Origin of the sequence: Formosa sp. S-31 (assembly GCF_051172795.1) — a bacterium.
In the GTDB taxonomy this organism is placed as follows: Bacteria; Bacteroidota; Bacteroidia; order Flavobacteriales; family Flavobacteriaceae; genus Formosa.
Genome location: NZ_JAENDK010000002.1, coordinates 807,402 through 865,072, shown reverse-complemented (window position 1 = coordinate 865,072; position 57,671 = coordinate 807,402). Strand labels below are relative to the sequence as shown.

The 57,671-nt window shown below is 37.2% G+C and carries 51 protein-coding genes (2 of these 51 cut by a window edge); 23 read left to right on the top strand and 28 right to left on the bottom strand.

The features are described from left to right. From I3217_RS04085 to I3217_RS04070, 4 genes are all read left to right on the top strand, one after another. Nucleotides 1-1,298, top strand: the 3' portion of a protein-coding gene (locus I3217_RS04085) for a sugar-binding domain-containing protein (RefSeq protein WP_435048457.1). The gene continues 1,135 nt to the left of window position 1, outside the view; the window shows 1,298 of its 2,433 coding nt (coding positions 1,136-2,433); its start codon lies beyond the left edge, outside the window; its stop codon occupies nucleotides 1,296-1,298. A gap of 36 nt (nucleotides 1,299-1,334) precedes the next feature. Then, nucleotides 1,335-3,521: a family 43 glycosylhydrolase gene (locus tag I3217_RS04080; protein WP_435048456.1), complete on the top strand. Its 2,187-nt coding sequence runs from the start codon at nucleotides 1,335-1,337 to the stop codon at nucleotides 3,519-3,521. A gap of 112 nt (nucleotides 3,522-3,633) precedes the next feature. Beyond that, on the top strand, nucleotides 3,634-4,644 hold the full coding sequence (locus I3217_RS04075) for a glycoside hydrolase family 43 protein (RefSeq protein WP_435048455.1): 1,011 nt from the start codon (nucleotides 3,634-3,636) through the stop codon (nucleotides 4,642-4,644). 23 nt (nucleotides 4,645-4,667) lie between these two features. Beyond that, nucleotides 4,668-6,533 (top strand): NPCBM/NEW2 domain-containing protein, encoded by a 1,866-nt coding sequence (locus tag I3217_RS04070; protein ID WP_435048454.1) that lies wholly within the window; start codon nucleotides 4,668-4,670, stop codon nucleotides 6,531-6,533. 100 nt (nucleotides 6,534-6,633) lie between these two features. Here the strand turns inward: I3217_RS04070 and I3217_RS04065 are convergent, their stop codons facing one another. The 22 genes from I3217_RS04065 to I3217_RS03960 form a co-directional block, all read right to left on the bottom strand. Further along, on the bottom strand, nucleotides 6,634-7,080 hold the full coding sequence (locus I3217_RS04065; protein ID WP_435048453.1) for a hypothetical protein: 447 nt from the start codon (nucleotides 7,078-7,080) through the stop codon (nucleotides 6,634-6,636). A gap of 79 nt (nucleotides 7,081-7,159) precedes the next feature. Then, a complete protein-coding gene (locus I3217_RS04060; protein ID WP_435048452.1) occupies nucleotides 7,160-7,666 on the bottom strand; it encodes an Hsp20/alpha crystallin family protein in 507 nt (168 codons plus the stop codon). Nucleotides 7,667-7,827: 161 nt separating this feature from the next. Continuing rightward, nucleotides 7,828-9,201, bottom strand: a complete 1,374-nt coding sequence (locus I3217_RS04055) for an MBL fold metallo-hydrolase RNA specificity domain-containing protein (protein WP_435048451.1) — start codon at nucleotides 9,199-9,201, stop codon at nucleotides 7,828-7,830. Between the two features lie 3 nt (nucleotides 9,202-9,204). Next, entirely contained in the window at nucleotides 9,205-10,047 is an 843-nt protein-coding gene (locus I3217_RS04050) for an ATP cone domain-containing protein (protein WP_435048450.1), read from the bottom strand. Between the two features lie 73 nt (nucleotides 10,048-10,120). Then, entirely contained in the window at nucleotides 10,121-10,972 is an 852-nt protein-coding gene (locus tag I3217_RS04045) for a universal stress protein (protein WP_435048449.1), read from the bottom strand. Between the two features lie 70 nt (nucleotides 10,973-11,042). Further along, the gene (locus tag I3217_RS04040; protein WP_435048448.1) at nucleotides 11,043-11,873 is read right to left on the bottom strand and encodes a universal stress protein; all 831 of its coding nucleotides are present in this window, start codon (nucleotides 11,871-11,873) and stop codon (nucleotides 11,043-11,045) included. 5 nt (nucleotides 11,874-11,878) lie between these two features. Next, nucleotides 11,879-12,730: a universal stress protein gene (locus tag I3217_RS04035; RefSeq protein WP_435048447.1), complete on the bottom strand. Its 852-nt coding sequence runs from the start codon at nucleotides 12,728-12,730 to the stop codon at nucleotides 11,879-11,881. 26 nt (nucleotides 12,731-12,756) lie between these two features. Further along, the gene (locus tag I3217_RS04030) at nucleotides 12,757-13,599 is read right to left on the bottom strand and encodes a universal stress protein (protein WP_435048446.1); all 843 of its coding nucleotides are present in this window, start codon (nucleotides 13,597-13,599) and stop codon (nucleotides 12,757-12,759) included. Nucleotides 13,600-14,028: 429 nt separating this feature from the next. Next, nucleotides 14,029-14,895 carry a universal stress protein gene (locus tag I3217_RS04025; protein WP_435048445.1) on the bottom strand — a complete coding sequence of 289 codons (867 nt, stop codon included), beginning with the start codon at nucleotides 14,893-14,895 and terminating at the stop codon, nucleotides 14,029-14,031. 84 nt (nucleotides 14,896-14,979) lie between these two features. Further along, complete coding sequence (locus I3217_RS04020) at nucleotides 14,980-16,035, bottom strand: response regulator (RefSeq protein WP_435048444.1); 1,056 nt, start codon at nucleotides 16,033-16,035, stop codon at nucleotides 14,980-14,982. Further along, nucleotides 16,032-17,912, bottom strand: coding sequence for a PAS domain S-box protein (locus I3217_RS04015; protein WP_435048443.1), 1,881 nt, complete (start codon nucleotides 17,910-17,912; stop codon nucleotides 16,032-16,034). Before I3217_RS04015 ends, I3217_RS04020 begins: the two co-directional genes overlap by 4 nt. Nucleotides 17,913-18,021: 109 nt before the next feature. Beyond that, a complete protein-coding gene (locus I3217_RS04010; RefSeq protein ID WP_435048442.1) occupies nucleotides 18,022-18,609 on the bottom strand; it encodes a peptidylprolyl isomerase in 588 nt (195 codons plus the stop codon). Between the two features lie 194 nt (nucleotides 18,610-18,803). Then, complete coding sequence (locus I3217_RS04005) at nucleotides 18,804-18,989, bottom strand: YgaP family membrane protein (RefSeq protein WP_435048441.1); 186 nt, start codon at nucleotides 18,987-18,989, stop codon at nucleotides 18,804-18,806. An 18-nt stretch (nucleotides 18,990-19,007) separates the two neighbouring features. After that, on the bottom strand, nucleotides 19,008-19,313 hold the full coding sequence (locus tag I3217_RS04000) for a hypothetical protein (RefSeq protein ID WP_435048440.1): 306 nt from the start codon (nucleotides 19,311-19,313) through the stop codon (nucleotides 19,008-19,010). Between the two features lies 1 nt (nucleotide 19,314). After that, nucleotides 19,315-22,509 carry an efflux RND transporter permease subunit gene (locus I3217_RS03995; RefSeq protein ID WP_435048439.1) on the bottom strand — a complete coding sequence of 1,065 codons (3,195 nt, stop codon included), beginning with the start codon at nucleotides 22,507-22,509 and terminating at the stop codon, nucleotides 19,315-19,317. 18 nt (nucleotides 22,510-22,527) lie between these two features. Further along, nucleotides 22,528-23,610 (bottom strand): efflux RND transporter periplasmic adaptor subunit, encoded by a 1,083-nt coding sequence (locus I3217_RS03990; RefSeq protein ID WP_435048438.1) that lies wholly within the window; start codon nucleotides 23,608-23,610, stop codon nucleotides 22,528-22,530. A gap of 10 nt (nucleotides 23,611-23,620) precedes the next feature. Continuing rightward, nucleotides 23,621-24,928: a TolC family protein gene (locus I3217_RS03985; RefSeq protein WP_435048437.1), complete on the bottom strand. Its 1,308-nt coding sequence runs from the start codon at nucleotides 24,926-24,928 to the stop codon at nucleotides 23,621-23,623. Nucleotides 24,929-25,224: 296 nt separating this feature from the next. Further along, nucleotides 25,225-25,812 carry a methyltransferase domain-containing protein gene (locus I3217_RS03980; RefSeq protein ID WP_435048436.1) on the bottom strand — a complete coding sequence of 196 codons (588 nt, stop codon included), beginning with the start codon at nucleotides 25,810-25,812 and terminating at the stop codon, nucleotides 25,225-25,227. Nucleotides 25,813-25,830: 18 nt separating this feature from the next. Further along, a complete protein-coding gene (locus tag I3217_RS03975; protein WP_435048435.1) occupies nucleotides 25,831-26,100 on the bottom strand; it encodes a heavy-metal-associated domain-containing protein in 270 nt (89 codons plus the stop codon). Between the two features lie 4 nt (nucleotides 26,101-26,104). Then, nucleotides 26,105-26,446: a rhodanese-like domain-containing protein gene (locus I3217_RS03970; RefSeq protein WP_435048434.1), complete on the bottom strand. Its 342-nt coding sequence runs from the start codon at nucleotides 26,444-26,446 to the stop codon at nucleotides 26,105-26,107. A 20-nt stretch (nucleotides 26,447-26,466) separates the two neighbouring features. Next, entirely contained in the window at nucleotides 26,467-27,099 is a 633-nt protein-coding gene (locus tag I3217_RS03965) for a Crp/Fnr family transcriptional regulator (protein ID WP_435048433.1), read from the bottom strand. A 184-nt stretch (nucleotides 27,100-27,283) separates the two neighbouring features. Further along, nucleotides 27,284-27,988: an SIMPL domain-containing protein gene (locus I3217_RS03960; protein ID WP_435048432.1), complete on the bottom strand. Its 705-nt coding sequence runs from the start codon at nucleotides 27,986-27,988 to the stop codon at nucleotides 27,284-27,286. A 201-nt stretch (nucleotides 27,989-28,189) separates the two neighbouring features. Between I3217_RS03960 and I3217_RS03955 the strand changes: the two genes are divergently transcribed. Beyond that, nucleotides 28,190-28,957 (top strand): FkbM family methyltransferase, encoded by a 768-nt coding sequence (locus I3217_RS03955; protein WP_435048431.1) that lies wholly within the window; start codon nucleotides 28,190-28,192, stop codon nucleotides 28,955-28,957. Between the two features lie 24 nt (nucleotides 28,958-28,981). Here I3217_RS03955 and I3217_RS03950 read toward each other — a convergent pair whose 3' ends face one another. Continuing rightward, on the bottom strand, nucleotides 28,982-32,326 hold the full coding sequence (locus I3217_RS03950) for a glycoside hydrolase family 2 TIM barrel-domain containing protein (protein ID WP_435048430.1): 3,345 nt from the start codon (nucleotides 32,324-32,326) through the stop codon (nucleotides 28,982-28,984). 437 nt (nucleotides 32,327-32,763) lie between these two features. Here I3217_RS03950 and I3217_RS03945 point away from each other — a divergent pair, with 437 nt between their 5' ends. Then, complete coding sequence (locus tag I3217_RS03945; RefSeq protein ID WP_435048429.1) at nucleotides 32,764-34,458, top strand: GMC oxidoreductase; 1,695 nt, start codon at nucleotides 32,764-32,766, stop codon at nucleotides 34,456-34,458. Further along, nucleotides 34,458-35,048 (top strand): gluconate 2-dehydrogenase subunit 3 family protein, encoded by a 591-nt coding sequence (locus I3217_RS03940; protein WP_435048428.1) that lies wholly within the window; start codon nucleotides 34,458-34,460, stop codon nucleotides 35,046-35,048. The genes I3217_RS03945 and I3217_RS03940 overlap by 1 nt, the downstream gene beginning before the upstream one ends. Before the next feature lie 11 nt (nucleotides 35,049-35,059). On the opposite strand, the gene I3217_RS03935 is transcribed toward I3217_RS03940, so the two are convergent. Further along, a complete protein-coding gene (locus I3217_RS03935; protein ID WP_435048427.1) occupies nucleotides 35,060-36,100 on the bottom strand; it encodes a LacI family DNA-binding transcriptional regulator in 1,041 nt (346 codons plus the stop codon). A 190-nt stretch (nucleotides 36,101-36,290) separates the two neighbouring features. Here I3217_RS03935 and I3217_RS03930 point away from each other — a divergent pair, with 190 nt between their 5' ends. The 6 genes from I3217_RS03930 (at nucleotide 36,291) to I3217_RS03905 (ending at nucleotide 45,919) form a co-directional block, all read left to right on the top strand. Continuing rightward, nucleotides 36,291-37,214, top strand: coding sequence for a nucleotidyltransferase family protein (locus I3217_RS03930; protein ID WP_435048426.1), 924 nt, complete (start codon nucleotides 36,291-36,293; stop codon nucleotides 37,212-37,214). Further along, nucleotides 37,201-38,268, top strand: a complete 1,068-nt coding sequence (locus I3217_RS03925) for a phosphotransferase enzyme family protein (protein WP_435048425.1) — start codon at nucleotides 37,201-37,203, stop codon at nucleotides 38,266-38,268. Before I3217_RS03930 ends, I3217_RS03925 begins: the two co-directional genes overlap by 14 nt. Nucleotides 38,269-38,307: 39 nt before the next feature. After that, nucleotides 38,308-39,645 (top strand): sugar MFS transporter, encoded by a 1,338-nt coding sequence (locus tag I3217_RS03920; protein WP_435048424.1) that lies wholly within the window; start codon nucleotides 38,308-38,310, stop codon nucleotides 39,643-39,645. A 32-nt stretch (nucleotides 39,646-39,677) separates the two neighbouring features. Further along, nucleotides 39,678-40,655, top strand: coding sequence for a Gfo/Idh/MocA family protein (locus I3217_RS03915; protein WP_435048423.1), 978 nt, complete (start codon nucleotides 39,678-39,680; stop codon nucleotides 40,653-40,655). Nucleotides 40,656-40,684: 29 nt separating this feature from the next. Then, nucleotides 40,685-42,613 (top strand): glucosamine-6-phosphate deaminase, encoded by a 1,929-nt coding sequence (gene nagB / locus I3217_RS03910; protein WP_435048422.1) that lies wholly within the window; start codon nucleotides 40,685-40,687, stop codon nucleotides 42,611-42,613. Nucleotides 42,614-42,802: 189 nt separating this feature from the next. Then, nucleotides 42,803-45,919 (top strand): glycoside hydrolase family 2 TIM barrel-domain containing protein, encoded by a 3,117-nt coding sequence (locus I3217_RS03905; RefSeq protein WP_435048421.1) that lies wholly within the window; start codon nucleotides 42,803-42,805, stop codon nucleotides 45,917-45,919. An 87-nt stretch (nucleotides 45,920-46,006) separates the two neighbouring features. On the opposite strand, the gene I3217_RS03900 is transcribed toward I3217_RS03905, so the two are convergent. From I3217_RS03900 to pepT, 3 genes are read right to left on the bottom strand one after another with little or no spacing between them, the layout of a single operon-like run. Continuing rightward, a complete protein-coding gene (locus I3217_RS03900; protein WP_435048420.1) occupies nucleotides 46,007-46,642 on the bottom strand; it encodes a hypothetical protein in 636 nt (211 codons plus the stop codon). 46 nt (nucleotides 46,643-46,688) lie between these two features. Next, complete coding sequence (locus tag I3217_RS03895) at nucleotides 46,689-47,282, bottom strand: YdeI/OmpD-associated family protein (protein ID WP_435048419.1); 594 nt, start codon at nucleotides 47,280-47,282, stop codon at nucleotides 46,689-46,691. Between the two features lie 58 nt (nucleotides 47,283-47,340). Next, nucleotides 47,341-48,576: a peptidase T gene (gene pepT, locus I3217_RS03890; protein ID WP_435048418.1), complete on the bottom strand. Its 1,236-nt coding sequence runs from the start codon at nucleotides 48,574-48,576 to the stop codon at nucleotides 47,341-47,343. A 102-nt stretch (nucleotides 48,577-48,678) separates the two neighbouring features. Between pepT and I3217_RS03885 the strand changes: the two genes are divergently transcribed. From I3217_RS03885 to I3217_RS03875, 3 genes are read left to right on the top strand one after another with little or no spacing between them, the layout of a single operon-like run. After that, on the top strand, nucleotides 48,679-49,713 hold the full coding sequence (locus tag I3217_RS03885) for a quinone-dependent dihydroorotate dehydrogenase (protein WP_435048417.1): 1,035 nt from the start codon (nucleotides 48,679-48,681) through the stop codon (nucleotides 49,711-49,713). Between the two features lie 4 nt (nucleotides 49,714-49,717). Then, the gene (locus I3217_RS03880) at nucleotides 49,718-50,344 is read left to right on the top strand and encodes a LysE family translocator (protein ID WP_435048416.1); all 627 of its coding nucleotides are present in this window, start codon (nucleotides 49,718-49,720) and stop codon (nucleotides 50,342-50,344) included. 32 nt (nucleotides 50,345-50,376) lie between these two features. Further along, nucleotides 50,377-51,240 (top strand): hydroxymethylglutaryl-CoA lyase, encoded by an 864-nt coding sequence (locus I3217_RS03875; RefSeq protein ID WP_435048415.1) that lies wholly within the window; start codon nucleotides 50,377-50,379, stop codon nucleotides 51,238-51,240. A gap of 18 nt (nucleotides 51,241-51,258) precedes the next feature. On the opposite strand, the gene I3217_RS03870 is transcribed toward I3217_RS03875, so the two are convergent. Continuing rightward, nucleotides 51,259-51,570: an EthD family reductase gene (locus tag I3217_RS03870; RefSeq protein ID WP_435048414.1), complete on the bottom strand. Its 312-nt coding sequence runs from the start codon at nucleotides 51,568-51,570 to the stop codon at nucleotides 51,259-51,261. 269 nt (nucleotides 51,571-51,839) lie between these two features. On the opposite strand from I3217_RS03870, the gene I3217_RS03865 reads away from it, so the two are divergent. The 7 genes from I3217_RS03865 to guaB all read left to right on the top strand — a co-directional run. Then, nucleotides 51,840-53,213, top strand: a complete 1,374-nt coding sequence (locus tag I3217_RS03865; protein WP_435048413.1) for an HTTM domain-containing protein — start codon at nucleotides 51,840-51,842, stop codon at nucleotides 53,211-53,213. A gap of 114 nt (nucleotides 53,214-53,327) precedes the next feature. Beyond that, a complete protein-coding gene (locus I3217_RS03860; protein WP_435048412.1) occupies nucleotides 53,328-53,765 on the top strand; it encodes a thioredoxin family protein in 438 nt (145 codons plus the stop codon). Further along, nucleotides 53,765-54,745: an FAD:protein FMN transferase gene (locus I3217_RS03855; RefSeq protein WP_435048411.1), complete on the top strand. Its 981-nt coding sequence runs from the start codon at nucleotides 53,765-53,767 to the stop codon at nucleotides 54,743-54,745. Before I3217_RS03860 ends, I3217_RS03855 begins: the two co-directional genes overlap by 1 nt. After that, entirely contained in the window at nucleotides 54,742-54,954 is a 213-nt protein-coding gene (locus I3217_RS03850) for a DUF4266 domain-containing protein (RefSeq protein WP_435048410.1), read from the top strand. Before I3217_RS03855 ends, I3217_RS03850 begins: the two co-directional genes overlap by 4 nt. A 2-nt stretch (nucleotides 54,955-54,956) precedes the next feature. After that, nucleotides 54,957-56,252 carry a DUF3570 domain-containing protein gene (locus tag I3217_RS03845; RefSeq protein ID WP_435048409.1) on the top strand — a complete coding sequence of 432 codons (1,296 nt, stop codon included), beginning with the start codon at nucleotides 54,957-54,959 and terminating at the stop codon, nucleotides 56,250-56,252. A gap of 25 nt (nucleotides 56,253-56,277) precedes the next feature. Next, entirely contained in the window at nucleotides 56,278-57,006 is a 729-nt protein-coding gene (locus I3217_RS03840) for an Insecticidal toxin complex protein (RefSeq protein ID WP_435048408.1), read from the top strand. A 68-nt stretch (nucleotides 57,007-57,074) separates the two neighbouring features. After that, nucleotides 57,075-57,671 carry the start of an IMP dehydrogenase gene (gene guaB, locus I3217_RS03835; protein ID WP_435048407.1) on the top strand. Its footprint extends 876 nt past the window's final position, so only the first 597 of its 1,473 coding nucleotides appear in the window; it begins with the start codon at nucleotides 57,075-57,077; the stop codon falls past the right edge of the window.

Sequence of the window (57,671 nt, the reverse complement as noted above, 5' to 3'; positions counted from 1 at the left end):
GGGAATTTCCAAAACGTAAATGGCTACAAGGCTGGAATGTAGGAACACCTGGCTACCAGGGAAGTTATGATATTTTTAAAACCTGGTCTGAACAGGATTTAGCAGATATGGTACGTCGCGATAGAAACCATTTATCTGTATTTGCCTGGAGTATCGGGAACGAAGTAGATTATCCTAACGATCCGTATTCGCATCCGGTTTTAGCTGGTGGCGGCGACACAGGATTTTCTCAGGCCGTATATGGCGGATACAAAAAAGATGCTCCTGATGCCATGCGCCTGGGAGCCATTGCAAAACGTCTGGTGGCTACGGTAAAACAATACGATACCACGCGACCTACGACTGCGGGACTGGCAGGAGTAGCTATGTCTAATTTTACGGAGTATCCTGGAGCGCTGGATATTACAGGTTATAATTATACAGAAAGCAAATATTTGTCCGACCATGAAAAATATCCAAATCGCGTGATTTACGGTAGTGAAACCCGTCACGATTACGATGCCTGGAAAGCTGTTGTAGATAATGACCATATTTTTGGTCAGTTTCTGTGGACCGGAATTGATTATTTAGGAGAGTCCAGAGAATGGCCGTCACGAGGGTTTTATTCCGGATTAGTGGATTTTATGGGGCGTATAAAACCTATGGGCTATTTCCGTCAGTCGCTTTGGTCAGATAAACCTATGATTTATATAGGGACACATCCTTCGACAGAGAAATCGGGTAACGAATATTACAGCGATTCCTGGTCAAACTGGAATTACAATGCAGGACAGGAGATACGAGTAGTTTGTTATACTAACGCAGCAAAAGCGCGTCTGGAGTTGAATGGAAAAGTGGTTGGAGAAACCTTGCCATATAATGAGAAGACAGGATTTATGTCCTGGGATATCCCATTTCAGTCCGGGATTTTAGTGGCTGTAGGACTTAATGCCGCTAATCAGGAAGTTAGTCGTTATACCATTAAAACAGCAGGTCAGCCAGAGGCACTTACAGCTAAAGTAAATACCAGTGCTTTAGATCAGAATCATGATGTGACTCAGATTATTTTGGGAGTAACTGATAAGGATCAGAATCTGGTTTTAGCTTCCGAAAACGAAGTGACTTGTGAGATTTCAGGACCAGGTGAACTTTTAGGCATGGAAGCCGGAAATAATAGTGACATGGGCGATTATACCGATAATAAACAAAAGGTGTATAAAGGCGAAATGTCAGTATATATTAAGACTACAGAAAAAGGAAAACCGGTAACTGTAAAATTTACCAGTCCGGGATTAAAGTCGGTAGAAATTACCTTATAGTTAAAATAAAATTTAAATATCTAAATACATTTTATCATGATATATAATATTAAAAGGATGTCGGAAAACTTCAAGATAGTAATGCTTGGTTTGCTGGTAACCTCAGTCGTGTCGTGTAATGATAAAAACCAGAAGGCTAACGATGCTGGGGCAGAGGAGCAATTTACAAGTTATCTGTTTACCTATTTTACAGGAAACAGTAAGGATGAGGAAGCCATAAGATATGCCTTAAGTAACGACGGTTTCAATTACTATGCCCTAAACGACAATAAACCTATAATTGATTCCAAAGACATCAGTTCTACAGGTGGTGTTCGCGATCCGCATATTCTAAGAGGCGCCGACGGAAAAACGTTTTATATGGTAGTTACCGATATGGTTTCCGCTAACGGGTGGAGCTCCAATCGCGCCATGGTTTTAATGAAATCGACCGATTTAATTCACTGGTCGTCTACCGTTGTAAATATTCCTGAAACCTATCCGGATGAGTTTAGCGATATAGTAAGAGTCTGGGCACCGCAAACCATATACGATGAGAAAACAGATCAGTACATGATTTACTGGTCGATGTTAGGATCACAGGGCCCGGATATTATCTATTATGCCTATGCCAATAAAGATTTTACAGGACTGACAACTACGCCAAAGCAATTGTTTTTTAGCCCGACAAACAGTGCCTGTATAGATGGTGATATTATCTATAAAGATGGAAAATACCATCTGTTTTTTAAAAATGAAAGTCAGGGTGGAGGTATTCGAAAAGCGGTATCTGATAAGTTAACAGAAGGCTATGTACAGCAGGACGGTTTTTACGATCAGACCGATGCCGCTGTAGAAGGTTCAGGTATTTTTAAATTAATCGATTCTGATGCCTACATCTTAATGTACGATATGTATACTTCGGGAACGTATCAGTTTACAAAATCAAATGATCTGGAACATTTTACAGTTGTAGATGATGCCATTTCTATGAATTTCCATCCGCGTCACGGTACGGTAATTCGCATCACCGAAAAGGAAAAACAAGCTTTGTTGAAGCAATGGGGTACGCTGGATAAAAGTGCGTTTCTAACAGTAGAAGGAGAAGGTGTTAAGCAAAATAATGTGGATATAAATGACCAGAATAATACCATGTATGTTCCAGTAGCTCCGGGTACAGATATTGCGAATCTGGATTTGAAACTAAAAACTACGCCCTGGGTAAGTATTGTAACAGAAGGACCACAGGATTTTACGAAAGGTGCTGTGGCTTACACGATTGAATCCGAGGGAAAACAACGAATCTATAAAGTTGCTGTGCATCAGGATAATAATCCGGTTTTAGCAGGGTATTACGCCGATCCGGAAATTATCTATTCGCATAAAACCAATAAGTATTATCTCTATCCTACCAGCGACGGATTTACAGGCTGGTCGGGAACTTATTTTAAAACGTTTTCTTCTCCAGACCTGATACACTGGACCGCTGAAGGTGTCATTTTAGATTTGAAAAAGGACGTGAGTTGGGCCGATCGCAATGCCTGGGCGCCTTGTGCCATTGAGAAAAAAGTAAATGGTGAATATAAGTACTTCTATTATTTTACCGCAGCACAAAAAATTGGTGTAGCCGTAGCCGATAATCCTGAGGGGCCTTTTGTCGATTCTGGTCAGCCTATTATTGGCGAAAAACCTGAAGGTATCAACAGAGGCCAGGAAATAGACCCCGATATTTTTACAGATCCGGTTTCAGGAAAAAGTTATTTGTACTGGGGTAACGGCTATATGGGCGTAGTTGAATTAAATGACGATATGATTTCTGTGAAACCCAATAGCTTTAAACGTTTAAATCCTGGAGGAACTTTTAGAGAGGGGACCGAAGTATTTTACAGAAAAGGAAAGTATTATTTCCTTTGGTCTGAAGACGATACACGCAGCCCGAATTACAGGGTGCGTTATGCCACTTCAAATTCTCCAACCGGTCCTTTGCATATTCCTGAAAACAACTTAATTTTAGAGAAAATTCCTGAAGCCGGTATTTATGGTACCGGTCACAACAGTGTCATCCAGAAACCGGATACAGATATCTGGTATATGGTATACCATCGTTTTAATCGCCCGAAAGGGATAACTATGGGAGATGCTGCTGGTTACAATCGCGAAGTGTGTATCGATAAAATGGAATTTAATGCAGATGGCAGTATTAAACCGGTGGTGCCAACTGTGGAAGGGTTGCAACCTCAATAGAGTTTCACTTTAATTTCAGGCATAGAAAGTAACCTTTATTCTTTGAAGTATTATCTGTTGTTCGTAAAAACTATAGATAATACTTCAAGTTATTTTGAAAAATGAACGACTAATGAATTTAAAACAACTAACATGTTTTGCTGGGGTAATCGCCTTAGGTATTCCTGCTTTCGGGCAGACTCAAAGTGCTAAGCAAGAAAATTTTAAAGAGAAAAATATAATACATACCTGGGAAGCTAAAGGCAATCCCATTGTAACACATAAATACACTGCCGATGCCGCTGCTTTAGTCCATAAGGATACCCTTTTTATTTATACCGGGGAAGATTTTAAAGGCGGACAAACCGGCTATAATATTTTAAACTGGTGTGTATTTGCAACTACAGATATGAAACATTTCTGGGAGTATAAAACCCCTTTAAAAGCATCAGATTTTAAATGGGGCGAGCAAAATGCAGCCTGGGCCAGTCAGGTGATAGAACGCAATGGTAAGTTTTACTGGTATACAAGTTCCCAGACTACAGGTATAGGAGTGGCGGTTTCCGATAGACCGGAAGGCCCTTTTAAAGATGCTCTAGGAAAACCTTTATTTACTAATAATGATAGTTTTGGAAAGACGCATAGCTGGCGTACTATAGACCCTTCGGTGTTTATAGATGACGATGGTCAGGCCTGGATTTACTGGGGTAATGGCGCCTGCTGGGTCGCCAAACTGAATGAGGATATGATTTCATACGATAAAGATTATGGTATTAAAATGGTCGATATTCAAGGCGATATGGCATTCCCGTTTACAGAAGCGCCTTGGATCCAGAAACGAAACGGTAAGTATCTATTGTCGTTTGCAGTTGGTTTTCCTGAACGTATAGCCTATGCTATTGGAGATAAGCCGGAAGGGCCATACCAGTATCAGGACATTATTAATGAAATTGCGGGAAACAGCAATACCAACCATCAGGCCATTATTGATTTTAAAGGTGAATCGTATTTTATTTATCACAACGGCGGTATTCAGACCGATGGTGGAAGTTTTAGTCGTTCTATTTGTATCGACAAACTGGAGTATAATAAAGACGGCACCATAAAACCTGTAATCATGACTACTAAAGGTGTAGGTAATTAATAGCTATAAATAAAACTTTGAAAATGAAAATTATTAACGCATTTAAGGTGTTTCTTGTGGTTACGCTTCTGGTAGCCTGTAAGGAAGAGAAAAAAAATGAAGTAACAGCAGAAGTTACTCCGCCCTTGGAAACTTTTAAAACCTGGGCTTTAACGCCGCCTATGGGCTGGAACAGCTGGGATTGTTTCGGGCCATCGGTAGTAGAAGATGAAGTGAAAGCCAATGCCGATTATATGGCAAAGCATCTAAAAAGTTCAGGATGGGAATATGTGGTAGTGGACATTCGCTGGTATGTCGATAATCAAACTACCGGACATTATAATGCTTATGGAGAATCTGATTTTATTTTAGATGAATACGGGCGTTATATGCCATCGCCGAAACGTTTTCCATCGGCAGCCAATGGTGCTGGTTTTAAACCACTAGCCGATTATATTCACAGTCTGGGACTAAAATTCGGTATCCATATTATGCGCGGGGTACCTAAAGAAGCCGTTTTTAACAAACTACCGATTAAGGGAACCGATATTACTGCCGATCAGATTTATTCTATCGAATACGAATGTACCTGGCTTCAGGATAATTATACTGTAGTAAAAGATAAGCCGGGAGCGCAGGAGTATTATAATTCCATGTTCGATATGTATGCTTCCTGGGGATTGGATTTTGTAAAAGTTGATGATTTATCTCGTCCGTATCATACCAATGAAATAGAAATGATCCGTAAGGCAATAGATCAGACCGGACGTCCTATTGTATTAAGTATGTCGCCTGGTGCTACGCCAATCGACCAGCACGAGCATGCTACAGCAAATGCCAATATGTGGCGAACTATTGATGATTTCTGGGATAACTGGGCACAGTTAAACTATTCCTTCGAAAAGTGTGCAGAATGGGCACCTTATATTTCTCCTGGAGCATGGCCGGATGCCGACATGTTGCCTTTAGGGAAATTTATTAGAGGAGAACGTGCAACCGACCGCTATACCAAGTTTACTAAAGACGAGCAATATACCTTAATGACACTTTGGACCATGTTTAAGTCGCCATTAATGTTTGGAGGAAATTTGCCTGATAATGATGATTTTACTAATGCATTAATAACTAACGAAGAAGTGTTGAAAGTACACAGCACGTCGGTAAATAATAAGCAGTGGTTTAAAGCTAATGATTTGATTGGCTGGACAGCCGACGATCCGGAGTCGGGGGATAAGTTTGTAGCTGTATTTAACAGTGCTGGCGATGGTTTTGTGTCGACAGATAATTTGTTATACCGCAGCGGAACCGTGTCGCATTTAACGGATGGTTTTGGAGAAGACATTTCTGTAACACTTCCCGAAGGCAGTAAAAATTTGTATTTAATAGTTAATGATGGCGGTGATGGATACGCCTGGGATCACGCTAACTGGATAAACCCTACGGTTTACAAAAAAAATGGAGATTCCATAAAACTTACCGAATTACCTTGGAAATCGGCTACAGCTGGCTGGGGTGTTGTTGGAGTTAACAAAAGTGTTTCCGGAGGGGAACTGAATGTAAAAGGAACCGTTTATAAAAATGGTATTGGGACACATTCACAATCTATAATTCATTTTGAATTACCGGAAGATTGTGTTCAGTTTAAAGCCTTTGGAGGCCTGGATAAAGTGGGGACCGACGTAAAAGAAGGCTCAACAGTAGAGTTTATGGTATCTACCGAAGATCCGACACCTAAAGATGAAAAACCTACTGCGATTCCAGTAAATCTGGAAGAACTTGGATTCTCAAGAGCTTGTAAAGTGCGCGATTTATGGTCTAAAACCGATTTAGGAACCTTCTCGGAATCTGAATTTTCGCCAACCATAAATTACCACGGCGCAGGTCTGTACCGTATTTCCGAAGTTAAATAATAAATATAGTCGTTTTATAATATAAATAAAGCACGCTTTAAAATTTAAGGCGTGCTTTATTCATTTTAATGGAAGTGGTTGTTAGTTATATTTAAAAAAATTAAGGCAATAAGCGTTTTTGTTTGCCTTCTTTTAAAATGTTTTTTATGATGTCGAATAATTGCGTCTTTAACGCTTTATAATGGTCCATAAATTCACTGACCTGAGAAATGAGTTTATAGTGTTCGTCTCGGTAAGCTTCTTCTTCCTGTTCGCTGTGTACGGCATCTACCATTATTTTTAGTCCTTTTTCATGGTTTTGAATCACGTCTAAAAGGGTGGCTGTTTCTTTTTGTGAGGTTCTTAATTGTTCTACTATTGATTTGCTTTCTTCGAGATGTTTAGAATCTATAAGTTGAAGGGTATAGGATTTAACCAAATCATCGAAAAACAACTGTTCTACCTTTACAAAATGCAATTCGGACAACCATTTTACAGAGCCTTTATGCATAGTGTCTGCATTTAACCAGGGTTCTGAAGTTTTGTTTTTTATGTCTTGCGTTTTCATCTTGATTATGTTTTAAGTGAAAAAGCAGAAGGACACTATTCGGGGCAGCATACTGTGCTTCTGCTTTTTGTTGAAGCGCTTATTTCACTTCAATTTCTTTCTTAGGAATTTCAGGGGCTTCAGTGTCTTCTTTTTTCAATAAATTAATTTTTAAAACACCATTTTCGTAAACGGCATTTACATCTTGTTCTAAATCTACACTAGGAGGTAAAGCTATGGACTTGTTGAATGAGGTATAGCTAAATTCCTTATGAGAATAGTTGTCTTCTTTTTGTTCGTCTTTTACTTCTTTTTCGGCAAAGACATGAAGTACATCGTCTTCCAAGGTGACTTTAAAATCTGTTTTGTTGAAACTTGGTGCTGCAAATTCAATTTCAATATGGTCTTCTTCATCCTTTACATTCATAGCAGGCATAAGACTTTGGTCTTTGAAGAAGTCTTTATCGAAAAAATCATTTATTCTAGGAAAATTATTAAAAGAGCTATCAAATAATCGACTCTCCCAAGGACGTAACAGACTGTTGCTCCATGGTGTAAACAGGTCTTTCTCAAATTGAGACAACCCGTTTCTTTTTCTGCGTTTCATTAAAGTTGTCATGATATTAGGTATTAAGTTATAATTAATTTGATACTCTAATTTAGGGATAGAAACAGGGTTTTGCAATGATATATATCAGTGATTCAGGGTGTTTTGGTGGTTTTTAATGGCGGAATTACCATACGTTCTGCTTGTTAATTTTAGGGGACTTAAATCGGGATATGTTCTATGGCATTAAGTTTAGGTATTTTAACATTCCAGTGGAAGCTGTCTTTTAATTTTACTCTGAAGGCGTTTAAAGCTGTAGGTTCTCCATGGATGAGGTAAACACATTCCGGAATGTTTTTTAGTTTAGACATCCAGTCTAACAGGTCGTTCTGGTCGGCATGGGCCGATAAACTTTCAATACATTTAACAGTGGCTTTAACCGGATAGTATTTTCCGAAAAACCGAAGTTCATGTGCGCCTTCTTTCAGAAGTCGACCTCGTGTACCTTCCGCCTGATAGCCCACTAAAAGTACGGTAGTTTTAGAGTCGTCTACGAGTTGTTTTAAATAGGTTAATACGCGGCCACCGGTTACCATACCACTACCGGCAATAATAATTTTAGAACGTTTGTCGTCTATGGTTTCCCAGGTTTCCTTGTACGATTGTATAATGTTTACATGGTTGAGCATGGCACTGTATTCGGCATCCGATAGTTTATGCCATTTGGGAAAACGATGAAAAACCTCCAGTACATTGTTTCCCATAGGGCTGTCTATAAAAATGGGAATGTTTGGTATTTTGTTTTTTTTATACAGCTGCCAGAGCAAATACATGAGAGTTTGCAGGCGTTCCACAGCAAAGCTGGGGATAATTAAATTTCCGTTTTTATGTATGGTATCACTTATAATGTTACTTAAAATACGTTCTACATCTTCATCGGGATGTAATTTGTCTCCATACGTACTTTCAACAAACAGAAAATCGGCCCATTCGGGTTTTTTTGGAGCATCCAGTAAATAATCGTTTGTTCGGCCTATGTCTCCTGAAAATACAAAGCGTTTTCCGTTAATATCCAGTTCTATAAATGTGGCCCCGATGATGTGGCCGTTATACTGAAATCGATAAGATATCAGATTGGAGAAGCTAATCCATTGTCCCGGCATCTCCACCTGAAAATGTGTAATGGTTTTTTCGGCCTGTTGTCTGGTGTAAAAGGGTAGGGCGGGGTTATGCGACGAATAATTGTCTTTATTGGCCTGTTCTGCCTCTTCTTCATAAATCTTGGCACTGTCGTTTAGTATAATTTCTGCTATGGCCAGAGTAGGAGCTGTCCCGATTATTTTTCCTGAAAATCCGGCGTCGACCAGACGAGGTAAATAGCCCACATGATCTAGGTGGCCGTGAGTTAACAAAACTACATCTATTTCGGGTACTTGTATAGGTAAAGCTTGCCAGTTTAATTCCCGTAAATCTTTAAGCCCTTGAAACATGCCGCAATCAATTAAAATATTACCTTCGGAAGTTTCTACAAGAAATTTCGAACCGGTAACGGTACCCGCGGCGCCTAGAAAATGTACTTTAACAAAATTATCCATGACTTACGCATTACAGAGACTTTTAATCTCATTAAATATTTTTTCTTTTCGTATTTCTGAAATTCCTAAATGATCCAGATAAAAGTGGTCGTCAATCAAACTTTTGTACAGCACTACATTTCTGCTTAATAAAAACTGTTTTTCTCGTTTAGTGAGTAATGTAGATACGGTAACGGGGTAAAGTCCCAGTCGGTCTATGCGGTCTTTTAGAGCATCATCTTTAGGGAAATCCCAGCTTAATAAATATAATCCGACACACTTACTGTATTGCATTGCGTCCTGAGTAAATCGCGTATTTGTAACCACCCAGCCCTGAGTGAGTTGCGTCTTTTTCTTTTTGGTTTTCTCCCAGTGGGCTTTAACATCATTGTATCGGGAATGTATGTATAGCGGAATCTTAACATTACAGTTTAAGCCTTCCTCACTATGAAATTTACATTCTATAACCGTGGTTTCGTTATTTTTTTGAGCGATAACATCTATTTCGTGCGTGACACATTGTCCCTGCAGGATTTGATTGATTTCTGTTTGGTAGCCCGATTGTTTTAAAATGGCGGCTATAAAATGTTCGAATGGGAAGCCGGTAGGTCCTAATTCGTAAATGGCGCGTTTTAATTTATATTTGGAGGCCATACAGCCTTTTTTTCGTTTTAATAAGGCAAAGGCCCGATTGTAAATTTCTTTGGTACTAATGCCTTGATATAATTCGTCTCGCACCTTGTCGATAATCTGACTTATGGTTTTGGAGTCGGCTCCGGCTTTATGCAGGGAACGTTTTAGTTTTTCGATTGAAAAATTAACTCTTTCCCCCGAAGATTTGATGATTTTTATAGCCTCCGTTTCCATGCTGTGTTGCGTTTAGAGTTTTCCAGATCATAAGAATTAACCTGGTTAAATTCAGATGTTTCAGCAGACCTATTTAGTTTCTTAAATCATGTAACACAAAAAGTGGTACCTGAGAGTCGAAACTGATTTCTTTTACCAGCGGATGGGTTAAAAGACTTCCAAAAAATGCATGCTTTTTATTAATAAAAGCTACCATGTCGCTGTCCCGGCTTTCGACAAAACAGTTAATTGCTGTTGGAATATCCATTTTACTTAACATATGAAATGAATAGGGAATGCCTTCAAAATATTCTTCCAGAAGGGCTTTGTTTGCTAACTGAGCATCATTCAGTTCTTTTTCGGTTTTAATGTGTAAAATTCTAATAGCCGCCTGTGATTTTTTTGCGAGATCAATAACGTGTTTTAGTTCACGTTGTTTAAAATGGGTTTTAAAGCTGGTAGGAAATACAATTTCTTTAGGAAGGTTGTATCTGGCTTTTTTAGGCACAACAATTACCGGGCAGTTTCTTACTTTTTCCATAACTTCTACCGCTACACTACCGAATATTTTGGTAGCTGTGTCGTTTTCGCCACGGGTTCCCATAATGATCATTTCAATATCCTTGTCTTCAACGGTTTGTTTTATACCTTCCACAGGATTGTTAAATATGGAAATGGTTTCAAATTCGTGTAAGCCTTTTGGAGGTTTTAAGGCTATTTTATCTAATAGTTTTGCCAGTCCGTTTTCGGAATATAATCTGGCATTTTCGTACATTTCGCTACCGGGCTCCATATTTATCAAGGAGTCTATAATATTACTGGTTACCGAAAAAACGTGTAACAAGTAAAATGTACAAGGTTCGTCGTTGTAAATGTCTAATGCATAGTTTAGGGCCTGCCATGCATTGTCTGAGAAATCTGTAGGTATTAATATCTTGCGTTTCATTGTATTGCACTTTAAAGGGTTCTGTTAAATTTAGTTTAGAAGCGCTTGAAATGCAATGATATATATCAGCCTATTCGGGGATGACCAGCATGGGGATGGAAGGTTTTAACCCCAGATTTTCTATAATGTTTTCTTTTACCATTTTTTCCAGAAAACTATGTTTATAATGTACAAGCGCCAGTAAATTAATGCCAAAATCTTCTACGAAATTTATGATTTCAATACTTTTTTTAGTGCGTTTTGGCATGGAATGTACGGTATATTCATAGTTGTTTAAATCAGACTTCAACTTCATTAAATTGTATTTCTGCACTTCCGATAATTCTTTACTGTCGTTTATATGAACGATTTTTATTTTAGAAATAAAAACATCGGCCAGATGTTTTAAAGCCCTGATTTCTTTATTGGTATAAGTGCGACTGTAATCGGTAGGGAAGGCGATGTATTCGGGCTTTACAAATTCAAATTCGTCAGGAACAATAAGGATGGCACAGTATTTTAAATGTTTTAAAACCTGAATGGTATGGCTGCCTAAAACCAGTTCTTTAGCTCCGGTTGCCCCTTTGGTTCCCATAATTACTAGGTCGATATTCCAGTCGGTAATCGCTTTGGTTATTGCAGTATTTAAATCTTTGTCACTTAATAAAATCTGAAAATCATGGTTGTCATTGGCATCGGTAGTTTCTGCCAGATATTTCAAATTAATTAATTGCTTCATGGCTTCTTCCTCTTTTTTCCTTGAAGAAATACCGGGAAGTTTAGCCATACTGAGGTTGTCATGATGCGTGGAATTTAACAGGTAAAATGTACAGTATTCGTCTCTATAAAACTTTAGTGCATATACTATGGCATTCCACGCATTGTCTGAAAAATCGGTAGGTAATAAAATGTTGAGTTTCATAATCACTAGTTTTTAAGTTTGCTTTGTGGAAGTACTAAAAAGGGCGTAACTAAATGAAAACCAATCTGATTTATTCTGGATTTAAAGAATAAACTTTCAAAAAAAGTATGTTTATTCTTAATCATTACCAGCAGTTGTACCGGAGTTTCGGTCTGGAAATTATTAATGGCTTCCTGAACATTTTGACCACTAACACTGTGGAACTTATGTTTTAGATTGGCAAAATACGTTTTTAGTTTACTCTTGTTATTTCTTTGTTTTTCGGATAGGTCATACCCGAAAGAGGCATTCATAACATGTAGACTGGCTTCGTGTGAAGCTACAATATCTGTTATGGGTTGCATTTGGTCATCTTTATAATCAATTTCGTAATCAGTAGGGAACAGGATATGTTCCGGGGTCTCAAAATTATAGCCTTCTGGTACGGCTAATACGGGACATTTTATATTTTTAATAACATGTACTGTGTTTGAGCCGAATAAGACTTCGTTTACACCGCTGGCCCCTTTAGTGCCCATAACGACGTAATCGATACCTCGAAAATCTACGATATCACTAATTTCCGGGATTAGGGCGTTAAAGGACGAAATGATTTCAATAATGTGATTGGGGTTGTGATATTCGTCTTCAATTTTGCTTTTTGTTGCTTTTAAATCTTTCATTGCATTTTCCTTCACTACGTCTAAAAGTCCGAATTGATTAGATACTATAAACGAATAACCGGCATCGTAAACAATTGGAGTATAGGTGTGGAGTAAAAAGAAGGTGCAGATATCATTTTTGAATAATTGCATGGCATACGCGATAGCATTCCAGGCATTATCAGAAAAATCTGTTGGTAAGAGTATCCGTTTCATGATAATTAATTTAATAAATGTTATTGTTAACGATTTGTATTCTGCAATGCTAAAAATGGAATATCCAGGTTCAGACTTAGCGTATCTATCTTGGCTTTAAACAAAATATTCTCTAAAAAAGAATGTCTTGTTTTTACCATTACCAGCATGTTTATATTGTCGTTTTTTATTGTCTCTATTATGGTTGGTACCACATTTTTGGTATTGGAAATATGGAATGCGGTGTTTACTTTTAAAGTCTCCTCAATATCACGCAGGTTATTTTTTTGTCTGACAGACAGGTGATTCATAGTTGATATGTAAAGTAGGTTTATGTTGGCATGATTGGCCTTAGCTATATTTTTAACCAGTTTAAGCTCTCGCTGTTTATAAGGAATTAAAAAATCGGATGGGAAAAGGATTTTATTCACCGGCGTAAAAGTGTAACCACTTGGGATTGATAACACCGGACATTCTACATATTTAAGAACCTGAAGTGTATGGCTTCCAAATACAACCCTGTTATCGTTACTTTGGCCTTTGGTCCCCATAATAATAAGGTCTATGTCAAAATCGTTTACCACTTTATCAGCAGCTTCTACCAGCATATTGTTAATGGCCAGAGTGTAAAAGCTGTGTTTGTCGTTTTCAAAATTACGGTTTACAAAGTTTAAGATGTCCTCCAATTTTTCGCCTGAAGTTTTACAGATGCTTTCTGTGATTTCTGATAAGGTAGCTGTTTCTAATAAGTCCTGATCCTGATAAATTTCATCCTGGTAGGCGTGCAAAAAATAAAACGTAGTTTCCTTGTCCTTAAAGAGGTTTAAGGCGTACGCTATAGCATTCTTGGCGTTTTCTGAAAAATCGGTAGGAATTAATATATGTCGCATGACTTTAAGATTTATAACTAAAGTTAGTATAGCAAATTGTGATTTGAAATGATATATATCAGACTTTTAGGTCTGTAGCGTATAACAAGGAAAAGCAAATGGGAATTTACATCATAACAAAAGGGAATTATTAAATTAATAACTCCCTTTTAGTTACAGAAAACTCCATATGTAATTGATTAATAGCCTCATTTAAAGAAACAGAAAGCCGAAACCTTCTGTTTCCTGTTGGTTTAATTGTATTTTTCAAGGTAATCTAATTCTATTATGACGGGGTTTAAAAATGTAAACCCAAAGTGTATTGAATAATACAAGTAAACCTTTCGATACTCCCAATCTTTAAAAGATCGCTTTTATGTTCATCTAAGGTATAATTTATAAGAGGTTTAAACACTGATATTTATCAGTCTTATGTAGTTTGGAACAGTTCTAAATCGCCGTCTTAATAAAGGTGTTTTCGTGTAGTACCAGAAACGGAATTTTAGTGTGATAACTTACAGAAGTAATGGTTGACTGGAAGAGAAGTTGCTGAAAATAGTTCAGGTTTTTAGCAACCATACAAATTAAATCTACATTCCGACTTTCAGTAAAGCACTGTATGGCTTCCTCGGTATTCTTAGCGTTTAGATACTTAAATTCATGAGGGACAGCATTAAAATAATCGTCCAGTAGTGCTTTGTTTTTTTCCTGATCTTTATTGAGATGTACAGCAGATTTACTGATGTGTACAATACTGAGCAGTGCTTTGTCTTTCTTTAAAATGTCGTTTAAAGGATTTAAAAGATTTAAGTTGTAATGCAAAGTAAAGTCTGAAGGAAATGCTATAGTTTTGGGTTTGCTGAACCGGGCTTCCAGAGGAATGGCCAGTGTGGGGCATTTCACTTTTGTAAATACATCTCCGGTATGGCTGCCAATACGAATTCTATTATAATTGGTGGCACCTTTTGTTCCCATAACAATAAGGTCTATCTGGTGGTCTTGTACCGTTTTCCGAATAGCGTCGATAAAGAAATTATAATCGGTAAGGATATTAAATTTATGATTCTTGTTTTTAGGGAATTCCAGTACTATTTGTTTTAAAAGATGACGCAGTTTTTTACGTGAGGGCTTCAGAAAAATGTCCTCTATAAGGTCGTCGGTAGCGACATAGGCACTATCATCCATTAAAACCTTGTTGATAAGATTAATATGAAGGATATAAAAATTACAGGTTTCGTCTTCAAAGAAATTAATGGCATACTTTATGGCATTCCAGGAATTTTCCGAGAAGTCTGTGGGTAGCAATATATTTTTCATCTTTTAAAGCCTTTTATAACTTAAATTTAGGCCTAAGGATTGAGTGCAGAAATGATATAAATCAATTAGAGGAATTAAATGGAATTAATTAATGGCTTTTAGGCCTTCTAAATTCAGAACCTGAATATTACGGCCTTCTGCTTTTATCAGGCCTTGTTTTTTAAATTCCGTTAAGGCTCTTATAAAAGTTTCGGTGGCAATTCCAGCAACACTAGCCAGGTCGTTTCGGGAAATTTTGATGAGATCGTCTGGTTTTTTGTTAATTTTTTCGGCAAACTTCACTATGGTACTTGCCGTTTTCTTGTACACCGAGCCGTAAGCCATTTGCAGCAACTGGTCTTTTATAAGCGATAAATCGTCGGTGAGAAGTTCTATTAAATCCAGACTTAATTTGGGATTGTTATTTAAAAGGGTACCGAACTCCTGAATGGACACTGCAAGTATTTTAGTATACGAAATGGCCGTTGCAGTTTCCTTGTGTGGGATATTATGTGTAAAGGAAGTATACCCAAAGAGACTATTGGTTTTATAAACTCCTGTAATTAATTCTTTACCATGATTGTCTATTCTGAAGCATTTAACAGTACCTTCGGTAATAAGGTAAATGTAGTTGGAGTGGTCGCCTTCCCGATATATAATTTCATCTTCCTGATAAGAAAAGAGCTTTCCAGAGTCTTTAAAATAAGCTTTTAAATCGTCCATCGACTGTAATTTGGATTGACTTACAGCCAGCTGAGCATTGTACTGATTGTTTTGCAGGTCTTCTAAAATAGACATTTTGGCCAGCCGGCTTTCAATAGCGCTTATCAGTTCGTCTTCCGTAAAGGGTTTGGTAATATAATCATCGGCACCTAAATTCATGCCTTTTCTAATATCGCTATGTTCTGTTTTTGCAGATAAAAATATAAATGGGATGTGTCGGGTTGACGGGTCTTGAGACAGGATTTGTAAAGTTTCGTAGCCATCCATTTCGGGCATCATAATATCGCAGATTATAATATCCGGCAATTCTGTTCTGGCCAGTGGAACCCCTGTTTTACCATTAGCAGCTGTAATTACTTTATAATCTGATAGCTCCAGAAGTTCTGCAGTGTTTGCTCTAAGTACGGCATCGTCTTCTATAAGTAAAACTTCTTTCATGCTGTTGCGGTATTGGGAATGGTTATAATAAATGTTGTTCCTTTATGTTCTTCACTATTAAAAGTTATGTCACCACCAAGATTGGTTAAGTGGTTTTTTACAATATTTAAACCTATACCTGTACCCTGAGTGTTTATGGCGTTTTGGGCTCTAAAATACCGTTCAAAAATGTTACTTTGGTCTTTTTCTGGGATACCCATGCCATTATCTTTAATTTTTACTGTAGTATTGTGTTTGTCCTGTCGGATGCAGAGTTCAATTAAAGAGCCTTCAGGCGAATATTTCAAAGCATTATGTAGCAGATTAAATAAAATTAACTGAATGATTTTTTCATCCTGTACCAAAGAAATATCATCGATATCTTCCGGATATTTTATTTGTTGCCCTTCCTTTAGCAACATATTGGCATTATACACCACTTCGTTTACCACCTTACTTAGTTTAAATTCCTGAAAATGATAATGGACTTTTCCTGTTTCCAGTTTTTCAACAGAAAGAAAATCGTTAATCATATTATTTAAAAAATGCACCTTATCCATTATAATTTTAATATGTTTTGCTCGTTTGTCCTGTTGCTCAGTCAGCTGGTATTTATTTAAGAGCTGTCCCGAGGTTAAAATGGCGCTTAAAGGTGTTTTAAATTCATGTGAAACCAAGGAGAGGAAATTGGTTTTTAAGTTGTTGAGTTCTTTTTCTTTTTCCAGTGCAAGTTTTAATTGAGCGGTGCGTTCTTCAACTTTTTTTTCGAGTTTATTGGTGTAATCTTTTCGCTCGGTAATGTCTAGTGTTATGGCTACAAATACCTGCTTCTGATTTAAATGAGACAATTGTAAATGGGCTTCAATTGGATATTGCGAGCCATCTTTTCGTTGGTGTACACCTTCAAATTCTATCTTAGATGCTTTTCGTTTTAATAAGGTATTCAGGGTTTGTCTGTATTCGGTTTCATCTTCGTTAGGATGGATATCTAGCGGTGTCATGGTTTGAAGTTCTTCCAGACTGTATCCCAGATTTTTTTGAGCACCAAAATTGGCATTGATATACTTTAGAGTTTTGGTATCGAATACATAAATTTCGTTAAGCGATTCATCGAAAATAGTAGCCAGATGCTGGCGTTGTTCTTCGGCCTTTTTGCGTTGCGTAACGTCGTTAATAATACCAACAAAATTAGTAACAGTACCTTGATTGTTGGTAATTGGAAATATATAGAGATCGTTCCAGAATAGGGTGCCGTCTTTTTTGTAATTGCGCAAAGTCGCTTGGCATATTTCTCCTAGTTTTATTGCTGCACGAAGACGGTTTAGTGCTTTTTGATTGCGGTCTTTGCCCTGTAGAAAGCGACAGTTATGATTAAGAATTTCTTCGCTGGAGTAACCTGTTAATTCCTGAAAAGCCGAATTGCAGTAAATTATGGGATTGTCAGGTTTTAAAGCATCGGAGATGACAATGCCGTTTTTTGTGGACTCCAGGGCTTTGGAGCGGAGCATCATAATTTTTTCGAACTCTTTCTTTTCAGAAATGTCATTTACAATGGCCATAACAAAGTACTGATCGCCAACTGAAAACGGATTGAGTTCTACTTCAACAGGAAAGATGCTACCGTCTTTTCGCAAGGCAAAAATATCGGAAGCTTCTCCCATTTTTCTGCGCTTACCGCGGGCTATAAAGTGTTTAAAATAGGCTGTATGCTTTTCGTGGTAATTGGAGGGGATAAGATAGTTCAGGGGTTTTCCAATCAGTTCAGATTTTTTGTAACCAAAAATAAGCTCTAATGCCTGATTGACTTCAGCTATGTTTTGTTCAAAATCGACAATAATTATACCTTCCGAGACGGTTTCTAAAAGTATATTTAAGATGTCTTGATTTTGCAGGAACATTAGAGTTTATGACAGTGTATAATCTCTTAAATTTACAAAAAATTACATTTACTTTTTTCGCTTTTATCTAGCAGAGCAATTTACTGATTTGATGTTGGTCACTTCGGAATTATTGAATAATAGGACCATCGTAGCCCAGAGCGTCTAATTCCTTTTTTGTTAGCTTTAAATTGTGTACTTCCATATTTACACGTTGTAATGGCTGGTCTGTTTCATCTGTAGGCAGATTGGAAATGGTTTCTAATACATCGTAGCCTTTAAACAGTTGACCAAATATCATATAATCCCCGTCTAAACGATGTACGCCATCTTTGTTGTTAATAATGTAAATCTGGCAGCCGGCTGATTGTTTTTTAGCATTGTCATCGCGACCAAAACCTACAGCCCCGTAAGTATGCGTAATGTCCGGATGAAATTCAGGGTCTATTAAATACGGCGAATCACTAAAACCTTCCGGAGTATCGGGGCAACCGCCCTGAATTACAAAATCTTTTATTACCCGATTAAAATGCAGGGAGTCCCAATAGTGTGCTTCTGCAAGTTTTATGAAGTTTGCTTTGTGGTTGGCCGTTTTATCGTACATCCAGAACAGCATCTCGCCCTGAGGCGTTTTTATCTGCCCAATATCATACGTTTTTTTAGCCTTACAGGAAATTATAGATAGTGCTAACAGGAATACTAAAGTAAAAGCTCTCATATTGGATTGGGTAATTCGTTTAAAAGCTAATATAGTTATTAAATGAATAAGGGAAAGGTTTTGTTTAGAAATGAATTGAAAAGTATTTAGGCTTAATTATTTATTGAGCTAGGGGAGTTGAAACATTGAAAGCCCAACACTATCAGTTTGTGCCGGGCTTTGCTTTATTTAAAACTTATTTTCAGGGTTAAAATTTAATTTTTAACACCCAGTTTTTTTAAGATGGTTTCTAAAAGACACCATTTTGTAAAGGCGGATTGTATCATGTTTACGCCAATGAATACGGTAAACCACATCCAGTTGGGATGCACAAATACGGTAAGTACAACACTTAATAATATCATACTGCCTACTATCGTTCTAAAATAGGTATTTAACATTGTTATGGATTTTTAAGTTTATATAAATCGTTCTATAGGAACTACAATCGCTTTAATAGGATTATTGGTTTCCAGTTTGCTGTTAAAAGTTTCTATGGCCTCAAATAAAGCGTCTATTTTGTCTGATTCGGTGAACGAAAAAAACATAGTGGATTCCGTACTACCGGCCAGACTGGAAAACCAGTTTGTAGCCGATACATTAGACTGACCTTGTTTATACCCATCGATATCAGATTCGCTGAAATTTTCAATTTTAGCGGCCTTAAATAATTTCAAGATATCCTTATGAAATTCTTCTACTACGGTAACAATAACTAACTTCATTTTATTTATAGTTTTTTCGTTCAATTAAATAATATACTAGAGGTACTACTAATAGTGTAAGTACCGTAGAAACGATGGTTCCTCCCATTAATGAAATGGCGAGCCCCTGGAATATTGGGTCGAAAAGGATTACAAAAGCGCCTATTACTACTGTTCCCGCAGTTAACAGAATAGGTGTGGTACGTACTGCTCCGGCTTCTATGGCAGCCTGTTTTAAAGGAATGCCTTCTTCCAGTCTCAGGTTTATAAAATCGATTAATAACACTGAGTTTCGAACCATAATTCCGGCCAGGGCTATCATTCCAATAAAAGATGTTGCTGTAAAAAAGGCACCCATAATCCAGTGTCCCAGAACGATACCGATCAGCGATAACGGAATAGCAACCATCATAACGACCGGAGCTTTGAAGTTTTGAAACCAGCCTACAATTAACAGGTAAATAATGATAATTGCACCCAGGAAGGCTATTCCTAAATCACGGAATACTTCCAGTGTGATCTGCCATTCTCCGTCCCATTTTACAGTGTAATTGTCTTCGAAATCGGGTTGATTTAAGTACAGTTCATCTAAAGTGTAACCTTCAGGAAGATTAATGGTTTTTAATTTGTCTTCCATCCCTAAAATGGCATACACCGGACTTTCTAATTTACCAGCCATATCGGCCATAACATATACTACACGTTTTTGGTTTTTACGATAGATACTTTTTGCTTTAGTTGTAGGGTGAATGTCTACCAGATCTCCGATACTAATCATTTGTCCTTGCTGAGATTTAACCTGAAGCTGAGCAATATCGTTGATGGTAGATTTCTCTTTTTCATCTAAAGCCAGAATCACGCCAACCTGATTCGATGCGTTTTCATCGTACAGCATGGTAATCGCTCTGTTAGATAAAGCCATATTCATAGTATAGGCAATTTGTTGCGGAGCAACCCCGTAAAGCATGGCTTTTTCTTTATCTACAAGGAACTCATATTCTACCTGATCAGCTTCAACCATCCAGTCGGTATCCACAACATCTTCCGTATTATTAAGGATGTCCTGAACCTGATTAGCTACCTGCATTTGCGTATCATAATCCGGACCATATACTTCGGCAACAATAGTAGATAGCACTGGTGGCCCTGGCGGAACTTCTACGATTTTAACGTTGGCATTAAATTTAGTCGCAATCTTTTGAATATCCGGTCTTAATAACTTGGCGATATCGTGGCTCTGGTCGCTACGCTCTTCCTTGTCCAGTAAGTTTACCTGAATATCGGCCATATTGCTACCGCCTCTTAAATCGTAATGACGTACCAGCCCATTAAATGTAATAGGAGCAGAGGTGCCTACATAACTCTGGTAGTTTACCACTTCCGGTCTGGTTGATAAATACTGAGCAATCTCCTGAGTTACCACTGCGGTACGTTCCAGGGTCGTTCCTTCCGGCATATCGATAACTACCTGAAATTCATTTTTATTGTCAAAGGGTAACATTTTAACTGCTACCGATTTGGTAAAGAATAACATGACCGAAGCAATAAGCAGGAAGAAAGTAAGACCTAAAAACATCCAGCGTTTGCCTTTGTGTTCTAATAACGGACGTTCAAACTTATCGTACATTTTATAGATCAATGTACTTTCTATAGGTTTTTCTTCTTTTTCTACAGTTCCTTTTTTATCCTTTTCACGAAGGAAAATAAATCCTAAATACGGCGTAATGGTTAAGGCAACAAAAAGAGATAAAATCATAGCGATTGATGCTCCGATAGGCATCGGACTCATATAAGGGCCCATTAATCCGGAAACAAAAGCCATAGGTAAAACCGAAGCAATTACAGTAAATGTTGCAAGAATGGTTGGGTTTCCAACTTCGTTTATCGCATATAATGCAGCCTGTTTAAAAGGCAGGCGTTTCATTTTAAAATGCCTGTGCATGTTTTCTGCGATAATAATGGAGTCATCCACCACGATACCCGTTACAAAAACCAGAGCAAATAAAGTAATTCTGTTTAACGTGTAATCGAGCATATAATAGCTTAACAGCGTTAAGGCAAAAGTGATTGGTACCGATAAAAATACCACCAAACCACCACGCCAACCCATAGCAAGCATGACCACAAAAGTAACAGCAACTATTGAACCAATAAGGTGTAATAAGAGTTCGGATACCTTTTTAGATGCGGTTTCTCCGTAGTTTCTGGTAATTTCAATATGAACGTCATCCGGAATTAAATTGGTACGAAGGTGGTCTACCTTTTCAAGAATAACATCGGCAATTTTCATAGCGTCTGCCCCTTTGCGTTTGGCTACAGAAATAGTCACTGCAGGATATTCAGAAGGGTATTGGTTGCCCTTTTCACTGGCTTGCCCGAATCCTAAATTCACGTAGTTTACAGGAATTTCCGGTCCGTCTACAATTTGTGCTACCTGTTTTAAATAAATGGGTTTGTTTTGTTGTACACCCACGACCAGATTTTCTACATCTTCTACAGTTTCCAAAAACTTACCTGTATTAACAAGGAACTCGGTATCTGATTTATCAAAGCTTCCGGCACTTAACTGACTGTTGTTGGCCTTTATCATTTGAGATACACTTAAAAAATCCAATCCGCTGGCCGCTAGTTTATCCTTATCAAGGACTACGCGTAACTGACGATCCCGACCTCCGATTTTGTGCGTTACAGCAACATCATTTACTTTTTCAATCTCGTCGGTTAATTCCTGAGCCATCTGCTTCAGTTGAAAATCATCGTAATTTTCACTCCAAAGTGTTAGGCCCAACATAGGCACATCGTCTATGGCACGGGTTTTTACTAAAGGAAACGTAACGCCTTCCGGCATCTGATCCATATGTTTGTTAATCTCGTTGTAGAGTTTTACAAACGAACGTTCTATATCTTCGCCCACGTAAAACTGAACAATGACCATGCCTTGTTCTTTCATGGATGTTGAGTATACATACTCCACACCTTTAATATTTGAGATGAGTTTTTCCAGTGGTTTTATAACCCGAGATTCTACCTCGGTCGGGCTGGCGCCGGGATAACCTACAAAGATATCGGCCATAGGCACATCAATCTGAGGTTCTTCTTCCCGCGGAATTAAAAACGAACTATAAACTCCAATAACCATAAATACGATCATTAGAAGTACAGTAAGCTTAGAGCCTATAAAGACCTTCGCTATTTTTCCTGCTAATCCTTCTTTCATTGTTTTATTATTTTCTGATTATTGAATTGAGATTTTTGCACCATTGTACAATTTACCTTCAGCATCGGTGATATAGGTTTCGTCGGCAGATAATCCCGATAAAACTTCAACCGAATCGCCATAGGTTCTGCCTAAGCGCAACCAGCGTAAAACTGCTGTGTTGGTCTGGCTTGTCGTGTAAACACCAGTCAACTGTCCTCGGGTGATTAAAGCTTTAGATGGTATTAAAATAGCTGAAGCTGTTTGGTTTTGTTTTGCAACCGGAAATTGTACAGCAGTAAACATGCCCGATAAAATTGAAGCCTCGGTAGGTTCCAGTCCTATTTTTACCAGATACTGACCTCCGGTGTTTTTAGCAGAGGAGCTCACTTCTTTAACACGTCCCGGAATGGTTTTATTGATGGATTTCACTAAGACCTTAACATTTGTATCCGTTTTAATCTGAGAAATTTCATTTTCAGGAACCATGGCAATGACTTCAAAGTTACCTGGAGATTCTACAGAAATTAAAGGTACACCTGGATTGGCCATATCTCCGGTTTCCACACTTTTACTGGTAATAATACCGTTAAAAGGCGCTGTAATATTGGAATAGGCAAACTGTGCGTTAATTTCATTTTTCATTTGTTTCGCAGCCTCAAGACGGGCTTTTGCCATTTCAAAATTAGCAGTCATATCGTCCATTTCCTTTTGAGAGGCACTGTTTTCTGCAAACAGATTTTTAAATCGATTATAATCTTTTTCTGCAATGGTATAGGCTGCTGTGGCTTCTGTAATACTGGCGTTTACCTGAGCCTGCTTTGCTTGTAAATCGCTGTTGTTTATAGAAATTAATAACTGACCTTTACGAACTTTATCACCTACATTAACGTGTACGGCATTAACATAGCCCATAAGGCGGGTACTTAAATCGGCACTGTTTTCGGCCTGAATTTTTCCGCTTACCGTTAAAAACGGATTGTTGGCATCGGCCTGAACTGTTGCAACTTTTACGGGAATTGGTGCAATGTTAGATTCTACCGATGTTTTTGTGTCATTGCCACAGGCGGTTAAGAGCACCGTTGTTGCAATTAGAGTGAATATGTATGTAATGTTTTTCATGGTTTATAAATTATTCTTGAGTTAAAAAATGTAAATAGGCTTGTGCGTAATTGTGTTCGAATACAGTTTGATAATATTCAAGTTGTTTCTGGGCATATTGCGTTTCCGCTATAAGGACATCAGACGTTTTTTCCAAACCTTCTTCAAATCTGTTTGTTCTAATGCGTAAAGATTCTTCTGATTGCTCTAAAGCCAAAGCCGTTAATTTTAATCGGTTTTCTGTATCAATAAGCATACGGTTTGCTTTGTTTAATTCAAGCTGACTCTGGGAAACATATTGCTCGTATTCCAATTTCGATTTTTCAAACTCCGCTTTACTTTTCTGAGCTTTACCAAAGCGCTTAGATCCCTGAAAGACATCCCAGCTTAACTGAGCACCAAATAAATAGCCGTTACTATGTCCCTGAAAAATCTGATCGTCGTACATTTCATAACTTCCAAATGCATTTAAGCGCGGTAAAAACGCCATTTTATCTGCTTTGTGTGCACTTGCATAAGCATCGCTGGCCAGTTGCATGGCTTTTATATCGGCGCGGTTTTCCGAAACGGAATGACTCGCCGTTAAGGTTGTTGTAACTTCTAAAGCATCTGTCGGTTTATAAATAACTTCGGTAGTATCATTCATTAAAAAAGAAAGATAATTGGAGGCATTTTGTACATTGCTTTTTGCTGATTGTAACTGGTTCTGTACTTCGGTAACGCGAACTTCGAAAGCCAGTACATCGGCACGTTGCAGGTAGCCCTGATTGAAACTGTTAGTCGCCAGATTTTGGTTGGCCTCGGCAGCTTCCAAAGCTTTTTCAAGAACGTCAAGTGCTTTATAAGCCAGTTGTAACTGCATATAGGCTTTATCGACTTCGAAGTTTAAATAGTCCGAATTGCGCTCTGTTTTTAAGGCCATGGCATCCATTTTGGTTTTGGCTGCTTTGCGCATATAAATACCGTCTACATTTATAAGAGGCTGTTGAATTTCGAATTTAGTGGCATAATTTTCTACCTGAGACGGATTGTTTAATAAATCCGGATTGAAATCACTTTGTGTTAAAATCCCTTGATTGAGCTTGGATCCAAATGCCATTAAAGGGTTTGTTGTGGCAATTCCGGTATGAGAAGCTGTAATATTAGGTAAAAATACCGCATTGGTTTGTTTAAAATCTGCCTTTGCCGCCTGGAATTCCTGTTCGGAAATTTTTAGCGATTGGTTGTTTTCAGTAACCTTAGATAATACTTCTGTACGACTTATAGGCACAAATTGTTGTGCTTGAAGCATCGTAGTAAGTAACAGGAAACTAAACAGTGTTAAGTGTTTTATTTTCATTAGTATTAATTTTATAGTGACAAAAATAATTTTAGAACATGCGCTTGTCAGTCACTTATGTTACTAAAGAGAAAATAGGAGTCTGTTGAGGTAGAAATAGGGGAGACAGTCTGGAAATAAACTAAATAGAACTATCTTTTTAGTTTAATTAGATTGTTTAAACGATATAAAAGGTAAACACGAAATGTTTATTCGCGCTTTATATTAAAGATAGGGTATAGTTGGGTAATAGGCATGAATTGGGTAAACTATACCTGCTTTATATTTTTTATGAGCTATGCTTTGGTTTTGTAGTGTTAAGAGACTCGTTTTTCCATTTTAAAGAAAAGCTCTTTACCGTGTCTGGAATGGTGCGAATTGTAAGCAGTCTCCATAAAATGGATATCGAAATACGGACTGAAATACTCTAAATATTCTGCTTTACAACCCCCAAAAGGCGGTTTGTCTGTGTTTAATGGTGCATCAAACAAGAGTCCCACACATTTCCCCTGAGCAGTTAATAACTGATGCATTTTTTTTGAATAGCGCTGTCTTAATTGTGGATTTAAGGCACAAAAGAACGTTTGTTCAATAATAAGGTCGAATGTCTGATTTAAATGAAAAAAATCACTTTGAATGAGATGGGGTTCTGGAAAGTCAGGAACCCGGGTTTTAAAATTTAACAGAGCGGTTACCGAAACATCAACCACATACACGTTTGTAAATCCTTGTTTATGCAGGTATTCGGCTTCGTGGGCGTTGCCACAACCAGGAATTAAAATGTTTAGATTTGTATTGGTTAACTGATCAAAATAGGCTTTCAGGGGAGGAGAAATCTCCCCTAAATCCCAGCCTGTATTATTGTTTTTGTATCGGTTATCCCAGAATTCTTCGGTTAAATTCATCTTGTGAAATCATGCGTTTTAATTGGAAAATTTTCCGGTAGCACAACTAACAAACGATTTGGCTTTAGCGCCTAACGAGTTTGAATCTTCCACAGAAGGGTAGCCCAGTTGTTTTAAAGTTGATTTAACGGCCGCCAGGTCTGTTTCATTTGTGTAATCAAAGCAAACCACACTTTCGTCTAGGTTCACCTCAATATTAGAAATCGCGGTATTGGCACTTAGTGACTTTGTAATGGAATTGGCGCATCCGCCACATTTTAAATTTTGTATTTGAATTGAAGCTCTCATCGTTTTATTTATAGTTTAGGTATCCGCCTTTTAGATCGTAAATTTCTGTAAAGCCTATAGTAGCCAGTTTTTTCGCAGAATTTTTACTTCGGGCTCCACTTCGGCAATACAGGTAAACCGGTTTGTCTTTATCTAGTTTGCTGAATTCCGGAATGAATTTAGCCGAAAAGAAATCGATGTTTTTGGCGCCTTTTATATGGCCGTCTTTATATTCTTTTGGCGTTCTAACATCTACCAGCTGAACTTTTTTCTGACTGATGCCTTCTTTAAATGCTTTGGCATTTAAAACTTTAATGGCGTTATGCGTATTGGGTCTTTTCCCAAAAAGAAAACTTAATAGTGACATAAGTAATTAATTTTATGATATTAAAGATTTAAGACTTTTAAATGGTTTCTACCCAGTTCAATTTTTCCGAGTTTTTCCAGACGTTTTAAAAGTCGTGATACTACAACCCTATTAGAATTAAGGTCGTAAGCAATTTCTTTATGTGTATTTTGAATGATAGTGTTTTTATTAATTCGGGTCTTTTCTTTCAGATATTTTACCAGGCGTTCATCCAGTTGATAAAAGGCGATGCTATCTAAGGTAAGAAATAATTCGTTGAGTCGGTTTTGGTAACTGCTGAAAACGAAATTTCTCCAGGATTTATATTTACCCATCCATTCTTCCATTTTGCTTATAGGCAGAAGTATTATTCGGGTATCTGTTTCTGCAATGGCTCTTATTTCACTTTGTTGCTGCCCAAGACAACAAGTCATGGTCATGGAGCAGGTATCGCCTTTTTCCAGATAATACAAAAGCAGTTCGTTACCATCTTTATCTTCTCTTAAAATTTTTATGGCACCGTTAATTAGTAAGGGAATAGAACTTACATAATCTCCAATTTCAATCATCTTAAAATTTTCCGGGATATCCTTAAAAATTCCGATACTACTTATTTCTTCGAGTAATTCCTCTTCCAGCAAGTGTCCGTAATTTTCCTTTAATTCTGCTGTCATGGCTAGTTGTTTACTTGCTATTTAATAAAAACGAATAAGGTTTGTCTTTGTAAAAAGATATTTAAAAACTATTAATAATTCAAAATTACAATATCGAAAAAGGATTTTGAGTGACTTATGTTACCAAGGCATAAAATGCTTACGAATGGCTAGGTCATATTTTAAATAGTCCAATCCTAATTTGCTAGTCCAGAATGGCAAAGTGTACGGTAACAGTGCTTTTTATTTCTATTTTTTCAAAAACAATATCCAGAGGTGCCATAGTTCCAGAATCTGATTTGTAAGCTTTAATACTTATGCTTTCTGGTGCGTCTTGCAATCGGTTGTAGGTATTCGCATTGTAATCGGATATATGAATGGCCGGGCCTAAATGCTGATTTAATGGTTTTAGTAAGTAATCGCCCTGTAATTTAGCTTTGACTACCGCTTTTTGACGCAATTCCATTTTAAGCGCTTCGAGTCTGGAATAGCTGGTTTTTAAAATACTGACATTGGAAATATTAATGGTTTCCAGGGCGATTATAACTTCACCAGCGGTTTTAGCATCGTAAACTTCCAGAGTGTAACTTTTGTTTTTTAAGATGTCTTTGCCTTTTAGAAAGTAGTTTTTAAAATTACTTGCAACATCCGATACCGATAATTGTGTTTTGGTATTTATACCTAAGCCAGTTAGTGTGGCATTCATGTTACGTTCCAGAACTTCGAGGGCCGATTTCCCTTTAGTATCTTCTTCCGAAATTATAATGGATAAATAAATACGGTCCGAAACCACAAGTGTGTCTACCATAGCAGTAGTTTCCAGATAGGGCATGTCTATAAAATTTTTAGTTTGTGCAATGGCTTTACCTTTAAACAGGATTATTATTAGTACTAAAACAGTATTTTTCATAGCCTTCTTAGTATATTATTTCTGATATTAAAATTTAAGTCTTTTATTATATTCATGGCATTAAAACACTAAGATAGTAAAGTTTAAAGGCTTTATTATTGGTTTTAAACGGAATAAAATTGAGAATGAAAGTTGGGTAATATCGATTAAATTTTAAATTAGAGTATTAATTTCAAACTCATTAGTGTAATCTGTTATTGTATGAAAAAATTACTTTACAATTTTGTGTCCTGGTTTGTTAAACTAATAGCTAAACGCAAAGTTGTAATGAAACCAGTAAAAGGATTTAACAAGGTGTTGTATTATGAAAAAGCGCAGCATCTGAATTTTTTATTTCAAAAGGAAGCTAATTACGAGCCGCATTTACTAAAACGAATTACACCGTATATATGTCCGGGAGCTCGTATTTTTGATATCGGGGCTAATATTGGACAGTATACATTAATTTTTAGTGAGCTGGTGGGAGAAGCTGGTGAAATTTTATCTTTTGAACCCGATTTTAAAAATTTTGCATTTCTGCAGTTTAATACCACAATTAACGCTTGTAAAAATGTAAGATGCTATAATTATGGTATAGGTAGTGAAGATACAAGACGGCAATTTTTCAGAGATACTGAAACCGGAGGCAGGAAAGGTTCCTTTAATAAAGAATATGTGGAAAATTCCTTTAAGGGCTATACAGATGAAGTCCAGATAAAAGGTCTGGATACAGTAATAGATGAATTTGGTATACCCGATTTTGTGAAAATTGATACCGAAGGTTTCGAGCTCGAAATTATATCGGGATTGAAACGAGAGTTAGAACATTGTGTGTTTTTTATTGAGGTTGAAGACAATTCGATTTTTAAAGTATTCGATTATTTTAACACCAGAGGGTTTACCTGTTTGTGTATTGATAAAGAACCTCAAGAAATAACAGATGCTAAAATGATAAAGCGTAATGCTAACCTTATTTTTAAAAAAGGTTAGAATCCGTTTTTATATTGCAAATGATTATAAACCCATAAGCTGTTTACTTGCATTTATAAAATAACTAGTTTCCTTATTATAAAAAGGAAGTAAATAAAAACTATAGCTGTGAGTATCTGTTCCAAAATCCATATAATTTTTCTGAGGTTTAGCGCCCCAGCTGTCATCACCACCAACACCTCGTTGTGCCATATCTATATTTAGCTGTACCAGATCTTTTTCCTCAATGTCGGTAGTGTGTTTTGATTTGTTGATTTTTGGAATTCCATCTATCCTGTACGTTTCGTCTATGGTTTGGTCTTTACTATAAATAAGACCTTCTGTAGCATCAAAATCTTCATTTGGCATATGAAGTGCACTAAAACCTAAATGGTTCTTATTAATGTTGTCAGACACAATCAATAAACCATTATTGTTATTATCGGAAAGAGCCGCCCAACGGACATCGGTTTTGTATCCATTTTCCTGAGGTCTGATGTAAGGAACATATTGGTCGGCAACAGTGCTCTTATAGAGATCTACTAAAGCAGAGCTGTTTCTGTCCCGATAATTTTCCCATGGCCCTCTTCCAAAATATGTTAGATTTCCAAAATCTTTTGGAAGCTGTAAGCGCATACCTATTCTTGGAATATCGGCTTTATATAAGGTTGTGCCTAATGTGTTTTCAATTTTAATTAAACCAGAGCCATAGATTGTGTAAATTGAAGAAAATTCTGAATCTACTCCTGGCAAATCATAATCAATTTGCACTTTAATATTGTTGTGCTTAGAGTCATCGACTTTTAATGTTTTTACTTTGGAAAACAAACTGGCTTTTTTCCATTCGATATTGCGTAAAGGCATTTGGTTGCCAAAGTCATTGTCTGTTGGGGCGCGCCAGAAGTTTGGTTTTGGTCCGTTGCCATCTTTTAGAAGCTCTATGTTTTTAAAAGTATAAGAACTAATCAATCCCAGAGCTTTGTTAAAAGTTATAGCGATATCATTATTATAAATTTTAATTTCAGTTTTGGAGTCTTTTATTTTTAACTGCTTGTGAGTGTCTAATATGGATTTCTGCCAGTTAGTATTTTTTAAAAGTAGTTGTTCGTGAGCTACTTCAAAGCCTTGTTTTAGAAGTCCCCAGTCCGATTTCAATGTTGCAGAAATGGTTACAAAATACTCGGTGTTTGGTTTAGTGGCCAGTTCGTTTAAGGGGATGCGAATAACTTTTCCTGTATGGGGTGCTACGGCTATATTCAGGTTGTTAAAGGTTTTAAGTGTTTCACCATCGGCTTTAAGCGTTGCTTGTATGTTGAATATATCAGTATTGGTAAAATCGTATAGATTTTCCACCAGAATACGTAATTGATTATCTCTGGTATATCCGGTAAATTTGAAGTTAATAAATTCGTGCGCTTTTTTAACTTCATGCAGAGCGGGCTGAGGTGTACGGTCTGGAAAAACAATACCGTTATTTAAAAACGTATTATCTGACGGCATATTTTCTCCAAAATCTCCGCCATAAGCATAATATTTTTCGCCTTTGTCGTTGGTTTTGTAAATGGATTGGTCTACCCAGTCCCAGATAAAACCGCCTTGCAGATTATCGTATTTTTCTATGATACTCCAGTAATCCTGAAAATTCCCGGTACTGTTGCCCATAGCATGGGCATACTCACTAGGAATAAACGGACGATCGGTTTTAGAACTGCCTATAAACTCGAATGTTGCCGGCGATGGGTACTGTGGTACAATAATATCGGTATTCCAATCCATATCCAGCAAAGTATAATCATCATCTTTATATGGTCGTTCGTATTGAACAGGTCGTTTTTGTGTGTCCAGGTCTTTTATTGCCTTATATCCGGCATAAAAATTTACACCATTCCCTGCCTCATTACCCATGGACCAGATAATTACCGAAGGAAAATTTTTATGTCCGCTAACCATTCGGGACATGCGATCCAGATGTGCTTTTTCCCATTCCGTTTTTTTTGCCAGAGAATGCTTTCCGTAGTACATACCATGCGATTCTATATTAGCTTCATCTACCACGTAAATACCATGTTCGTCACACAACTCATAAAAACGGTCTGCCCTAGGATAATGGCTTAAACGTACGGCGTTAATATTATTTTCTTTCCATAATCTGATGTCTTTTAACATTAAGGCTTCGCTCATAACATGTCCTGTTTCCGGATCGTGTTCCTGGGTGTTTACACCTTTTAAGGTAATATGCTGTCCGTTTAACAATAGAATACCATGTTTTATTTCTACTGTTCTGAAACCGATTTTACTAGTCGTAACTTCCAGCGTATTTCCTTTTTTGTCTGTAGTTTTAATTACAAGAGTGTATAAATTCGGGTGTTCCGCAGACCAGGGAAGGATTTCATTTATGGTTTTAGAGAAATCTACATTTATAGAGTCTGATTTTCTAATGTTAAGCTGTTGCTTTTCCGAAGCTATTAGTTTTTTACTGGTATCCAGTAATTTATAGGACACCGAAATGGGGGTGTTTTTTTTTGAATGATTTTTTAGTGAAATATTTAAATGTAGTTCACCATGTTTATAAGCGTTATCCAGTGTAGCCTGTGCATTAAAATCCTGAATTCTAACTTTTGGTTGTGCATATAAATACACACTGCGTTCGATACCACTGATTCTCCAGAAATCCTGACATTCTAAATACGAACCATCTGTCCATCTGAAAATTTGAATGGCGATACTGTTTTCTCCGGCCCTCAAATAGGGGCTAATATTAAATTCGGCGGCTAGTTTACTACCTTGAGAATAGCCCACATAATTCCCGTTAATCCAGATAAAGCCACCGGATTTCATGGCGCCTATGTGCAGGAATATTTCCTTGGTTTCCTTCCAGTCTTTATTTATAATGAATTCCCGTTTGTAAGAGCCCACGGGATTATAATCGTGAGGGACTGTCCCTGGATTTTTAGGGTAAATGTTTTCGGTAAATTCCATTTCGGAAGATACCGGAGCTTTATAATCGGCAAATTCGTACTGATGATTGACATAAATAGGAATGCCAAAACCTTGCACTTCCCAGTTTCCAGGTACTTGTATTTGACCCCAGTTTTGAACAGAAACTTCGGGTTTGTAAAAATCTAATGGTCTGTCTGCTGGTTTTCTTACCCATTTAAATTTCCACAGTCCATCTAAACTTAAAAAGTTATCCGAATTTTCTTTTACTCGATTTACAGCCTTTTCTTCTGTTTCATAGGAAAAAAATGCCGCGTGAGGTGCTTCCTTATGCTCTGCAATAATTCCGGGATTTTCGATATAATTAAAAATTTCTGTTGGACCGATGGTTTGAGCCTTTAGGTTTAAATTGAAAATTAATAACAGAATAAAACAGGATAGCAGGTGTTTCATAGTTTTGGTTAGCTGGTGGTTTGGTTTAGGCTAAACTAAATGTAAATCTGAATTCGGAAAAAAATATTACCGTCTTTTTGTTGAAAAGATTTGTTTATCATTTTATATCCATGATTCTGTATTCAGAATTATTAGTTCATCAAAGGTCGTAAAAAGGGGAAAAGTTAAGGGGGCATAATTAGGCAAAGACTTAGTATGAATTCTTCAAAACTGGGAAAAAGGTTAAATATTTGAAAAGAGAGAGGCGAGTAGCGTTCATTCAAAAAAACATCTTATTTTTTGTAACTTAATGGTTGTGTGTTTTGTATGCTGTTTTTGGTAGGGTGCGATGTAGAATTTAACATCTAAATCAACAAATATCTCCACTTTTATAAAGAGGTCAAGGCGTATTTTTGTAAGTGCAAATTTATAAATACAGGTTTCTAACTAAGGACTATATGGAAAAGGACACACGATTTGATGCTATAGTTATTGGTACCGGAATTTCTGGAGGCTGGGCAGCAAAGGAGCTTTGTGAAAACGGTCTGAAAACGCTTGTTCTGGAGCGGGGTAGAATGGTGGAACATGTTAAAGACTATCCCACGGCAATGATGAATTCGTGGGATTTTGAATTCAGAGGACTACCTTCTGCTAAAACTAAAAGAGAGCAGTTTAAACAGGACCGCACGGGCTTTGTAACACACGAAGCTACTAAACACTGGTTTGTTAACGATTTAAAACATCCGTATAATGAAGCTAAACGTTTCGATTGGATTAGAGGATATCATGTAGGAGGACGATCTTTAACCTGGGGGAGACAGGCTTTGAGAATGACTGATTTAGATTTTGAAGCCAACAAAAAGGAGGGAATTGGAGTAGACTGGCCGATTCGGTATAAAGATCTGGAACCCTGGTATGCTAAAGTTGAAGAGTATATAGGTGTAAGTGGGGAAAATCTGGGATTGGAACATTTTCCGGACGGAGTATTGTCTCCGCCGATGGCATTGAACTGTGTGGAAGAGTTTTTCAGAGGAAAAATTAAAGAACATTACAAGCACAGGCATTTAACCATAGGACGATTTGCAAATCTGACAGGCGAAAAAGCGCATGAAGGTCGTGGTAATTGCATTTATAGAAATAAGTGTATGCGGGGTTGCCCGCTAGGGGGATATTTTAGTAGTAATGCATCGACTCTACCAGCAGCAAAACGCACTGGGAATATGACCTTAAAGACCAATGTTATTGCTTACGAACTTGTTTACGAAGATAGTTTAAAAAAAGTAACAGGTGTAAAAGTTATAGATGCAGAAACGAAAGAACGGTTTTTCTATAAAGCGGATATAGTTTTTTGTTGTGCTTCTACTGTGGCTACTACCAGTATATTGCTGCAGTCAAAATCGGAACGTTTTCCAAATGGTTTAGGGAATGACAGCGGTGAATTGGGACATAATTTAATGGATCATCATTTTCAAGTGGGAGCTACAGCTACTATAGATGGGTTCGATGATGCCTTTTACGAAGGCCAGCGACCGGCAAGTTTTCATATTCCTCGATTCAGAAATTTAGCAGAGAAAGATAGAAAGCAAAAATTTTTACGAGGATACTCCTTTCAGGGGAGTGCAAGCCGTACCAACTGGAGACGTGCCATAATGGAATTAAGTTATGGAGAGGAATTAAAATCGGATTTATTAAAACCTGGGCCATGGAAAATAGGAATGTCCGGTTTTGGTGAATGTTTGCCTTACCACGATAATAAAATGATTTTAGATTATAATAAATTAGATGCCTGGGGCCTTCCTACCGTAACATTTGATTGTGAATATAAAGAGAATGAAAAGTTGATGCGTGAAGACATGAAAAATCAAGCTGTTAAAATGCTAAAAAATGCCGGTTTTAAAAATGTACAAGGTTACGATAATGAGACTTACCCCGGTATAGCGATTCATGAAATGGGGACGGCACGTATGGGGAGAGACCCAAAAACCTCTGTACTTAATGCATTTAATCAGTTACATGAAGTTCCAAATGTGTATGTAACCGATGGTGCTTGTATGACCTCTTCGGGAAATCAGAATCCATCGTTAACCTATATGGCTTTAACTGCACGGGCAGCCCATCATGCGGTCGAACAATTTAAAAACAATCTGAAGTAATGAACAGGAGAGAGCTTATTAAACAAATGGGACTTGGTCTGGGATATATGTCCATTTCGCCGGCTATACTAAATGTTTTTCAAAGCTGTAAACAGGTGGATAAAGGCTGGAAACCAGAGGTTATCCCGTTAAAGTTAAAAGGGCTAACAGACGTTATGGTCGATTTCTTTCTTCCTATAACTGAAACACCCGGAGGTACAGATCTAAATCTTACCATATTCATTGATAAGCTGCTTTTAGGTGCTGAAACTCTGGAAATGCAAAACCTGTTTAAAGCGGGAGCTTACGCATTTAAAGAAAAATTAGAGCGAACTTGTAAATTATCTATAGATAAAATAGAAAAAATGAAAATAAACCAGATTTTAAAAAACTATTGTGATTTAAGTGAGACACAAACTCAAATCGTGTTTCAAAATCTGGATCGTCCATTTAATCAGGTAGAAACGCAAAACAGAGAAATCTATCTTGTATATCATTTTATTACGAAAGTCCGGTATTATGCTTTGCTGGGGTATTTTACATCTCAGGACATTGTCGAAGATGTGCAGCAGATAAATCCTAACCTAGGCTATTATAATGCTTGTGTATAATCGCATATTAATCAGTCAAGATATTGCTGTACATTTTCAGAATTAATGATGTCTATGGGTAATAATTTGTTCTTTAAAATAGGGTTTTGGTAAATAAGATGTTCGGCAAGGGCGTTTAAGCCTAAATAGGCCTGGTGTTTTGGGTTTTGGTTTATGAGATAAGAAATCCATCCTGATTTTAAATAGTTTACATTATCTTCCAGTAAATCATATCCAATAACTACCAGATCTTTAATTACTTTTGCTTCTAATAGTTTTGAAACCAGATGGCTCTTAGAAGTCGTTATAAACAAGCCTTTGGTTTCCGGGGTTTTATTGAGGTAATCCGGTAGAATTTCGTGTAATTTTTTAGCGTCTACCTGAAGTGTGGAAATGGTAAAATCTTGAGAGTGTAAAGTTTCGAAAAATGCGCGGAATCCTCGCTCTTTTTCCTGCATGTGCATTGCGTTAGTTATGTCTTCATTAATATGAATAATGGTAAGTCCGCCAGATTTTATCATACTTTCAAATAGTTTAGCGGCTACACGCCCACTTTGTACAAGGTCCTGACCAACAAATCCAGAAACGGCATCAATCGTCACCTGATTGTTAAATGTAATAACAGGAATATTATGGGCGTAATAATCGTTTATAGCCGATTTAGATTCTTTGTAAAACAAGGGGGCTAATAAGACAGCATCAGGCTGTTGTTTCAGTATATCCTGGTGTTTTAAATTGAAGGATGCTGTAGATAACGGATCGAAATCAACAATGGAAACCATAACATTGAATGCAGCAAAATCATTTTTAGCGTTTAGGATGCCTTCTTCACAGCGTTTCCAGTAATTATCCATTTCCGGATTGGGTAATAATACACAAATGTGAAACACTTTATTTTGTTTCAGGTTCTGGGCAATAATATTTGGCTGGTAATCGATCTCGTCTAAAATGGCATTCACTTTTTTTAAGGCAGCTTCAGAAACTTTACCTCTTTTGTGTAAAACGCGATCTACCGTACCCTTGGAAACGCCGGCTAGAGCCGCGATGTCTTTTATCGTGTATTTTCTATTCATTACAGCAAATATATAAAAATTTAAAAAGCAGTGTGATGTTATGTGTGCTCGAACACATATTTAGTGTGTTCGAACACATTTTGTTGTTTTTTCTTTTTTTATTAAAATTTCATTTATACTTTAGCATCAGAAATAAGAAAATAATACTGTTTTTTTAATTACTAAAAGACGCATTAAACGCAGATATTTTATGAATTCAAACAAACCTACATTAGTCATTTTAGCAGCGGGAATAGGAAGTCGATATGGCGGACTGAAACAGTTAGATACCTTTTCTCCCGAGGGAGATACCATAATGGATTTTTCAATTTACGATGCTTTGCAGGCAGGGTTTGGCAAATTTGTATTTATAATCAGAAAAAATATAGAAGAGGAATTTCGTGAGGTATTTAATAAAAAACTGGAAGGGAAGGCCGAAGTAGATTATGTGTTTCAGGAAATAGAACATGTACCCGATGCCTATAAAAATCCGGAGCGAAAGAAGCCCTGGGGTACAGGGCATGCTTTATTAATGGCTAAAGATGCAGTGCAGGAAAATTTTGCTATTATTAATGCTGATGATTTTTACGGACGTGAGGCGTTTCAAACTATGGCAAAGGCTTTAATGGAAACTGATAAAACCTCGTATAATTTCTGCACTATGGCTTATTTACTTAAAAATACAGTTTCGGAAAACGGATACGTGTCTCGTGGAGAGTGTCAGGTTACCGAGGAGGGGTATTTAACAGATGTAACAGAACGACTTCACATAGAGAAAACTGCAGATGGTATTATAAGAAAGGATGAAGAAGGGAATACTATTCCAATATCTGGAGATACGGTCGTGTCTATGAATTTCTGGGGCTTTACGCCTAAATGTTTTGAATTTGGAACCACATTATTTAAAACCTTTTTAGAGGAAAATAAGGGTGATTTAAAGGCGGAATTTTTTATCCCAAGTGTGGTTAACGAAATTCTGCATTCGGGAATAGCAACAGTAAAAGTGCTTCAATCGGATGCAAAGTGGTTTGGAGTAACCTACAAAGAAGATAAAATTCCGGCCCAGGCTGTAATTACCAAACTTAAAGCGGAAGAGGTTTATCCTAAAAATTTATGGGACAATGGAGCAAACTAGAATAGAAAAGATATTTAATCAGTTTAATCACAATACTTCTTTTAAAACAGAGAAGGAATTAATCTCCGGACATATTAATGATTCCTATGTAATAGAAACTCAAGGAGAGCAGTCTTTTGTATTACAGCGTATTAATCATAACGTATTTAAGGATGTTCCAAGATTAATTAATAATAAAATTCTGGTAAGTGCACATTTAAAATCGAAATTTAAAGATTTGAGTGAAGCTGAATTAAGTAGAAAAGTTTTGAGTTTTGTCGCCTGTAACGATGGGGCATATTTTTATAGAGATGAAACCGGTAATTACTGGAATTTGTCTGTGTTTGTATCAGATAGCTTTACACATGATGTAGTTGATAGTGAAACGGTAGCTTATGAAGGTGGTAAATTATTTGGAGCGTTTTTAAACCTTACCAGCGATTTTAATCCGGAGAGATTAATTGAGGTGATTCCGGATTTTCACGATATGTCATTCAGATTTTCTCAATTTGAAGCTGCTTTGAAACAAGCTTCTGAAAAACGAATGGAACGTGCTAAATTCTGTATTGATAAGGTGTTTGAGCTGAAAGAAGAAATGCATATTCTACAGCATTTAAAAACGTCGGGACAGTTAAAATTACGTGTTACTCATAATGATACAAAAATCTCTAATGCTTTGTTCGATAAAAACGATAAAGGGCTTTGTGTTATTGACACTGATACGGTAATGCCCGGGATAATTCATTACGATTTTGGAGATGCCATTAGAACCATATGCAATACTGCTGCCGAAGACGAAACTAATTTAGATTTGGTAACTTTTAATGTAGCCTATTATAAAGCTTATAAAAAAGGGTTTTTAGAAACAATGGGAGAAACCTTATCGCCTTTAGAACTAAAGTATTTACCACTCGGGGCAAAAACAATGACTTTTATTATGGCTTTACGGTTTTTAACCGATTATTTAAATAACGATATTTATTATAAAACGGCGTATTCCGAACATAATTTAAACCGATCTAAAAACCAGTTTAAGTTGATACAGAGTTTTAGTGAGCAATTAGAACATCTTTAATCTTAAAAGAACACTAACCTTAAATTCTTCCTTCCAATTATGGCAAAATTATCAGATACTGTAACCTCTAAATCATCCAATAAAATTGCTATCGTCATTATTGCCGGCTTATTTTTCATATTTGGTTTTGTAACCTGGATAAACGGCGCCTTAATTCCCTTTATGAAAACCATAAACGAATTAACCGATGCACAGTCGTATTTAGTAGCATCGGCATCTTACATTTCGTTTGTGGTCATGGCATTACCGGCTTCTTATATCTTAAATAAAATAGGTTATAAAAAGGGCATGTCCTTAGGTTTGTTCATAATGGGGATTGGAGCTCTGGTATTTATACCGGCAGCAGAAGCCAGGACTTATGGGGTATTTTTAACAGGTATCTTTATTCAGGGGATGGGAATGACACTCTTGCAAACGGCATCAAATCCATATATCACTATTCTCGGGCCAATTGAAAGTGGCGCGAAGCGTATAGCAATTATGGGGATAGCCAATAAGGTAGCAGGGGCGCTAGGATCGTTGATTTTCGGAGCTATTTTACTTTCCGGAATAGATAGTATAAAAGATAAATTAGCTCAGGGCAATAGTTCAGAAAAGGAAGACTTACTAAGTACTATGGCAAACAGTGTGGTCTTACCTTATGTAATTATGGCTGTAGTGTTATTTGTTCTGGGCATTTTAATACGAAAGGCACCGTTACCGGAACTGGAAGCAAAGGAAGAAGAAAGTCAGGCCCAGGGGAAAGTCGGAAAAAGCAGTGTTTTTCAGTTTCCGCATCTATGGCTGGGGGTTATTACCTTGTTTCTATATGTAGGAGCAGAAGTAATTGCCGGAGATACTATAATAGCTTATGGAATATCTTTAGGGTTTTCTGCCGATGAGGCAAAATTTTTTACGACGTTTACCCTAATGGCTATGGTGTGCACTTATGCTTTAGGAGTGATTCTTATTCCAAAATATTTAAAACAACGAACGGCTTTAATTATAAGTGCAATTCTGGGCATTATTTTCAGCATCTGTATCATTCAAACCACAGGAATTACATCCGTAATTTTTGTAGCAGCTCTGGGGATTGCTAATGCTTTGGTCTGGCCTGCAGTCTGGCCTTTAACTCTGGACGGTTTAGGGAAATTTACTAAAACCGGATCGGCCTTATTAATTATGGCTATTTCCGGAGGCGCAATCATACCGCCGCTTTATGGCAGGCTGGTTGATATTGAAAAAATAAAACTCATTTCCAATGGGATTTCAGAATCGCAAGCCTTAGCTCAGGCAGCTACAAGTAGCTATTGGATATTAATACCCTGCTACGTTTTTATTCTGTTTTTTGCGGTCTGGGGCCATAAATATAAAAGCTGGAGTAAAGAGAATGCTTAACTTGGAGGGGTAACTGAAAAATATTAAGAATTATGCAATCAATTATTAAGTGGGGCATTATAGGCTGTGGCGATGTAACCGAAGTTAAAAGTGGTCCGGCATATCAAAAAGAGTCCGGATTTAAGCTTGAGGCGGTTATGCGCAGAGATTACGAAAAATGCAAGGATTATGCCAGGAGACATGGAGTGCCTAAAGCCTATGCCAATGCAGAAGACCTAATTAACGATCCCGAAATTCAGGCGGTATATATAGCAACACCTCCAGATTCGCATGCGACATATGCATTAAAAGTGGCTGAAGCGGGGAAAATTTGCTGCATTGAGAAGCCTTTGTCGCCTAGTTATGCCGAATGTGTTAAAATATTTCAGGCCTTTCAGGAAAAAAATATTCCACTGTTTGTGGCCTACTACAGACGTTCTTTACCGCGCTTTGAAAAGGTAAAAGCATGGATAGATACCAATGAAATTGGAGCTGTACGTCATATAAACTGGCATTTAAGTAAGCCGGCAAGTTCTGTAGATCTGACAAAAACTTATAACTGGCGTACAGACGATCAAATAGCTTATGGAGGTTATTTTGACGATCTGGCTTCTCATGGGATTGATTTGTTTATGTACCTGTTAGGAGATATCAAGCAGGCGTCGGGGATTGCTGTTAATCAACAACAGTTATATTCAGCAAAAGATGCTGTAACTAGTTGCTGGCTTCATGAAACGGGTGTGACGGGTTCCGGAAGCTGGAATTTTGGAGCAGAAAAACGAGAAGATAAGGTTCAGATTTATGGCGAAACGGGTAAAATAAGTTTCTCTGTTTTCGATGAAAGTCCGGTGGTTTTAGAGTCCAATTCCCAGATTACCAGTTTGGACATTCCTAATCCTGAAAACATTCAATTGTTTCATGTCCAAAATATGTACCGGCATTTAGCAGGAGAGCAAGTGCACCCTTCCCTGGGAGAATCGGCTATGAAAACAAGCTGGGTCCTGGATCGTATTTTAGGGAAACTCAATTAAAACATATAACACTTAAAAATTCAGTTACAATGATAAAGAGTCAAATTGATAAAGCCACAAGCTTCGAAAAACGATTTGAACATATAGACACGGTTGTTTTCGAAAACTCAACTCAGGCGTCTAAAGCCGTGGCAAAGGAAATGGCAGCTTTAATACAATCGAAACAGCAGGAAAATAAACCTTGTGTTTTAGGTCTGGCTACGGGTTCTTCTCCAAAGGGTTTGTATGCGGAACTGGTACGTTTGCATAAAGAAGAAGGATTAAGCTTTAAAAATGTTATTGCCTTTAATCTTGATGAATATTACCCGATGGAGCCGGATTCGGTACATAGTTATGTCCGTTTCATGAAAGAATTGTTGTTTGATCGGGTAGATATTTTACCCGAAAACTATAACATTCCGGACGGGACTTTGGATAAAGATGAAATAGCCGATTACTGTAAGGCTTACGAAGAAAAAATAGAAAAAGTAGGGGGGATAGACTTACAGGTTTTAGGTATAGGTGGTAATGGGCATATTGGTTTTAACGAATCCGGTTCTTTACAGAATTCTAAAACCCGTTTGGTAGCTCTGGATCACATTACCAGAGTAGCGGCAAGTGGCGATTTTTCGGGATTAAGTAATACCCCGAGAACAGCAATAACGCTTGGGGTAAAAAAAATAATGGAAGCTAAACGCGTTATTTTATTAGCCTGGGGGGAAGGAAAATCTAGTATCATTAAAAAAGCTGTAGAAGGAGAAATTACCAATAAAGTACCAGCAACTTTTCTTCAGGAACACAACAATGCCACTTTTGTTTTAGATAAAGGAGCAGCTTCTATTTTAACGCGTGTTAACACGCCGTGGCTGGTAGAAAAAGTGGTCTGGACAGATAAGTTAATTCGTAAAGCTGTAATTGGCCTGGCAAGACATTTAAAAAAGCCAATTTTAATGTTGACTGATGCCGATTATATAGAAAACGGGATGAGTGATTTACTGGCAGATAGCGGACCGGCCTACGATATAAATATTCATATTTTTAACAAGTTGCAAAATACCATTACTGGCTGGCCGGGAGGGAAACCAAATGCAGATAACAGCAAACGTCCCGAACGTGCAGAACCGTCTAAAAAGCGAGTCCTTATTTTTAGCCCGCATCCCGATGATGATATTATAAGTATGGGAGGCACTTTTAAGCGTTTACACGAACAGGGGCACGAAGTACATGTGGCATATCAGACTTCCGGGAATATAGCAGTAGCAGACGATGAAGCTTTACGTTTTGCAAGTTTTGTGTGCGATTATAATCAGAAATTCGGAATACAGAGTAAAGAAACCGAACAGATTTATAAGCAGGTCGTTCAGTTTTTACAGAATAAAAAATCGAGTGATATTGATATTCCTGAAGTGAGGAATGTTAAAGGATTAATCAGAAAAGGGGAGGCCCGTGCTACAGCTCATTTTGTCGGACTGGAAGATAATCAGATTCACTTTATGGAACTACCCTTTTACGAGACCGGCAAAATTGAGAAAAAGCCTTTAGGTGAAGAAGATATAAAACGAACAATGGATTTGATTGAGGCTGTTAAGCCACATCAGATTTACGCTGCTGGAGATTTAGCCGATCCACATGGTACACATAAAGTCTGTCTAGATGCTATTTTTGAAGCTGTAAAACGATTAAAATCAAAACCATTTATGGACGATTGCTGGGTATGGTTATACCGGGGAGCATGGCAGGAATGGGATATCGACGAAATAGAAATGGCTGTACCCATGGGACCAGATCAGGTGCTGGAAAAACGTCATGGAATTTTTAAACACCAGTCGCAAAAAGATGGTGTGGTGTTCCAGGGAGCCGATAGTCGGGAATTCTGGCAACGTGCGGAAGACAGAAATAAAGAAACAGCGACCCATTATCATGAGCTGGGATTGGCCCATTATGCAGCTATGGAAGCTTTTGTGAGATGGCATTTTTAAAGTGTTAAGAAGTCTAGAGATTAAAAAAATACCCCCTGAATTTTTTATAAATAGTATTCAGGGGATTTTGTTTGCAAAGTGCTTAAAGGGATAATTTTATAGCGATTCTAAGGAATATAATACTAGTTGGTCTTTTGGGAATACCTTATCTTTCAGGTTTTATATTAATTCCCTAATTATTGTAATTTAATGAAACACTTGTATTGCGTATTCCTTTTAGGTTTGATTTCTCATGTCCTTATTGCTCAAAACGACTGGGAAAACCCCGAAATTTTTCAACAAAACAGAGAACCTGCTCATGCCACTTTATATCCATATTCATCTCTAAAAGCCGCATTGTCTTCCAATTTAGAAAATGAAGCCTATTTGAAGGTCTTAAATGGAATGTGGAAATTTCAATACGCCACAACGGCTTCCCAACGGAATACTGAATTTTATAAAGAAAATTATAATGCGAGTTCCTGGAAATCAATTCCAGTTCCCGGTAACTGGGAAATGTATGGCTATGGTGTGCCAAATTACACGAACGAACGCTATCCTTTCGAGAAAAAACCGCCGTTTATAGACGAAACTAAAAATGCTGTAGGCTCTTACATTACATATTTTGAGGTTCCTGAAATCTGGAAAAATCGCGAAGTGTATATTCAGTTAGGCGCTGTAAAATCGGGGTTTTATATCTGGGTGAATGGCGAAAAGGTAGGTTATAGCCAGGATTCTAAATTACCGTCTGAGTTCAATATTTCAAAATATATTAAGCCGGGCAAAAATAAATTGGCTGTACAGGTTTTTAAGTTTACTGATGGGAGTTATCTGGAAGATCAGGATTTCTGGAGATTATCCGGAATACAACGAGATGTCTTGCTTTATGCGAGAACAAAAACTCACATCCGTGATTATTATGTTAAAGCTGGCTTAGACAATTCTTATAAAACCGGGTTATTTAATTTAGATATAGACATTTTAAATACAGATGCCAGAGCAAAGGGCACGTACAACGTTTCTTATCAGATTCTGGATCAGGCGGGTAAAAAGCTAAAGGCGGAAACACGTTCTCTTAAAATAAAAAAAGGGGAGCAAACGGTTTCCTTTCAGGCCGAATTAGCCGATGTTAAATCCTGGTCGGCAGAAACCCCAAATTTATATCAACTAGTGTTACAACTGGAATCTCAGTCGGGAGAACTTCAGGAAGTGATTCGTTCTAAGATAGGATTCAGAACATCTGAGATAAAAAACGGGCAGTTGCTTGTAAATGGTAAACCTATTTTATTGAAAGGGGTGAACCGACATGAGCATGACCCGTATTTCGGACACGTGGTTAACAGAGAAACCATGATTGCAGATATTAAAACCATGAAAGCGTTTAATATTAATGCGGTTAGAACGTCTCATTATCCTAACGATCCTTTATGGTATGAGTTATGCGACGAATATGGACTATATGTTTATGATGAAGCCAATATAGAATCGCATGGTATGGGGTACGATCCAGAGCATACTCTGGCCAATAAACCGGAATGGAAAGCCGCGCATGTAGAGCGTATTGTAAATATGGTAAAACGCGATAAAAATCATCCGTCCATTATTGTCTGGAGTATGGGGAATGAAGCCGGGACCGGACCAAACTTTTTAGCGGGCTATAAGGCAGTAAAAGCCTTAGATAAAACCAGACCTGTACATTATGAACGTGCAGAAAAATTAACAGATGTTAAAGAAAAACATACCGATATTCGCGGCGATATGTATGCGCCTATTAGTTTTGTGAAAGATAAATGGCTGGGTACAGATGCCGATCGGCCTTTTATCTGGTGTGAATATTCACACGCCATGGGGAACAGCAATGGGAATTTTAAGGAATACTGGGATTTGGTTCATGAGAACAGACAGGTGCAGGGTGGATTTATCTGGGACTGGATGGATCAGGGGCTGGCAAAATACGATGAGCAGGGCAACCGATACTGGGCTTATGGCGGACATTTCGAACCTGAAGGGATGCATCATGATGATAACTTTTGTTTGAATGGGGTGGTAGATCCCGATCTTAAACCACATCCTGGATTATTCGAAGTGAAGAAAGTGTATCAGAATATTCAGTTTAAGAGTTTTGATCTTTCTTCAGGTCAGGTTCTTATTAAAAACGATAACTTTTTTAAAACACTGGACGATAATGTTATTCGTTGGGAATTGTTAGAAAATGGTAAAGTCTGTGCACAGGGGCTTTTTAATCCAACGGGTGTACAAGCACAATCAGAAAAATCATTTCCGATAAAATTATCAGAGTTAGAAGATGATAAAGAGTACTTTTTAAACCTGTATGCTTTACAAAATTCTACCGATAATGGTTTATTGCCTTTTGGGACTCAAATTGCTTCAGAACAATTTAAGTTAAATAATCTGGTTCTAGCGAAAAGCAAAGAGGCAGTTACTAGTCCTCTAGAATTACAGGAGGATAGTGATGTTATTTCTGTTTCTGGAGATGATTTTAAAATCCAATTTTCAAATACTACAGGAGCGCTTACTTCTTATATGTTAAACGGATTGGAATTAATAAAAGCGCCGATGATTCCTGATTTCTGGAGAGCACCAACGGATAACGATTTTGGAAACAATATGCCTAAGCGTTGTCAGGTTTGGAAAGATGCCGGAAAGAATGCAAAACTAAAGAGTATGTCGGCAAAATCGGTTTCAGCAACTGAAATTTTGGTGGAAACCAGTATGGAATTGCCTGAGGTTTCTGGTGAAATTAACCTGAATTATAATATTTCGGGTAATGGTAAAATAGTAGTGCACTACAGGTTAAAAGCGGATAAAACCGATTTGCCTGAAATTCCAAGGATAGGGATGACCCTTCAGTTACCAAAATCGGTAGATAATTTAACTTATTACGGACGTGGACCATGGGAAAATTACAGCGACAGAAATACAGCTGCTTTTGTGGGTGTTTATCAATCTAAGGTTGCCGAGCAGTATTTTGCCTATAACAGGCCTCAGGAAAATGGACATAAAACAGGGACACGCTGGTTGAATTTGAAAAATCATTCAGGTTTGGGAATGAAAATAGAAGCACTAAATACAGCATTGGAATTTAATGCGTTGCATTATAAAACATCAGATTTCGATCCGGGAACTTCTAAAGATTTAAGAACTACAGCAGATTTAAAGGAAGGTGATTTTGTTGAATTACATATAGATCATGTTATGATGGGCGTTGGGGGAGATAACAGCTGGGGTGCCAAGCCTCATGACCCTTATATGTTCTATGCTGATAAAGTTTATGAGTATAGTTTCGTTATAAGTCCGCTGAAATAAGGAAATTAAAACCAAAGAAAAAGCCACGAATTCACTGAAAAAACGTTGAAATTCGTGGCTTTTTTGTTACAGTGTATGTAGTAGTATTTAATCTAGCTGAGGTACGCCTCCGCTAAGTAATACTAAAATGACCATAGGGATGGCAATAGCAAGAGCTATTAATGTGGGTTTTACCCAATTTCTTTTTCTATAGAGTATGGATTTTCCTAAATAGGTATTCCAGAAATATTCGGTTAAAATAAAGCCACCTAAGATATTCACAATTATAGAGACATTACTGCTAAAATTAAATAAAGACATAAGGGCAACGGGAACGAAAGCATAGAGTATACAAAATAGTAATACCAGATTTCTCGCTTTAAATTGTCCTACTTTTTTGAAGTTATACATTAATAAAGCTCCTCCAAAAATGGTAGAAAAAAAGATGGAGAACATTAAGATTAACTGTTTTGAATGTAATTCCGGTAACTTAGATTCGTCAAAAGTGTTGTCTACAGTATTTGCGCCTTCAAAAGTTTTTGAAATGTTCTGACGTTCTACGGCTTTAGCCTGGAGAGTTTGGTATATTTCGCTTAGGTCTGTTGTTAAAGCGTCTCTGGATTTTAAAAGGTCTAAGGCTGTTAAACGTGCTTCGTCTGTATAAACCGTTTCATTAAGTGCGATAGCTTCTAATTCGTCGTTTTCTTTTTTGTTAAATCGTTCTGTAAATATATTATCAGTCATGACAGTTTTTATAGTATTACTTAAATACGGTTAAGCTTTCGTTTGCCTAACAATTTTTGTATTTATCGTTTAATCCCAATCCTTGCAGAATCATCGGAGTAATTTTTTCTAATCGCGTTTGTTTTGTAGCTTCCCGTTTGGCAGTTTCTATATATTCGGCATATTCCCGTTGTTTATAAGGGGCAAGGCTTTCAAATTTTTCCTTTAATAGAGCATTCGATTTAAGTAATTGGTCTAACAATTCAGGAATTGTTATGGTAGTTTTCTTTTCAGGTTTAAGTATTTTACCTAGTTTTTGATTTTCTATAGCTTCCTTGACATAGGAAAGTACTGCTGTTTTATTAATTTCGGAAACCGATGTAAAGCGCATTTGCCTTAAACTTTTGGTTTTATCCTGAGCTTGTTCTAAGAGCTGGTGATCATCCTTAAGGAATACACCATTAAAAAACCAAATGCCAAAATGATGTTTAAAAGCACCCAGACCAATAACATTTTTACCGTTTAGGGTATACACCGGAGCACTCCATTTAAAGGATTCTTCCAGTTCGGTAGAAAGCAAGACAGACCGTAATAACGTTAAGCCTTCGGTCCAATGGTCCTGATTTTCTATATAAGTATCAACAGCAGCAGATGATTTCATAAACGGTTAAAAAGCAAAGATACTGTTTTAAAGCAGTAGCGTGTTGAAAAATAAAACTTTAGGCTTTAGCTGTTAATTCTGCTATTTTACAAATAACCTCGGTAGCTTTTATCATGCTTTCTACCGGGATATATTCGTAACGGCCATGAAAATTATGACCACCGGCAAAAATATTAGGACAAGGCAGCCCCATATAACTTAGTTGCGAACCGTCGGTACCACCACGAATGGCTTTGATATTTGGTGTAATTCCAATAGCTTTCATCGCTGCTTCTGCTATATCTACAATGTGCATTACTGGTTCAACCTTTTCTTTCATATTAAAGTACTGATCTTTAATTTCGATATTTACAACTTCGCGTTCGTATTGTGCGTTTAACTCGTTGGTAAGTTTATGCATCATGTCTTTACGGGCTTCGAAATGCGCTTTGTCGTGGTCGCGAATAATATATTGTAATGTTGTTTCTTCAACATCTCCTTTAATATCGGTTAAGTGAAAAAAGCCCTGATATCCGGAAGTGTGTTCCGGCGTTTCCATGCGTGGCAGGGAGTTGATGAATTCCGTGGCGATATACATGGAATTTACCATTTTGCCCTTGGCGTATCCCGGGTGTACTATTTTACCTTTGACTTTGACTTTCGCTCCGGCAGCGTTAAAGTTTTCGTATTCCAGTTCCCCAATTTCGCTACCGTCCATAGTATAAGCCCAGTCGGCACCAAATTTTTCAACATCGAATTTATGAGCACCACGCCCAATTTCTTCATCTGGTGTAAAGCCTACACGAATTTTACCGTGTTTAATTTCAGGATGCTGAATCAGGTATTCCATAGCCGATACAATTTCGGTAATCCCGGCTTTATCATCTGCGCCTAAAAGGGTAGTCCCGTCGGTAGTAATTAGCGTCTGACCTTTATATTGTAATAAATCTTCAAAATAGCTAGGAGACAATATTATGTTTTGCTCGGCATTTAAAACAATGTCTTTACCATCGTATTCTTCTATAATCTGAGGTTTTACGTTGGCACCTGTAAAATCTGGAGAAGTATCGAAATGGGAAATAAATCCTATAGTTGGCACGTCGTGGTCTACATTACTTGGCAAGGTAGCCATAATGTAGGCGTTTTCGTCTATAGTTACATCTTCCATACCAATTGCTTTTAATTCTTCTGCAAGTGCATTGGCAAGATTCCATTGCTTTTCGGTACTTGGAGTTGTGTTACTTTCTGGATCAGATTCAGTATCTACGGTAACGTAACTAAAAAATCTGTTTATAATATGTTGTTTGTTTATCATGCTAAGGAAAGATTTTACGCAAAAATACTACTAAAAATTATTTATGCTTTTTGAATTGGATGATTTTTTAATTAAAAGTACTTTTGCATAAATAATTACTAGATGTATAAATTATTAATACGCCCTTTATTCTTTAAAAGCGATCCAGAGAAAGTACATCATTTCACCTTTTCCATGGTGCGTTTTCTTTCTAAAATACCTTTAATCCCATCACTATTCAGAGCATTGTTTGTCGTTGAAGACAAGCGTTTGGAAACTAAAGTGTTCGGGTTAACTTTTAAAAATCCGGTAGGTTTAGCTGCAGGTTTCGATAAAAATGCTGTGTTGTATAATGAGCTTGCTAATTTTGGGTTTGGGTTTATTGAAATAGGTACGGTAACTCCGGTAGGACAGGAGGGAAATCCTAAAAAAAGAATCTTCAGATTGCTCGACGATCAGGGATTAATTAACCGGATGGGCTTTAATAACGAAGGGGTGGAAGCTGCCATTTCACAGTTAAAAAAGAATAAAAAGAAATTGTTAATAGGAGGAAATATTGGTAAAAATACCCAAACGGCTCCCGAAAATTATACAGCAGATTATCTGACTTGTTTTAATGCGCTTCATCCTTATGTAGATTATTTTGTTCTTAATGTAAGTTGTCCAAACGTGGGAAGTCATGCCAAGTTAAATGATAAAGATTACCTGTTGGAGCTTATAAATACCGTTAAGACGGCAAATAAGAGTTTTGAAGTACAAAAACCAATACTATTAAAAATAGCACCAGATTTAAATCAGATGCAGTTAGATGAAATAGTGGAACTGGTTAATGAAACGGAGTTGGATGGTGTTATAGCTTCAAATACTTCTGTAGATCGTAGCAATCTTAAAGCTTCAAAAAGTAAACTGGCAGAAATAGGTAATGGCGGTTTAAGCGGGCAGCCAATTAAAGATAAAAGTACTCAGGTTATAAAGTATTTAAGTGAAAAGAGTAATAAGTCCTTTCCTATTATTGGAGTTGGAGGTATTCATTCGGCCGAAGATGCTTTGGAAAAACTAGATGCGGGAGCGACCCTGGTACAAATTTACACAGGGTTTATTTATGAAGGGCCTGGCTTAATTAAGAAAATTAATAAGGCTATTTTAAAACGAAGTTAAAACATTGAATACAGATGTTTTAATATCTTTTGCCTTTGCTTCTGCAGCCTTAGCCATTGCTCCGGGACCCGATAATATTTACGTGTTGCTGCAAAGCATAACACATGGTAAAAAGTTTGGTCTGGCGACTGTTGCAGGATTAATAACAGGATGTTTGGTGCATACTTCTTTGGTTGCATTTGGTATTTCAGCCATTATCAGACAATCTGATGTTTTGTTTTTTATTATAAAATTGTTTGGAGCGGCTTACTTGTTGTATCTGGCCTATAAAGTATATTGCGGTGCTGCAGAAGTTAATTTGTCAGTTAATGCGATACCTCAGAAAACAGTAAAGCAATTATTCAGGCAGGGGTTTATAATGAATGTTTTAAATCCGAAGGTGTCGATTTTCTTTCTGGCTTTTTTTCCCGGATTTTTGTTTAGTTCCACTTTAAGTATACTACAGCAGTTTTACATCCTCGGCTTTATTTTTATGGCGGTATCATTTCTTGTATTTGCTTTAATAGCCTTACTGGCTGGATCTATTTCAATGTATATTAAACAGCACCAAGGGGTTGGCTTGTTTTTGAAATGGTTGCAGATTATAGTATTTACAGGGATTGCAATTTTCATTCTGCTATCAGAAAAATAATAGTATTTTTATACTCTAAATTATTATAGTTAATGGCTCAGGGAGTAAAAGTAATCGAATGTCCGCGAGATGCGATGCAAGGTATTAAAATGTTTATACCTACAGATCGGAAAGTGCAGTACATTCAATCGCTTTTACGCGTAGGTTTTGATACGATTGACTTTGGGAGTTTTGTGTCTCCAAAGGCCATTCCGCAAATGGTTGATACAGCAGAAGTCCTGTCTAAGCTGGATTTATCTAAAACGACTTCTAAATTACTGACTATTATAGCCAATACCAGAGGAGCAGAAGAAGCTTCGGTGCACAAAGAAATTGATTATCTGGGCTATCCATTTTCCATTTCAGAAAACTTTCAAATGCGTAATACCCACAAAACCATTGCGCAATCTGTAGAAACTTTACAGGATATTTTGAATATAGCCGATAAGTCTAATAAGGAAGTTGTGGTATATATTTCCATGGGGTTCGGGAATCCTTATGGAGATCCATGGAATGTGGATATTGTAGCAGACTGGACAGAACGGTTGAGTAAAATGGGCGTTAAAATATTGTCTTTAAGCGATACCGTTGGGACTTCTAATCCGGAAACTATATTCTATTTGTTTTCAAATCTGATTCCGAAATACCCTGAAATTGAATTTGGAGCTCATCTGCATACAGCACCTAAGGCCTGGTTCGAAAAAGTAGATGCTGCTTATAAGGCGGGGTGTAAACGTTTTGACGGAGCCATTCAGGGCTTCGGGGGCTGCCCCATGGCAAAAGACGAATTAACAGGGAATATGCCTACAGAAAAACTGTTGTCTTATTTTACAGCGAAACAGGAGAATCAACTTAATGCTTTAAGTTTTGAAAGTGCCCATAATGAGGCGACCAAGATTTTTTCGGTTTACCATTAATTACTGCTTTTAGTTTTTTTATTCAGGTTTACCTACCAGAATTACAGGCATACCACCGGAAGAAATTCGGGTTGCATCTGCTGATACTTCCTGCATTTCGGGAGTAGCCAAAGAAGCGTCTAAAGCTTCCTGAGAAGCGAAAGGCATAGAAAACATAAGATAAAAGAAAGATTCTTTTTCTGGGGTAGATATGAATCTTGTAACTGTATAGGGTTTACTGTCTAAAGGGAGGCCCGTTTTGTCATGTAATAAGGCGATATGTTTTTCATAGTTTATATTAAATAAAGCTTCGTCTATAGGTTGCGGGTACAGTACTATTAAATTTACCATGGCTTAATATTTTTATTGTGGGAATTTATAAAGTTACTTTTTATTTGGAAATTATAGCCGTGGTTTTTGAGTTTTTAGTAAGGTTGAGCAATGATCTGAAAGACAAAAAGATAACGAAGTAAGCTGAAATTAATTAGGAATGCAGTACTTCACTTACAAAAAAATACTGTATATTAAATCATTCTTAAAAAGCTTGGTACCCGTGTCTGAGCCCTCGAGAATACAAGTTAAAGTGCTCAATGTGGGAATGAAATTTTATGTAATGTATTATGGGAGTAACTTGGACGAGATATTTAAATAAAACGATACATCCGGCTCCTCTGGCTGGATTCAGGCTGACTTTCGGAATAGTCATGCTGATAAAATTAGTGCTTTTCTGGAAGCAGGGCTATATCGAATCCTATTATATTTTACCTGAATTTCATTTTTCTTTTTATGCTTTAGACTGGATTCAACCACTGGGACATTGGACTTATGTTATCTTTGGTTTGTGCGTATTTTCTGCTTTAGGAATTATGTTAGGGTATAAATACAGATGGTCGGTTATCCTCTTTTTTCTGAGTTTTACTTACATGAGTCTGATGGATGTTGCAGTGTATTATAACCAATACTATTTTATTAGTGTTTTAAGTTTTTTAATGATTTTTTTACCCTGTAATGCAGCATTTTCTCTGGATTCGTTATGGAGTAGAAGGAGTTTTAAAACCATACCTTTCTGGTGTGTCGATACTGTAAAATGGCTTTTGGTGATGGTGTTTGTTTTTAAAGGTCTTGGCACTCTGAATTCAGATTGGCTGTTACATGGGGAACCATTTAAAATCTGGTTAAAATTATATGCAGAAACCCACACCTCCGCTCCACAGTTTTTTCAAAGTGCAGGTTTTGCTAAAATACTTAGCTGGAGTTTTAGTATGTTTTGTCTGAGTTTTCCACTATTATTCTACGGGAAGAAAACGCGGTTTATTTCCTTTATAATTCTTTTAATCTTCCATTTCATTTTCCATGTATTATTGCCGGAAAATGTTTTACCGATTTTATTGGTGTTATCTACTTTAATTTTCTTTGGCCTGCAATGGCATTACGCTGTAATTCGTATGGTAAGACAGTTGTTGTCTCCAATTCAGTACGGTCTTAAACTTCCTACGGCTTTAAAAATGACTAAGGACTATGCCTTTCATTTAGAGTTTCCTAAAATTATTTTAGGCGTATATTTTATAATTTTACTGGTTTTACCACTGCGCTATTTGAGTTATCCGGGAGAATTATTATGGACCGAAGAAGGGCTGCGTTGGTCCTGGCGCTATGCATTAATGCATAAAACGGGTAAAGCTGTTTTTAGTGCTAAAGACGGAATTACAGGAACAACTTTTACTGTTGATAATGCTCAGTTTTTAACTTCTGAACAGGAACGTAATTTGAGGACAAATCCAAATCTCATGTTGCAATATGCTCATAAGATTGGTGAATACTATGGAAATGAAGGTATCCAAAATGTTCAGGTTTTTGTTACTAGTACCGTTGGACTAAACGGTCGTTTGGAGGAGCCTTTTATAAACCCAGAAGTTGATTTGTTTCAGCAGGAAATAAATTTGAAACACAAGGACTGGATTCTGCCATTTTCAGGAGACATAAAAGGGTTGTAAAAGAGTTGCAGCAGGATGTAGTGATGGCTGTAACTTTAGTTACTAAATCTTTCAAATAAAACCTGTTAATTTACGTTAGTACATAACATCAGTCTAATACTATACCATTAAATCATGCGAATCATAGTTTTTACGATTTTAATGTTTTCTTCTATTAGTTTATTAAAAGCTCAAACATGGGAGACTAATTTTCCGGTAGCCAAAACAGAGGCTGCTCAAAGTAATAAAGCTATCATTTTAGTGTTCTCGGGGTCCGACTGGTGTGCTCCTTGTATAAAACTTGAAAAACAAATTTTGGAATCGGAGACTTTTAAGGCCTTTGCTAATGAAAACGCAATTTTGGTGAGGGCAGATTTTCCTAGAAAGAAGGAAAATCAGTTGCCGGAGGATATTCAGGAGCAGAATAGTCAATTAGCAGGGCTGTATAATCAAAACGGATATTTTCCTTTTGTAGTTGTTCTGGATGCTGAAGGACACGTTTTAGGAGAAGCCGGTTATGAAAAGGTGAAGCCTGAACAATATGTGTCTAAATTAAAACATTTTATAAACTGATGCTGCGTCGGGTATTGATATTGCTAATATTGGTATTCTCAAATTCCAGTTTTGCTCAAGGTACATTTAAGCGCACTTTGAAATTGATGGGGAGTCGTTTCGATATTACCGTTGTGGCACATTCACAAATAGAAGCCGATCAATATATCGATCTGGCTATTGCCGAAATTTCCAGAATTGAACATTTAATATCGTCCTGGGATTCAAATTCTGAAACCTCAAAAATTAATGCCAATGCAGGAAAACAAGCAGTGGTAGTCGATAAGGAGCTATTTGGTTTAATAAAACGATCTATAGGGATTTCAAAATTAACGCAGGGTGCTTTCGATATTTCTTATGCCTCTATGGATAAAATCTGGAAATTTGATGGAAGCATGAAAACTATGCCAGATGCCAGTGAAATTAAAGCTTCTGTTGAAAAGGTTGGTTTTGAGAACATAGTGCTGAATGAAAATAACTCTAGCGTATTTTTAAAGTTACCGGGAATGAAAATTGGCTTCGGAGCCATAGGTAAAGGGTATGCCGCAGATGCAGCTAAAGCATTGTTAATGAAAAAAGGCGTTATTGCCGGTATTATAAATGCTTCCGGAGATATGAATACTTGGGGAAAGCAAACTAATGGCTCACCCTGGAATATAGCGATAACGAATCCGCTTAACAAGGAGAAGGTCTTTGCGATGCTACCAGTGGATAATCAGGCTATAGTAACCTCGGGGAACTACGAAAAGTTCGTAAAGTTTAATAATGTGCGTTACACACATATCATAGATCCGCGTACCGGCTATCCCAGTACAGGATTAATAAGTGTGAGTGTTATGGCGCCAAAAGCTGAACTGGCAGATGCTCTGGCTACTTCCATATTTGTTATGGGGAAAGATGTAGGCTTAAATTTTATAAATCAGCTTAAAGGTGTTGAATGCATCATTATAGACGAATCCGGAACTGTATATTATTCCGATCTAATAAAACCTAAACCATGATGAAATTTGTTATTATACTATGTTTACTTGGATTGAGTATGACGTCTTGCATGGCAGTTAAAGAATACGAAAAAGTAAATATTAACGATCCTGATATGCAGTTATCGGCACGCCCGGCAGAGCGTTTTGAAACTAATTTTCAACTTTATCGCGAAGGGTCCGCTGGGGCAAATGGTGGAAAAACAGGAGGGGGCTGCGGCTGTAATTAGATATGAAACGGATTTTAATTTTTGCAATTTTTTGTATATCTGCTTTAGGAATGGCTCAAGTTAATGACGGGAGTCAGCAACCTAAAACTGAGTATAAGAAAAGGGTTTTAGAAGCTACAGAAGTAGATTTCTTGATGAGTTATTATGCTCAGAATGGTGAGCATGCGGCAGTTTCCGGAGGAATTGGAGATGAAAAACTGACGGATATAACACCAACTTTTGTTGTTGCAGTACCTTTAAATAGTGATGATGTGCTAACTGTAGATGCCGGAATTTCGGCTTATACTTCGGCATCGTCCAGTAATATTAATCCTTTCGATGGGAATAAGCCGGCTAGTCCGTTTTCAGATTCTTCAGGAGCATCACGGTCGGATACCTGGGTAAATGGAACTGTTGCTTATGCACATTCATCCGACGATAGAAATCATATTATGGGTGGGCATGTTAGTGTCGCATCAGAATTCGATTATTTTTCTATTGGTTTTGGAGGGAGTTACACTTATTTGTTTAATGAAAAAAATACAGAGATTGGGGTAAAAGCCAATGTATATCTTGATACCTGGAACCCGCAGTACCCCATAGAACTACGTCCGGGGTTTTCATATTCAAATATTGCAGGAGAAGGTACTTATAATCCGTATAAATATGAAAAATTTAGCGATTTAGGCCGAAATTCGTACAGCTTGTCTTTGAGCTTTTCACAAATACTCAATAAGAATCTTCAGGTTTCAGTTTTCGCTGATATCGTTCAGCAAAAAGGATTGCTTTCCACACCGCATCAAAGGGTGTATTTTGAAGATGAACCCGATTTTTATATCGATGATTTTCAATTGGCTGATGATGTGGAGCGTTTACCAGATTCCAGGTTTAAAATACCTGTAGGAGCACGATTAAATTATTACATCAATCAAAAATTAACCTTAAGAACGTATTATAGGTTTTATACGGACGATTGGGGACTGGTTTCGCATACGGCCAGTGTAGAGTTGCCATTCAAAATAAACGATAAATTTACGGTTTACCCCATTTACAGATACTATACACAAACGGCTATAGATTATTTTGCACCATATGAGGAGCATGTTTCTACCGAAGATTATTATACTTCAGATTATGATTTGTCTGAATATAACAGTAATCAATTTGGAGCAGGGTTTAATTATACAGACATATTTACATCTTTCAGTATCTGGAAATTTGGTTTAAAGAGCATCGATTTTAGATATGGGCATTATTCCAGAAGCGATGGTTTAACTGCTAATATTTTTTCAACAGCGTTTAAATTCTTATTAGATTAATTCCCTAACTTTAGGTTTTAGCCTGATGTGTTTTAATCGAATTTTTTCTTCTGTCTGCTGGTATGCATTATTTATCCTAGGCGTATATCAAAGTAGCTATGCTAAGGAGTGGCAAAGTTTAAAAGCGTACCAGAAAGCAACTAAGCAGGAACATTTAGCACAAGGAGATTGGTTAAAAAGAGATAGAATACAGAATAACGGTCTCTACAACAATGCAAATCGATACAATTTGCTTCATAATTGCCCTGAAGAATATCCGACTGTAAAGCAGCGATATTATTTTTACAACTGGTTACAAGGCGAGTTACATGACAAAAAGGTGGATGTGAACTGGGTTAAAATGGCACGTTTTATTTCTAAAAAGTTGAGTTATGTGAGTGCTTTTCCTTATAAATGGTTCGTAAGAAAGTCCACCATATATTATTCTAACTTAGGGAGTGAAGTGGCATTTAGTAAGGCTTTTGGCTATCTTAATGCGCTGTATAGCCGTTCTGAAGTACCTGATTCTGAAACCTGTTTGAAGTGGGATTTAGCGATGTTAGAACGAGAGCAATACAATTGGGTGGAATCGGTGTATCAAAAAATGGATGAAAGCAGTTTAAAACAAATCGAGCGTATAGCGAAAGGTAAGAGTGTTTACCGTTTATTTATACCTAAAGCTCTCGAGTTTAAAGGTAATTTAAGTAATCCGGATGATCGTTATAATTACGCTCTTGAAACGCTCTTGCCGTATTGCAGTCAAACCGATAATTAAATCTTAAAGAGTAAATTATTTTGTAATTAAAATTGTATATTTGCACGCAATTATATCTTAATTGCATCATGACAGCACACGAAAACAAAATTGTAGGAGAAGGATTAACTTACGACGATGTCTTATTAGTTCCTGCATTTTCAGAAATTTTACCACGCGAGGTAAATATTCAAACAAAATTCACGAAAAACATTACCATTAATATTCCAATTATTTCTGCAGCGATGGATACCGTTACAGAAAGTGCAATGGCTATTGCAATAGCCAGAGAAGGAGGAATTGGTGTACTTCACAAGAACATGACCATTGCACAACAGGCGCAGGAAGTTAGAAAAGTGAAGCGTGCAGAAAGCGGTATGATTATCGATCCCGTAACCTTACCATTAACAGCTACAGTTTTAGATGCGAAAAATAATATGCGTGAGCATAGTATTGGAGGAATTCCGGTGGTTGATGACGAAGGGAAACTAAAAGGGATTGTAACCAACAGAGATTTACGTTTCGAACATGAAAACAACAGACCTATTGTTGAAATCATGACCAGCGAAAATTTAGTAACGGCAGCAGAAGGAACCTCTTTAAAAGATGCTGAAGTTATTTTACAGGAAAACAAAATTGAAAAATTACCTGTAGTTGATGCAAACTATAAATTGGTAGGGTTAATT

What these genes read in the sequence shown, in the direction of transcription:
- I3217_RS04005 (WP_435048441.1), bottom strand. Translation starts at nt 18,989, where the DNA reads ATGTTAAATACCTATTTTAGAACGATAGTAGGCAGTATGATATTATTA.
- I3217_RS04020 (WP_435048444.1), bottom strand. Translation starts at nt 16,035, where the DNA reads ATGAAAGAAGTTTTACTTATAGAAGACGATGCCGTACTTAGAGCAAAC.
- I3217_RS03975 (WP_435048435.1), bottom strand. Translation starts at nt 26,100, where the DNA reads ATGAGAGCTTCAATTCAAATACAAAATTTAAAATGTGGCGGATGCGCC.
- I3217_RS03935 (WP_435048427.1), bottom strand. Translation starts at nt 36,100, where the DNA reads ATGAATAGAAAATACACGATAAAAGACATCGCGGCTCTAGCCGGCGTT.
- I3217_RS03895 (WP_435048419.1), bottom strand. Translation starts at nt 47,282, where the DNA reads ATGAAATCATCTGCTGCTGTTGATACTTATATAGAAAATCAGGACCAT.
- I3217_RS03965 (WP_435048433.1), bottom strand. Translation starts at nt 27,099, where the DNA reads ATGACAGCAGAATTAAAGGAAAATTACGGACACTTGCTGGAAGAGGAA.
- I3217_RS03845 (WP_435048409.1), top strand. Translation starts at nt 54,957, where the DNA reads ATGAAACGGATTTTAATTTTTGCAATTTTTTGTATATCTGCTTTAGGA.
- pepT (WP_435048418.1), bottom strand. Translation starts at nt 48,576, where the DNA reads ATGATAAACAAACAACATATTATAAACAGATTTTTTAGTTACGTTACC.
- I3217_RS04060 (WP_435048452.1), bottom strand. Translation starts at nt 7,666, where the DNA reads ATGAAACGCAGAAAAAGAAACGGGTTGTCTCAATTTGAGAAAGACCTG.
- I3217_RS03870 (WP_435048414.1), bottom strand. Translation starts at nt 51,570, where the DNA reads ATGGTAAATTTAATAGTACTGTACCCGCAACCTATAGACGAAGCTTTA.
- I3217_RS03920 (WP_435048424.1), top strand. Translation starts at nt 38,308, where the DNA reads ATGGCAAAATTATCAGATACTGTAACCTCTAAATCATCCAATAAAATT.
- I3217_RS03915 (WP_435048423.1), top strand. Translation starts at nt 39,678, where the DNA reads ATGCAATCAATTATTAAGTGGGGCATTATAGGCTGTGGCGATGTAACC.
- I3217_RS04010 (WP_435048442.1), bottom strand. Translation starts at nt 18,609, where the DNA reads ATGAGAGCTTTTACTTTAGTATTCCTGTTAGCACTATCTATAATTTCC.
- I3217_RS03950 (WP_435048430.1), bottom strand. Translation starts at nt 32,326, where the DNA reads ATGAAACACCTGCTATCCTGTTTTATTCTGTTATTAATTTTCAATTTA.
- I3217_RS03905 (WP_435048421.1), top strand. Translation starts at nt 42,803, where the DNA reads ATGAAACACTTGTATTGCGTATTCCTTTTAGGTTTGATTTCTCATGTC.
- I3217_RS04015 (WP_435048443.1), bottom strand. Translation starts at nt 17,912, where the DNA reads ATGTTCCTGCAAAATCAAGACATCTTAAATATACTTTTAGAAACCGTC.
- I3217_RS03840 (WP_435048408.1), top strand. Translation starts at nt 56,278, where the DNA reads ATGTGTTTTAATCGAATTTTTTCTTCTGTCTGCTGGTATGCATTATTT.
- I3217_RS04040 (WP_435048448.1), bottom strand. Translation starts at nt 11,873, where the DNA reads ATGAAACTCAACATTTTATTACCTACCGATTTTTCAGACAATGCGTGG.
- I3217_RS03930 (WP_435048426.1), top strand. Translation starts at nt 36,291, where the DNA reads ATGAATTCAAACAAACCTACATTAGTCATTTTAGCAGCGGGAATAGGA.
- I3217_RS03940 (WP_435048428.1), top strand. Translation starts at nt 34,458, where the DNA reads ATGAACAGGAGAGAGCTTATTAAACAAATGGGACTTGGTCTGGGATAT.
- I3217_RS04025 (WP_435048445.1), bottom strand. Translation starts at nt 14,895, where the DNA reads ATGAAAAATATATTGCTACCCACAGACTTCTCGGAAAATTCCTGGAAT.
- I3217_RS04030 (WP_435048446.1), bottom strand. Translation starts at nt 13,599, where the DNA reads ATGCGACATATATTAATTCCTACCGATTTTTCAGAAAACGCCAAGAAT.
- I3217_RS04070 (WP_435048454.1), top strand. Translation starts at nt 4,668, where the DNA reads ATGAAAATTATTAACGCATTTAAGGTGTTTCTTGTGGTTACGCTTCTG.
- I3217_RS03955 (WP_435048431.1), top strand. Translation starts at nt 28,190, where the DNA reads ATGAAAAAATTACTTTACAATTTTGTGTCCTGGTTTGTTAAACTAATA.
- I3217_RS04075 (WP_435048455.1), top strand. Translation starts at nt 3,634, where the DNA reads ATGAATTTAAAACAACTAACATGTTTTGCTGGGGTAATCGCCTTAGGT.
- I3217_RS03960 (WP_435048432.1), bottom strand. Translation starts at nt 27,988, where the DNA reads ATGAAAAATACTGTTTTAGTACTAATAATAATCCTGTTTAAAGGTAAA.
- I3217_RS03925 (WP_435048425.1), top strand. Translation starts at nt 37,201, where the DNA reads ATGGAGCAAACTAGAATAGAAAAGATATTTAATCAGTTTAATCACAAT.
- I3217_RS03985 (WP_435048437.1), bottom strand. Translation starts at nt 24,928, where the DNA reads ATGAAAATAAAACACTTAACACTGTTTAGTTTCCTGTTACTTACTACG.
- I3217_RS04065 (WP_435048453.1), bottom strand. Translation starts at nt 7,080, where the DNA reads ATGAAAACGCAAGACATAAAAAACAAAACTTCAGAACCCTGGTTAAAT.
- I3217_RS03980 (WP_435048436.1), bottom strand. Translation starts at nt 25,812, where the DNA reads ATGAATTTAACCGAAGAATTCTGGGATAACCGATACAAAAACAATAAT.
- nagB (WP_435048422.1), top strand. Translation starts at nt 40,685, where the DNA reads ATGATAAAGAGTCAAATTGATAAAGCCACAAGCTTCGAAAAACGATTT.
- I3217_RS03970 (WP_435048434.1), bottom strand. Translation starts at nt 26,446, where the DNA reads ATGTCACTATTAAGTTTTCTTTTTGGGAAAAGACCCAATACGCATAAC.
- I3217_RS04055 (WP_435048451.1), bottom strand. Translation starts at nt 9,201, where the DNA reads ATGGATAATTTTGTTAAAGTACATTTTCTAGGCGCCGCGGGTACCGTT.
- I3217_RS04045 (WP_435048449.1), bottom strand. Translation starts at nt 10,972, where the DNA reads ATGAAACGCAAGATATTAATACCTACAGATTTCTCAGACAATGCATGG.
- I3217_RS04035 (WP_435048447.1), bottom strand. Translation starts at nt 12,730, where the DNA reads ATGAAACGGATACTCTTACCAACAGATTTTTCTGATAATGCCTGGAAT.
- I3217_RS04050 (WP_435048450.1), bottom strand. Translation starts at nt 10,047, where the DNA reads ATGGAAACGGAGGCTATAAAAATCATCAAATCTTCGGGGGAAAGAGTT.
- I3217_RS03850 (WP_435048410.1), top strand. Translation starts at nt 54,742, where the DNA reads ATGATGAAATTTGTTATTATACTATGTTTACTTGGATTGAGTATGACG.
- I3217_RS04000 (WP_435048440.1), bottom strand. Translation starts at nt 19,313, where the DNA reads ATGAAGTTAGTTATTGTTACCGTAGTAGAAGAATTTCATAAGGATATC.
- I3217_RS03865 (WP_435048413.1), top strand. Translation starts at nt 51,840, where the DNA reads ATGGGAGTAACTTGGACGAGATATTTAAATAAAACGATACATCCGGCT.
- I3217_RS03945 (WP_435048429.1), top strand. Translation starts at nt 32,764, where the DNA reads ATGGAAAAGGACACACGATTTGATGCTATAGTTATTGGTACCGGAATT.
- I3217_RS04080 (WP_435048456.1), top strand. Translation starts at nt 1,335, where the DNA reads ATGATATATAATATTAAAAGGATGTCGGAAAACTTCAAGATAGTAATG.
- I3217_RS03900 (WP_435048420.1), bottom strand. Translation starts at nt 46,642, where the DNA reads ATGACTGATAATATATTTACAGAACGATTTAACAAAAAAGAAAACGAC.
- I3217_RS03885 (WP_435048417.1), top strand. Translation starts at nt 48,679, where the DNA reads ATGTATAAATTATTAATACGCCCTTTATTCTTTAAAAGCGATCCAGAG.
- I3217_RS03855 (WP_435048411.1), top strand. Translation starts at nt 53,765, where the DNA reads ATGCTGCGTCGGGTATTGATATTGCTAATATTGGTATTCTCAAATTCC.
- I3217_RS03990 (WP_435048438.1), bottom strand. Translation starts at nt 23,610, where the DNA reads ATGAAAAACATTACATACATATTCACTCTAATTGCAACAACGGTGCTC.
- I3217_RS03995 (WP_435048439.1), bottom strand. Translation starts at nt 22,509, where the DNA reads ATGAAAGAAGGATTAGCAGGAAAAATAGCGAAGGTCTTTATAGGCTCT.
- I3217_RS03875 (WP_435048415.1), top strand. Translation starts at nt 50,377, where the DNA reads ATGGCTCAGGGAGTAAAAGTAATCGAATGTCCGCGAGATGCGATGCAA.
- I3217_RS03860 (WP_435048412.1), top strand. Translation starts at nt 53,328, where the DNA reads ATGCGAATCATAGTTTTTACGATTTTAATGTTTTCTTCTATTAGTTTA.